Genomic DNA, 56,489 nt, shown 5'->3' with positions numbered 1-56,489 from the left:
GCCGAAGGCGTAGGCCACCAGGTTGATCGCCTCGGAGGCGTTCTTGGTGAAGACGATCTCATCCCGCGACGGGGCCCCCACGAAGGCGGCGATCTTGTCGCGGGACGCCTCGTAGGCCTCGGTGGACTCCGCGCCGAGCGCGTGCATCGCCCTGCCCACGTTGCTGTAGTGCATCGCGAGGTGGTCGCGCATGGTCTCGATGACCTGCAGCGGCTTCTGCGAGGAGTTGCCCGAGTCGAGGTAGACCAGCGGGCGTCCGCCGGGCAGCTCGCGGGAGAGGACCGGGAAGTCCTTCCGGATCCTCTCCACGTCGAGACGCGCGCCTGTCACAGCGGTCACGCCGACGCCTTCGCGAAACGCTCGTACCCTTCGGCCTCAAGCCGGTCGGCCAGCTCGGGGCCGCCTTCCTCGACGATCCTGCCGCCGGCGAAGACGTGCACGAAGTCGGGCTTCACGTAGCGCAGGATGCGGGTGTAGTGCGTGATCAGCAGCACGCCGGTCTCGCCCTGCTCGCGGAAGCGGTTGACGCCCTCGGAGACCACGCGCAGCGCGTCGACGTCGAGGCCGGAGTCGGTCTCGTCGAGCACCGCGATCTTCGGCTTGAGGAGTTCGAGCTGCAGGATCTCGTGACGCTTCTTCTCGCCGCCGGAGAACCCCTCGTTCAGGTTGCGCTGGGCGAACGCGGCGTCGATGGCCAGGCCGTCCATGCCGGCCCGCAGCTCCTTGGTGAACTCGCGGAGCTTGGGGGCCTCGCCGCGCACGGCCGTGACGGCGCTGCGCAGGAAGTTGGACACCGAGACGCCCGGCACCTCGACCGGGTACTGCATGGCCAGGAACAGCCCGGCCCTGGCGCGCTCGTCCACGGACATGGACAGCACGTCCTCGCCGTCGAGCAGCACCTCACCGCCGGTGATGGTGTACTTCGGGTGACCCGCCACGGCGTAGGCCAGCGTGGACTTGCCCGAGCCGTTGGGCCCCATGATGGCGTGGGTCTCGCCCGCCGACACGGTGAGGTTGACGCCCTTCAGGATCTCCTTGTCTTCGACGGCGACGCGGAGGTCTCGGATCTGCAGCGTGGACACGGTTATGACTCCTTCGAGAGCGAGACGAGAACGTCGTCGCCGTCGAGCTGAACTCGGTAGACGGGAACGGGCTTGGTGGCGGGCGGCCCGGTGGGCTTGCCGGAGCGGACGTCGAAACAGGAGCCGTGCAGCCAGCACTCCAGGGTGCCGTCGTAGACGTCGCCCTCGCTCAGTTTCACCTCGGCGTGCGAGCAGACGTCGTGCAGGGCGAACACCTCGTCGCCGCTGCGCACCAGCGCGACCGGGGTGCCCTCCACCTCGATCCCGATGACGCCGCCGTCCGGGATGTCGCCGACCTGGCAGACCTTCTCGAAGCTCACTTCTCCAGCTCCGCTTCCACGGCGCGGGCCACGCGGTCCCGGATCTCCTCGACCTCGATCCGCTCGATGAGCTGGCCGAAGAAGCCCCGGATGACCAGGCGCCTGGCCTCGTCGAAGGGGATTCCCCTGGCCTGGAGGTAGAAGAGGTGCTCGTCGTCGAGGCGGCCGGAGGCCGAGGCGTGGCCCGCGCCCGCCACCTCGCCGGTGAGGATCTCCAGATTGGGCACCGAGTCGGCACGCGCGCCGTCGGTCAGGATCAGGTTGCGGTTGTACTCGTAGGTGTCGGTGCCCTCGGCCTCGACCCTGATGATCACGTCGCCGATCCACACCGCGTGCGCCGAGTCGCCCTGCAGCGCGCCCTTGTAGAGGACGTTGCTGCGGCAGTTGGGCACGCTATGGTCGACGAGCAGCCGGTGCTCCAGGTGCTGGCCCTGGTCGGCGAAGTACAGCCCGGTCAGGTCGGCGTCGCCGCCGGGGCCGGTGTAGGACACGCTCGGCGACAGGCGCACGAGGTCGCCGCCGAGGGTCACCACGAAGCTGCGGAAGGTGGCGTCGCGGCCCAGCTCGGCGTGGTGATGGGAGACGTGGACCGCGTCGTCGTCCCAGTCCTGGAGGCTGACGACCCTGAGCGTGGCGCCGTCGCCGACCGCGAACTCGACGTTGTCGGCGTAGACCGCGCTGCCCCGGTGGTCGAGGACCAGCACGGCCTCGGCCAGCGGCTCGACCTTGACGAGCACGTGGCCGTAGGCGGCGCCGCCGCCCTGGCCGCGCAGCGTGAGCACGGTCGGCCTGGACGCCACGGCCTGCGCGGGAACGGTGACCACGGTGGCCTTCTCGAACGCCGCGTACGCCTGGGCGCTCACCCGGTCGCGCGGCACGTAGACCTGCCCGAGCCTGGCGTCGTCGCGCCCCACCGTCTCGACGGTGACCTCCGGCGCGGCCTCCACCTCGACCACCACGTGGCCGGAGGCGGACGCCTTGCCGTCGTGCAGGCCGGCCAGCCGGGAGAGCGGCGTGAACCGCCACTCCTCCTCGCGGCCCGTCGGGACCTCGAAGTCGGCCAGGTCGTACGACGCCTTCTCGTTCAGCGTCGAGAGAGGCTTGGTGCTGAGCCCCATGGTCAGCCCACCGCTCCTTCCATCTGCAGCTCGATCAGCCGGTTGAGTTCGAGGGCGTACTCCATCGGCAGCTCGCGCGCGATGGGCTCGACGAACCCGCGCACGATCATGGCCATCGCCTCGTCCTCGTTCAGTCCCCGGCTCATCAGGTAGAAGAGCTGGTCCTCCGACACCTTGGAGACCGTGGCCTCGTGGCCCATGGAGACGTCGTCCTCGCGGACGTCGACGTAGGGGTAGGTGTCGGACCGGCTGATCTGGTCGACCAGCAGCGCGTCGCACTTGACCGTGGAGGCGCTGCCCGCCGCGCCCTCCTCGACCTGGACCAGGCCGCGATAGGAGGTACGGCCGCCGCCGCGCGCCACCGACTTCGACACGATGGTCGAGGAGGTCTTGGGCGCGAGGTGGACCATCTTGGCCCCGGCGTCCTGGTGCTGGCCCTCACCCGCGAAGGCGACGGACAGGGTCTCGCCCTTGGCGTGCTCGCCCATCAGGTAGACCGCGGGGTACTTCATGGTGACCTTGGAGCCGATGTTGCCGTCGATCCACTCCATGGTGGCGCCCTCGTAGGCGACGGCGCGCTTGGTCACCAGGTTGTAGACGTTGTTCGACCAGTTCTGGATGGTCGTGTAACGGCAGCGGGCGCCCTTCTTCACGATGATCTCCACGACCGCGGAGTGCAGCGAGTCGCTGGAGTAGATGGGCGCGGTACAGCCCTCGACGTAGTGAACGTAGGAGTTCTCGTCCACGATGATCAGGGTCCGCTCGAACTGGCCCATGTTCTCGGTGTTGATCCGGAAGTAGGCCTGCAGCGGGATCTCGACCTCGACGTTCGGCGGCACGTAGATGAAGGAGCCGCCGGACCACACCGAGGAGTTCAGCGCGGCGAACTTGTTGTCGCCGACCGGGATGACCGAGCCGAAGTACTCCTTGAACAGCTCGGGGTGCTCGCGCAGGCCGGTGTCGGTGTCGAGGAAGATCACGCCCTTCTCCTCAAGGTCCTCACGGATCTTGTGGTAGACGACCTCGGACTCGTACTGCGCGGCGACGCCCGCGATCAGGCGCTGCTTCTCGGCCTCGGGGATGCCGAGCCGGTCGTATGTGGACTTGATGTCCGCGGGCAGGTCGTCCCAGGAAGCGGCCTGCTTCTCGGTGGACCTGACGAAGTATTTGATGTTGTCGAAGTCGATGCCGGACAGGTCGGAGCCCCAGGTCGGCATCGGCTTCCTGTTGAAGAGACGCAGGCCCTTCAGGCGAAGGTCCAGCATCCACTCCGGCTCGTTCTTGAGCGCGGAGATGTCGCGGACGACCTCTTCGGACAGCCCGCGACGGGCCGAGGCCCCCGCGGTGTCGGGGTCGGCCCAGCCGAACTTGTAGTTTCCGAGGCCTTCCAGCTCCGGGCGGTCGGTGACAGTCACCTTCCGGTCTCCTTGCTCTTGTTCCTGTTCATGGCTTCGCTCAACTGCGGTGGGCTCACATGGGTGGTGCACACGCCGTCGCCGTGGGCGATCGTCGCGAGTCGCTGCACCGGTGTGCCCAGCAGCTCCGCGAACGCCTCCGTCTCGGCCTCGCAGAGCTGGGGAAACGCCGCCGCCACGTGGGCGACGGGACAGTGGTGCTGGCAGAGCTGCTCGCCGCCGACGCTGGCCCGGCTCGCCGAGGCGGCGTAGCCCTCGGCCGACAGCGCCTCGGCCAGCACGCGGACCCGCTGCTCGGCGGCCACCTCGCGCATGGCCGGGGCCAGCCGCTCGATCAGCGCGGACATCTGCGACCTGGCGAAGTCGCCCACGGCTTCGTCGCCGAGGCTCTCGGCCAGGAACCGCAGCGCACTGCCCGCGAGGTCGTCATAGGCGTGCTCGAAGGCGCTGCGCCCGGCGTCGGTGATGGCGAACATCCGCGCCGGACGGCCGCGGCCGCGCTGCAGGTGACCGCGCGCCGTGCGGGGCTCTATCATCCCGTCGGCGAGCAGCGCGTCCAGGTGGCGGCGCACCGCGGCGGGGGTCAACCCCAGGCGCTCACCGAGCGCCGCCGCCGCGATCGGCCCGTGCTCCAGGATGAGCCGGGCGACGCGCGCACGCGTGCTGCGCTCCGCACCCGCCTCCACCTGCTTCATCCTGACCTGCCTCATGACTCGCGCACCGTCTTTCGCTATTTCACAACATCAGTGTGACGTATTTCCTTCCCACCGCACAAACGGTTGCCCGGGATACGTGGAATGGAATAGCTCACGCAGGCAAGGCTTACCTAACCAGGGAAAACGTCACAGCCATCCCACGAGCACCTTTGGTGTCATGAGAAGCGGTGAATCGCCTGGTTTGTCCATCGGGCTGGCCGCCTGTGACGCCCCGTCACGGAAAGTATGCCGGTCCTCGCCGCGGACCGGCGTCCCAGGTCGCGAAAGCGACCCCGACACGGCGTGTGCCGGGGGACGGGGCGCGGCGGAGGTTCCTTACACTCGTCCGCATGGACTCCCCTGCTGTCGAGGTCGTCGAGCTGGTCAAGCGCTACGGCCGCACGACCGCCGTCGACGGCCTCAGCCTGACCGCCCGGCGGGGCGCGGTCACGGCCGTGCTCGGCCCGAACGGCGCGGGCAAGACCTCCACGGTCGAGATCTGCGAGGGCTTCCGCGACGCCGACGGCGGCACGGTGCGGGTGCTGGGGCTTCCCCCTGCACGGCGGGAACTGCGGGCGAGAGTCGGCGTGATGCTCCAGGCGGGCGGGGTCCCGCCCGCCGTACGGGCCGGGGAGTGGCTGCGCCTGGTGAGCCGGTTCCACGCCCACCCGCTCCCGCCCGAGGCGCTGCTCACCCGGCTGGGGCTGGCCGAGCACGCCCGCACGCCGTACCGGCGGCTGTCGGGGGGCCAGCAGCAGCGGCTGTCGCTGGCGGCGGCCGTCATCGGGCGCCCCGAGCTGGTCTTCCTGGACGAGCCGACCGCGGGCCTCGACCCGCAGGCCAGGCACGCCTGCTGGGACCTCGTGCGCGAGCTGCGGGCCGCCGGGGTGTCGGTGGTGCTCACCACCCACCACATGGACGAGGCCGAGCGCCTGGCCGACCACGTCGTGATCATCGATCACGGCCGGGCCGTGGCGGGCGGCACGCCCGCGTCGCTGACCGGCGCCGAGCGCCAGCTCCGCTTCCGCGCCCGTCCCGGGCTCGACCTCGACGAGCTGCTGGCCGCGCTGCCCGGCGGGAGCGCCGCCAAGGAGTCCCCCGCGGGCCACTACATCATCGAGGGCCAGGTCGGGCCCGAACTGCTGGGCACCGTCACGGCCTGGTGCGCCGCCGAGGGCGTCACCACCGACGACCTCAGCATCGAGCGGCGCACCCTGGAAGACGTATTCCTCGAACTGACCGGCAGGGAGCTGCGGTGACCACGCTCGACCTCACCCCCGCGCCGGGCGCGGCCCCGTTCCCGCGGATGGTCGCCGCCCAGGCCGCCGCGGAGGTCCGCGCCACGCTGCGCAACGGCGAACAGCTCCTGCTCACGCTGATCATCCCGGTCCTGGTGCTGGCCGGGTTCTCGGTCACCCCGGTGCTCGACCTCCCCACGGCGCGCAGGGTCGACTTCCTGGCCCCCGGCGTGCTGGCGCTCGCCATCATGTCCACGGCCTTCACCGGCCAGGCCATCGCCACCGGCTTCGAGCGCAGGTACGGCGTGCTCAAACGGCTCGGCGCCACGCCCCTGACGCGGGGCGGGCTGATGCTCGCCAAGACCGCCGGCGTGCTCGCCGTGGAGATCGTCCAGATCGCGGTGATCGCCGGCGTCGCGCTGGCGCTCGGCTGGCGGCCCCAGGGCTCGCCGCTCGCCATGGCGCTGCTGGTGCTGCTCGGCACCGCCGCGTTCAGCGGCCTGGGCCTGCTGATGGCGGGCACGCTGCGCGCGGAGGCCACGCTCGCGGGCGCCAACCTGGTCTATCTGGTCCTGCTCGCCTGCGGCGGGGTGGTGTTCCCGCTGTCGGCGTTCCCCGAGGCGATCCGGCCCGCGCTGGACCTGCTGCCGATCTCCGCCCTGACCGGGGGGCTGCGGGCCGTGCTGGCGGACGGTGCCGCGCCGCCGGTGGCCGCGCTCGCCGTCCTCGCCGTCTGGGCCGTGCTCTCGCTGGGCCTCGCCGCCCGCACCTTCCGCTGGGAATGACGTGACCGCGCATCCCATGACCGGTCCGGCCGAGCCGTACCGGAACGGCCCCTTCCGCCTGGGCGGCGTGCTGCGCACCGCCGCCGACTCGATCCCGCCCTCCGGACTGGTCCTGCTGGCGATCATGTCGGTGCAGCTCGGCGCGGGGTTCGCCAAGGACCTGTTCGCGGTGCTCGCGACCCCCGCCGTGGTGCTGTTGCGCATCGGCGCGGGCGCGCTCGTGCTCGGCCTGCTGGCCCGGCCGCGGCTGCGCGGCCTGAGCCGCGCCGACCTGGGGGTCGGCGCGGCCTTCGGGGTCACGCTCGGACTGATGAACCTGTCCTTCTACGAGGCCCTGGCCCGGCTGCCGCTGGGCATCGCGGTCGCGGTGGAGTTCCTCGGGCCGCTGGGCGTCGCGGTCGCGGCCTCCAGGCGGCGTCTCGACGTGCTGTGGGTGGTGCTGGCCGCCACCGGGATCGCGCTGCTCGCGCCCTGGGGCGACTCCGCCCGGCTGAGCTGGGCCGGCATCGGCTTCGCGCTGGTGTCCGCGCTGTGCTGGGCGGGCTACATCGTGCTGTCGGCGGCGACCGGGCGGCGCTTTCCGGGATCGACCGGGGTGTCCTTCGCCATGATGGTCTCGCTGGTGTTCGTCGCGCCGTTCGGGGTGGCGGCGGGCGGCGCCGACCTGCTGCGGCCCGAGTTGCTGCTGATCGGGCTCGGGCTGGGGCTGCTGTCGTCGGTGATCCCGTACACGATCGAGCTGGAGGCGCTGCGCCGGATGCCCAAGCGGGTCTTCGGCATCCTGATGAGCCTGGAGCCCGCCGCGGCCGCGCTGGTCGGGCTCGTCGTGCTCGGCGAGATCCTGCACCTGCGGGAGTGGGCGGCGATCGGCTGCGTCGTGGTGGCCAGCGTCGGCGCCACACGTTCCTCCTGAACAGGGGATTTACTGGAGTTCGAGCCCCTTTGGACGCTCCCTTCGAGGTGACAACTTAAGATCCTCACCACCTGAGTAGGCGGTTACTCATGCGCTCCCCGGCACGCGGGGTAACGATTACCGCGTCAGCGAGTGAGCCGAGGAGATGCGATGTCCACACCCGAAGGCGGACGGCCTCAGCATTACTGGTGCGGCACGATGCCGGTGCACCACCAGATGATCGCCACGCGTCCCGACTACGCGATCGCCAGGGCCGCGATCGAGAACACGACCTTCGCCAGGCGGAACGCGCGCGCTCCCCGCCGCAGCGACGTCGTCACCATCCCCGTGGTGGTCCACGTGGTCTATCAGCAGGACGCGCACAACGTCGCGGACGCGCAGGTCAAGAGCCAGATCACGGTGCTCAACCAGGACTTCCGCCGGGCCAACGCCGACGTCTCGCAGGTGCCCTCTGCGTTCCAGGGCGCAGTGGCCGACACCCTGATCGAGTTCGCCCTGGCCACGACCGACCCGGCGGGCAAGCCCACCTCCGGCATCGTGCGCCGGCGCACCGGCCAGTCCCAGTTCGGCGACGACGACGGCGTGAAGTTCTCCTCCAGGGGCGGGTCCGACGCCTGGCCCGCCGACCGCTACCTCAACCTGTGGGTCTGCAACCTGGTGCCGTGGCTCGGCTACGCGCAGTTCCCCGGCGGCCCGGCCGCGACCGACGGCGTCGTGGTGGCCTACCACGCGTTCGGCAACACCGGTACCGCGACCGCGCCGTTCAACCTGGGGCGCACGGCCACCCACGAGATCGGCCACTGGCTCAACCTGCGCCACATCTGGGGCGACGACGGCGACGCCTGCTCCGGCGACGACTTCGTGGCCGACACGCCCAACGCGGCCGGCCCCAACTTCGGCACCCCCACCTTCCCCTCGGTGACCTGCGGCAACGGCCCCAACGGCGACATGTTCATGAACTACATGGACTACGTCGACGACCGGGCGATGTTCATGTTCACCGGCGGCCAGGCCGAGCGCATGGACGCCACGCTGTCCGGCGCCCGCTCGTCGTTCGTCGCCAAGCCGGTGCTGGACGGCATGTGGGAGGGCGTACCCGCGTCGGCCATGACAACCTGAACCCATGAGCTCGAACGCCGCCGGCTTAACCGGCGACTGGGTGCATTCGCGCGAGGAGGACACCGGCGGCGCGAAGGTCTACCGGCCGTGGGGCTACCCACTGCCGCCTTCGCGCTGGCGGCATCGCATCGAACTGCGCCCCGACGGCACCTATGTCGACCACCGGCCGGGGGCCGACGACCGGTCGGCCCACGCCCGGGGACGCTGGACGCTCGAACCAGGTCCGGCCATCCGGCTGCGTCCCGACGCGCCGGAGGGCCGTGAACGCGTGATCCATGTGATCACGGCCGAGCCCGGCAGGATCTCCCTGCGCGACGTGCCCTGACCGGGCGGGCCGCCCCGCTTCGCGGGCGTTCATTCCCGTTCATTCCCCCGGGCGATCGGCCCAGATACCGCGTACATGCTGAATGTGCCGGCTCATCAGGGCTTCGGCCTCCGTCGAGTCACCCCTGCCCAGCGCGTCGAGGATCCACACGTGCTCACGTGCGGAGTCGGCTAACGCGCCCTTGCGGTACAGCGCGTCGAGGCCGTACAGCCTGGCCCGGTTGCGCAGGTCGCGCACCACCGACACCAGGTGCGAGTTTCCCGCGAGCGAGAGCAGCTCGACGTGGAAGCGCAGATCGACGGCCACGTATTCGAGCAGGTCGCCGCGCTCCGCCGCGGTGACGATCTCCTCGGCCAGCGGGCGCAGCGCCTCGAACTCGGCCTCCCGCGCGGGGTCGGCCAGCCCGGCCACCGTCGGCACCTCGATGAGCTGCCGGATGTGGGTGAGCTCATCGAGATCGCGCTCGGACAGCTCGGTCACCCGGAAACCCTTGTTGCGGACCGCCTCGACCAGCCCCTCCTTGGCGAGGTCGAGCATGGCCTCGCGGACCGGCGTGGCCGAGACGCCGAAGTGCGCGGCCAGCACGGGCGCCGAATAGACCTTCCCCGGACGCATCTCACCAGTGATCAGGGCGACACGCAGGGCGTGCCCCACCTGCTCGCGCAGGCTCTGCCGCTCCCCCACCACCGGCAGGTCCAGCCGGCCTTCAGCCGATGGCATCATCGGTGCCCTTCTCTAGCGCCGGAACACGTACGACTCATCGCGGAACCGCCGAGCGCCGGAACGCGGCGGCGGCCATGACCAGATCCTCCCAGGCCATGCCGACACTCTTGAACACTCCGGGACCGTGCCCCGGGGTCACACCGCCGACGACCAGCTCCGCCAGGTTCACGGCAAAGTGGCCGTCTGTGATCATACCTGCACTGAGTGGGATGAGCAGGTCCCCCGCCTCGGCGAGTGCGGCGCTACGGGCTTCGACGACCACCGTGCCTCGTGCGATCAGATTCTCGTCGACCTCGCGCGCCCCGGGCTCGTGTGAGCCCACGGCGACGACGATGGCATCGTCCTTGACGAGTTTACCGGGGAACAACGGGATTCTGGCGGTGGTGCAGCACGCGATCAGGTCCGCTTCGGCGACGCCGGCCCACGTCGCCGGGCCCGGCCGCGGTCACGGCCAGCACGTCCACGGCCCGCGCCATCGGCAGCGCGGCGGCGGCGGTCGCGGCGTCGGTCGCGGCCAGGTCGCTCGCCACCGGCAGCAGGAACGGCCCGGTGCCCGCCACCACCACGCGGCGGCCCGCGACCACGCGTTCCCCCTTCAGCAGCGCCTGGGCGCCCGCCGCGATCAGCAGCCGCCGGGCGGCCACGGTCACGGGGCGCTCCTCGCGGTCGCCCGCCAGGCAGTGCGCGGCCAGCTCCCCGTCCCGGCGTTCGACCGCCCAGACTTGGTGGCCGGTCAGCACCTCGGCGCGGGAGCGCACCTCCCGTTCCATCCGCGGGAACCGCCGCAGCGCGGACGGCGCGCCGGGGGCGCCGGGCGGGTGGCGGAAGTACTGCCCGCCCAGGCGCGGGCCGCCGTCGATCAGGGTGACGCTCAGCCCGGCGCGGGAGGCGGCGGCAGCGGCGGCCACCCCGGCGGGCCCGCCACCGATCACGACAAGATCGCGCACGCTCATCGGCCCGCCGCCACCCGGTCGCCCGGCCGCGCCTGGACCTGGCAGGCGCGCAGCGACGGCGTGCCGTTGACGGTGACCAGGCATTCGAAGCAGACGCCGATGCCGCAGAACAGGCCCCGGGCGCGGCCTCCGGTGACCTGCCAGGACCGGATGCCCGCCGCGTGCAGTGCCGCGCCGATCGTCTGGCCGAGGCGGACCGGCACCGGCCCGCCGTCGAGGATGATCTCGAATCCGGCGCTCATGCGCTCGCCTCCAGGAAACGATCGGGCAGGAACGGGTGAGGCCGATCTCCGGGGCGGCCCCGGTGAACAGCCGCGCGAGCGCGTGGCCGGTGGCGGGGGCCAGGCCGATGCCCGCGCCCTCGTGTCCGCAGGCGTGGTGGAGACCGGGCGCGCGCGGGTCGGGGCCGATCACTGGCAGGTGGTCGGGGCAGTAGGGGCGGAACCCGCAGTACGCGCGGATCGCCCGGACCTGGGACAGCACCGGGAACAGCGCCACGGCCCGCGCGGCGAGGGCGCGCAGGACGGGCAACGAGACGGTCCTGTCGAAGCCGACGCGCTCGCGGCTCGCCCCGATGAGCACCGGCCCGGCGGGCGTGCCCTCGATCACCGCGCTGGCGGCCAAGGCCGCGGTGTCCCCGGCCACGTCGGTCACGTAGGCGGCGGTGTAGACCTTGTGCCGGATCAGCGGTTCCGGCAGCGGCTCGGTGACCAGCACGAATCCGCGCCTGGGCATGATCGGCAACTCCGCTCCCGCCAGCGCGGCGACGTCGCCGCCCCAGGTCCCGGCGGCGTTGATCACGGCTCCCGCCGGGACGTCCCCCCGCGAGGTGCGCACTCCGGTGACGCGGTCGCCCGCGCGCAGGAAGCCGGTGACGGCCACGCCCGTGCGCAGGGCCGCGCCGGAGGCCCGGATCAGCCGGGCCGCCGCCGGCGCGGGCTGGACCTGCGCGTCCTGTGGGTAGAACACGCCGCCCGCGAGGCCGGGCGCGAGGTGCGGCTCGTAGCCGGGCAGGTCGGCCGGGGCCGCGTGGACGCGCTCCACGCCCGCCTCGTGCTGGGCGTCGGCCAGTACGGCGAGCGCGGCCACGGTCTCGCCGGTCTCGGCGACGACGAGCCCGCCCTTGGTCTCGTATTCGAAGCCGCCGGGCCCCTCCGGACCGGCGAGCGCGGCCCACAGGCGGCTGGAGTGCAGGGCAAGGTCGAGTTCCGGCCCCGGTTCCTTGTCGGAGACCAGCAGGTTGCCCTCGCCCGCGCCGGTGGTGCCGCCCGCCACCGGCCCGCGATCGAGGACGGTCACCGAGAGCCCGGCCCGTGCCGCGTAGAACGCGCAGGCGGCGCCGACCGCTCCCGCGCCGATGACGACGACGTCCGGCACGGGCGCCTCCTCTCGTCGGCCGCAATAATATGTCACATATTTTTAGGTCGCCAGGGTCATTTCCATCGTGTACGTCGGTACTGTCCGAAACCGAGATGGTCCATACCCTCCGGAAGGGGTGTGGGCGGGACCGACCATGGGTCCGCCTACCATGAGTGCCGTGACCCGCATCGTTGACCGCGTGCGCGACCTCGCGCACGCGTTGTTCCATTCCTTCTGGACGCCCACCCCGGCCACCCTGCGCCGCTGGGCCGTGGCGGCGATCGTGGCCAACGCGGGGATCACCGTCACCGGCGTGGTCGTACGGGTCACGGAGTCGGGGCTCGGCTGCCCCACCTGGCCGCGCTGCACCCCCGACAGCTTCCTGCCGGTCGCCCATCCCGAGATCTCGCCGATCAACACCGCCATCGAGTTCGGCAACCGGCTGATGACCTTCCTGGTGCTGGCGGCGGGCGCCGCGTGCCTGCTGGCGGCGCTGCGACTGGCGCCCCGCCGTCCCGCACTGGTGCGCCTGGCCTGGCTGCAGCCGCTCGGCGTCGCGGCGCAGGCCCTGTGGGGCGGGCTCGTGGTGCGCAGCGCGCTGAACCCGGTCACCGTGGGCATGCACTTCCTCATCTCGATCGGGCTGATCGCCGCCTGCTACGCGTTCTACGCGCGCTCCCGCGAGGGCGACGGCCCACCGGTCCGCATGGTCCACCGAGACATCAGGGTGCTCGCCTTCGTACTGGTCGCGGCGGTGTTCGTGCTGGTGGTCGCGGGGGTCGTGGTGACCGGCAGCGGGCCGCACTCCGGCGACGAGGCGGCCAGCAGGTTCGGCTTCGACCTGGAGATGGTGGCCAGGCTGCACGCCGACGCGGCGTACGCCGTCGTCGGCCTGACCTTCGCGCTGCTGTTCGCGCTGCACGTGACCGACGCGCCCGGACGGGCGCGGCGCGCCGCGCTGGTCCTGCTGGGCGTCGAACTCGCCCAGGGTGTCATCGGATACGTGCAGTACTTCACCGCCGTGCCCGCCGCGCTGGTTGCGCTGCACGCGCTCGGAGCGACGCTCGTCTGGATCGCCACGCTGCGCGTGCTGTATATGATGCGATCTCGCGGCCCCCTGCCCGCCCCGGTCACCCGGCCGCTCGACGCCGTGCCCGCCTAGCGGGCCGCCCCCGAACCGGCCGCCGAAAGGCTGATGCCCGTGCACCGCCAGTCGCGCACCGCCCGCCGCCGCGTCTTCCAGGCCGTGGTCCTGCTCAGCGTGCTCGCCCTGGCACCCCTCACCTGGGCCTGGCTGGCCAGCTCCGGGCACCGCGCGGTGGCGGGGAACGGCTCCTCCTGGCTGGGCGAGGTCCCCGAGGCCCCGGTGGCGCTGGTGCTGGGCGCGGGGATCCGCTGGGACCGGCCCACGCCGATGCTGGCCAAGCGGCTCGACATCGCCGCCGCCCTCTACCACGCGGGCCGGGTCCGTGCGCTGCTGCTGTCCGGCGACAACGGCCGGACGGGCTACGACGAGCCGACGGTGATGCGCGACTACCTGGTGGCCAAGGGGGTCCCCGGCGACGCCGTGGTGCTCGACTACGCGGGATTCGACACCTGGGACTCCTGTGTGCGGGCCCGGCAGGTGTTCGGGGCCGACCGCGTCACGGTGATCACGCAGGTCTTCCACCTGCCTAGGGCGGTCACGCTGTGCCGTACGGCCGGGCTCGCCGCCTTCGGCGTCGGCGACGACTCCTCGGCCCAGTGGCCGGGCCCCACCCTCGCCTACGCCGCCAGGGAGTTCCTCGCCTCGGCCAAGGGCTTCCTGGACGCCGTGGTGCTGCGCTCCGAGCCGCGCTTTCCCGGCCCCCCCGAGACCTCGCTGCACGAGGCGCTGACCCGCCACCCGCCCCGTTGAGCGCCGCGCCCAGGGGCCGTGCCTAGAGGGCCGTGGCGCCCGGCACGGGCATGCCGATCCTGGCCATCCGCAGGCACTCCAGCAGGGCCCGCTGCTCGTCGTAGAAGGTCCGCTCGCCGATCGCCCGCCGCGCCGCCCGCTCGTGCAGCAGCCCCAGCTCCGTCGCGGCGAGCTGGTAGTCGTTCATCGCGCGCAGCCCGCCCTTGCCGCCGTGCGCCCTGGCGTACTGCCTGGCCTGACGGCGGGCGGGCAGCGAGGACAGCATGGCCACGTCGGCCGGGGTGATCAGCCCCGTCGGCTGGTAGGCGGGCAGGTAGCGCTGGATCAGCGCGACGATGCGCCGCCGGTCGCGGATCACGACGCCGATCAGCACGAACAGGACCAGCATCAGGACCAGGTAGGCGATGGCCAGGCCGACGAACCCGCCGTAGGTGGCGAAGCCGTTCCACAGCCCGTGCAGCAGCATGGCGCCGATCCAGCCGGCCACCACCACCAGCACCCGCCCGGAACCACTGCGCCTGGCCGCGACCGCCACCGCGATGCCGATCATCGAGGTGAACAGCGGATGGGCGAAGGGCGACAGGATGCCCCGCAGCACCACGGTCACCGCGAGGTCCTGCCCGCCCAGCTCGCCGCTCTGCGCGGCGACGTAGTAACTGACGTTCTCCGACATGGCGAAGCCGAGGCCGACCATGCAGGCGTAGATGATGCCGTCGGTGGGGCCGTCCAGCTCCTGCCGGCGAAACCGCAGCAGGCCGAGCAGCACCAGGCCCTTCATGGTCTCCTCGACCACGGGGGCGCCGAAGGTGGCCGCGATGCCCCTGGCGTCGGCGGGGTTGAGGCCCGCGGCGTCGCGGATGTAGAGCAGGCCAAGGGAGTTGACGATGCCCGCGATCAGGACGGCGACGCCGGCGCCCCACGCGAACGCGAAGATCAGGTTGCTCCTGGGCTCGGGCTCCATGCGGTCCAGGCCGAGCACGGCCGCCAGCAGCAGCGGCACCGGGGCGATGGCCAGGATGAGGGCGATGAAGAACCGGACCGTCCCGCCGTCGAGCAGGTCGAATGAGAAGGACGCCAGGGCGCACAGACCGGTGACGACCAGCCCGATGATGAGTCCGAACGAAGGGCGGTCCTTGAGCACCCAGCGGGGATCACGGCTCATCATGTGGCGAGGGTAACCGATCAGCCACGACCTGTCCGCTCCCGGCCGGTTCAGGCCAGCAGGGAGTCGACCGCGACGGCCAGGAAGAGCAGCGCCAGGTAGGCGTTGGACCAGTGGAAGAACCGCATCGGCCGCAGCGCCACACCGGTCTTGCCCGCGTTGACGCGGGCCAGCAGGCGGTGCACCTCCCACAGGCAGGCGGCGCCGAGCACGACGGCGACGGCCGGGTAGAGCAGCGTGGTGCCGGCCACCGGCCACAGCAGCAGCGAGCACGCCACGGTGGCCCAGGTGTAGGCGATGCTCTCCAGCACCACCCGGCGCTCGGTGGCGACCACGGGGAGCATCGGCACCTCGGCGGCGGCGTAGTCCTCGCGGTAGCGCATCGCCAGCGTCCAGGTGTGCGGCGGGGTCCAGAAGAAGACCACCCCGAACAGCACCAGCGGCGCCCAGTCGAGCCGCCCGGTGATCCCGGCCCAGCCGATCAGCACCGGCATGCACCCGGCGATGCCGCCCCACACCACGTTCTGCGACGTGCGCCGCTTGAGCAGCAGGGAGTACACGAAGACGTAGAAGAGGATCGCCGCCAGTGACAGCAGCCCGGCCAGCCAGTTCACCGACAGGCCCAGGCCCAGCGTGGCCAGCGCGCCGAGCACCACGCCGAAGACCAGCGCGCCCCTGGGCGAGACCTCGTGGCGGGCCAGCGGGCGGCGGCGGGTGCGCCGCATGGCCGCGTCGATGTCGCGGTCGATGTAGCAGTTCAGCGCGTTGGCGCTGCCCGCCGACAGGGTGCCGAACACCAGCGTGGCGACGGCCGGCCACAGGGCGGGCAGGCCGCGGGCCGCCAGGAACATCACGGGCAGGGTGGTGATCAGGAGCAGCTCGATGATCCGCGGCTTCGTCAGAGCGACATAGGCCTTGATCACCGTGCCCACCGCGCGGTGCCCGGAAAGGGGACGCGCCTGGGCGGCGGCCTCTATCGTGGCCGCCGAGGGCTTGTTCGTCAGCACCGTCAAGGCGCTTCCAGCACGTGCGGGGTCAACGCGTAACCTCTGATCAGAGCGGATCCGTGGAATGTGCGGGCACCAGCCAGCTCGGAGACTCACTGTAGTGCCAGGCACCACCGGTCCCGGTACGGGGGCCGGGCGCCGCGTGGCGGAAGGCTCCGAACACGGGTTTCGTCCCCTCCGCAGGAAGAATTCATCGGGGCCGGTCAAGCGGCACGGCGGGCCGCCCCACGCTGGGAGGCTCGACCCGTTAGGGTCCGATGTGGGCGGGAAATGCCAACCGGCGCCACAATCACGAGTAGATCCGGAGATCGAGCAGTTGAGCAGCGAAGTCTTGCCAGCACTTGAGTGGACCGACCTCGACCGGCGCGCAGTCGACGTCGTCCGCGCCCTGGCTATGGACGCGGTGGAGAAGGCCGGCTCGGGGCACCCCGGCACCGCCATGAGCCTCGCCCCGGCCGCGTATCTGCTTTTCCAGCGGACCATGCGCCACGACCCCTCCGAGCCCGGCTGGGCGGGGCGTGATCGGTTCGTCCTCTCCTGTGGCCATTCCAGCCTCACCCTCTACGTTCAGCTCTACCTGTCCGGCTACGGCCTGACGCTCGACGACCTCAGGCGGCTGCGCCAGTGGGACAGCCTCACCCCCGGTCACCCCGAGCACGGGCACACCGTGGGCGTGGAGACGACCACCGGCCCGCTCGGCCAGGGCATCGGCAACGCGGTGGGCATGGCCATGGCCGCCCGGCGCGAGCGGGGCCTGTTCGACCCGGACGCCGCCCCCGGCACCAGCCCCTTCGACCACATGATCTGGTGTTTCGCCTCCGACGGCGACATCGAGGAGGGCATCAGCCACGAGGTGAGCGCCCTGGCCGGCCACCAGCGGCTCGGCAACCTGGTCGTGCTGTACGACAGCAACCACATCTCCATCGAGGACGACACCCGGATCGCGCTGTCGGAAGATGTCGCCAAGCGCTACGAGGCGTACGGCTGGCACGTCGTCGACGTCGACTGGACCGCCACCGGTGAGTACGTCGAGGACGTGCAGCGGCTGCACGCCGCGATGGAGGAGGCGCGCGCCGAGACCGGCCGTCCCAGCCTGATCAGGCTGCGCACCATCATCGGCTGGCCCGCCCCTAACAAGCGCAACACCGGCAAGATCCACGGCTCTGCGCTCGGCGCCGACGAGGTGGCCGCCACCAAGGAGATCCTCGGGCTCGACCCCGCCGTCTCCTTCCAGGTGCCGGACGAGGTGCTCGAACACGCCCGCGAGGTGGTGCGCCGGGGCCGCGACGCCCGCGCCGACTGGGAGAAGTCGTACCAGGCGTGGCGTGCCGACAACCCGCGCCGCGCGGCGGAGTTCGACCGGATCTCCGCCAGGGAGCTGCCGGAGGGGTGGACGGCGGCGCTGCCGTCGTTCGAGGCGGGCGGCTCGGTGGCCACCCGCAAGGCGTCCGGGCAGGTGCTCAGCGCGCTCGCGCCGGTGCTCCCCGAGCTGTGGGGCGGTTCGGCCGACCTGGCCGAGTCCAACAACACCACGATGAAGGGTGAGCCCTCCTTCATCCCCGAGGAGTTCCAGACCAAGGAGTTCCCCGGCAACAAGTACGGGCGCACCCTGCACTTCGGCATCCGTGAGCACGGCATGGGCGCCATCCTCAACGGCATCGCCCTGCACGGCGGCACCCGCCCCTACGGCGGCACCTTCCTGGTCTTCTCCGACTACATGCGCCCGGCCGTCCGGCTGGCGGCGCTGATGAAGCTGCCCGTCATCTACGTGTGGACCCACGACTCCATCGGTCTGGGCGAGGACGGCCCGACCCACCAGCCGATCGAGCACCTGTGGGCGCTGCGCGCCATTCCGGGCCTCGACGTCGTGCGCCCGGCCGACGCCAACGAGACGGCGGCGGCCTGGAGGATCGTGCTGCAGCACACCGACCGCCCGGCGGCGCTGGCGCTGACCCGCCAGAACCTCCCGGTGCTGGCCGAGACCGCCGACGCGGCGAAGGTCGCCAGGGGCGGTTACATCCTGCGCGAGGCGTCGGGCGACCGCCCCAGGGTGATCCTCATCGCCACCGGCAGCGAGGTCGAGCTCGCCCTTTCGGCGCGCGAGACCCTGGAGGCCAAGGGCGTTCCGGCCCGTGTCGTGTCGATGCCGTGCGTGGAGTGGTTCCGCGCCCAGGACCGCGCCTACCGCGAGGAGGTGCTGCCGCACGAGATCAAGGCCCGTGTGGCGGTCGAAGCGGGAATCGCGATGGGCTGGCGGGAGTTCGTGGGAGAAGAGGGGGAAGTGCTCAGCATTGAGCACTTCGGTGCCTCGGCACCGTACCGGACCTTGTTCGAGCAGTTCGGCCTGACCGCCGACCGCGTGGTGGCGGCGGCCAACGCCAGCCTCGCGCGGACGGGGGCCGACAAGGGCGAGACGACGGGAAACTGACCATGAGCGAGATCCTTGACAGGCTGGCGGCCCACGGAGTGGCCATCTGGCTTGACGACATCAGCCGCGATCGGCTGCGCACCGGCAACCTTGCCGATCTGGTGCGCACGAAGAACGTGGTGGGCGTGACGTCGAATCCGACGATCTTCGCCGCCGCGCTCAGCAAGGGCGACGCCTACGAGGGCCAGCTTCACGACCTGCGGGTGCGCGGGGTCGACGTGGGCGAGGCCGTGCGCGCGATCACGACCTACGACATCCGCTGGGCCGCCGACGTGCTGCGCCCGGTGTACGACGCCACCGGCGGCGTGGACGGCCGGGTGTCCATCGAGGTGGACCCCCGGCTGGCCAGGGAGACCGAGCGCACCGTCGCCGAGGCCCGCGCGCTGTGGTGGCTGGTGGACCGGCCCAACCTGTTCATCAAGATCCCGGCGACCGAGGAGGGCCTGCCCGCGATCACCGCGGCGCTGGCCGAGGGCATCAGCGTCAACGTCACGCTGATCTTCTCCCTGGAGCGCTACCGCGCGGTACTCGACGCCTGGCTGTCCGGCCTGGAGCAGGCCAAGGCCAACGGCCTCGACGTCTCGTCGATCGAGTCGGTGGGCTCGTTCTTCGTCAGCCGCGTGGACACCGAGGTGGACAAGCGCCTCGACGCCGTCGGCACCGACGCCGCGCGGGAGCTCAAGGGCAAGGCCGCCGTGGCGAACGCCCGGCTGGCGCACGCCGCCTTCGAAGACGTCATCGCCTCCGAGCGGTGGAAGGCGCTGGCCGCCGAAGGAGCCCGGCCGCAGCGCCCGCTGTGGGCGTCCACCGGCACCAAGAACCCGGACTACCCGGACACGCTCTACATCGACGAACTGGTCACCTCCGGGGTGGTCAACACCATGCCGGAAAAGACCCTCGACGCGGCCGCCGGCCATGCCAGGATCGATGGCGACACGGTCCGCCCCTTCTACGAGCAGGCGTGGAACACCATGGCGGCGTTGAAGGCGGCGGGCATCGACTACGACGACGTCGTGCGGGTGCTCGAAGACGAGGGCGTCGCGAAGTTCGAGACGTCCTGGAACGAGCTGATCGACACGGTGACGGCCGAGCTGAAGAAGGCGTGAACCCAATGACGGTGACATTCGGTGACGACGCGACGGCGGACGGCGCCGCGCGGGCGGCCGGCGCCCTGGCCGCCGACGGCGTGCCACAGGCGCTCGCCGCCGGCGACCCCACGCTGTGGGGCCCGGACGCCCAGGCCGAGGCGGCCATCCGCCTCGGCTGGCTCAACCTCCCGCTGACCAGCAGGGAGCTGCTGCCCGAGATCGGCGAACTGGTGGAGCGGGCCCGCGCCGAGGGCCTCGACCACGTGGTGCTGGCGGGCATGGGCGGCTCCTCGCTGGCGCCCGAGGTCATCTGCGCCACCGCCGACGTCCCGCTGACCGTGCTCGACACCACCGACCCCGGCCAGGTGCGCCGGGCGCTGGACGACCGCCTGGAGCGCACGATCCTGGTGGTGGCGAGCAAGAGCGGCGGCACGGTCGAGACCGACAGTCACCGCCGGATCTACGAGCGGGCCTTCCGCGACGCCGGGATCGACCCGGCCGACCGGATCGTGGTCGTCACCGACCCCGGCTCGCCGCTGGAACAGGCCGCCATCGAGGCGGGCTACACGGTGATCCTGGCCGACCCCAACGTGGGCGGGCGCTACAGCGCGCTGAGCGCCTTCGGCCTGGTGCCCAGCGCGCTGGCCGGGGCCGACGTCACGCGGCTGCTCGACGACGCCGAGGCGGTGCACGCCTCGCTGGCCGAGACCGAGGGCAACCCCGGGCTCGACCTGGGGGCCGCGCTCGGCCAGGCCGCGCTCGACGGCCGGGACAAGCTGCTGCTGGACGACCGTCTGTCCGAGATCAGCGGCCTGCCCGACTGGATCGAGCAGCTCGTGGCCGAGTCCACCGGCAAGAACGGCAAGGGCGTCCTGCCGGTGGTCTCCGGCGACCCGACCGGCGCTCCCGACGAGTTCGTGGTAGGCATCGGCGGCGAGGGCCGGGTTCGGGTGGACGGCCCGCTCGGGGCGCAGTTCCTGGTCTGGGAGTACGCCACGGCGATCGCCGGCCGGCTGCTCGGCATCGACCCGTTCGACCAGCCGAACGTGGCCGAGTCCAAGGAGAACACCGCCGCGATCCTCGCGGCCGGGTTCGGCGAGGAGAAGCCCGTTCTGGTGGACGGCCCGGTCGAGGTCTACGGCCACGTGCCGGGCGACCCGTCCGACCTCTCCGACGTGCTCACCGGGCTGCTGCGCGCGGTGCCCGACGACGGTTACCTCGCGGTGCTGGCCTACCTGGACCGCTGGGCCGCCTTCGACGTCGCGCAGCCCGAGGACGCCTCCCTCGACCAGCTCACCGAGGCGTGGACGGCACGCGACCCGGCGACCCTGCGGGCACTGCTGGCCGTGCGCACCGAGCGGCCGGTGACCTTCGGCTGGGGGCCGCGCTTCCTGCACTCCACCGGCCAGTATCACAAGGGCGGCCCGCAGAACGGCGTGTTCCTGCAGATCACCGGCGCGGTGACCGACGACATCGAGGTGCCGGGCAAGCCGTACACGCTGGGCAGGCTGCAGCTCGCCCAGGCGCTCGGCGATCTCGGCGCGCTCACGGGGCGCGGGCGGCCGGTGGTCCGGCTGCACCTCACCGACCGCGTGGCGGGCGTGGCCCACCTCCTCGCCGCGGCCCGCAAGGAATGACCACGGATCAGGGATATTCGAGCGAGGGCCAGACAGATGAGCACTGAGCCGGCCGCTCCTGCGGACGAGGCACAGACCGTCGCCGCCGCGGCGTCGGTGGCGGCGACGACGGAAGACGTGATGCGGACCAACCCGCTGCGCGACCCGCGCGACAAGCGCCTGCCCCGCGTGGCGGGGCCGTGTGTGCTGGTGCTGTTCGGGGTCACCGGTGACCTGGCCAAGCGGAAGCTGCTGCCGGCGATCTACGACCTGGGCAACCGGGGGCTGCTGCCCCCGGGGTTCTCCCTGGTCGGGTTCGCCCGGCGGGAGTGGCGTGACCAGGACTTCGCGCAGCTCACCCACGACGCCATCAAGGAGCACGCGCGCACGCCGTTCCGCGAGGAGGTCTGGCGGCAGCTTCGCGAGGGCATCGCCTTCGTGCCCGGCGAGTTCTCCGACGACGGCGCGTTCGACGCGCTGGCCATGGCGCTGAAGGAGATCGACGAGACCCGCGGCACGGGCGGCAACTACGCCTTCTACCTGTCGGTGCCGCCGAAGTTCTTCCCCAAGGTGGTCGAGCAGCTCCGGCGCACGGGGCTGGCCGACGCGCCCGACGGGGCCTGGCGGCGGGTCGTCATCGAGAAGCCGTTCGGGCACGACCTGCGGAGCGCCCAGGAGCTGAACTCCATCACCAGCGCGGTCTTCCCGGAGAGCTCGGTCTTCCGGATCGACCACTACCTGGGCAAGGAGACCGTCCAGAACATCATGGCGCTGCGGTTCGCCAACAACCTGTGGGAACCGATCTGGAACCGCGGCTACGTGGACCACGTGCAGATCACCATGGCCGAGGACATCGGCATCGGCGGCCGGGCCGGCTACTACGACGGCATCGGCGCCGCGCGCGACGTCATCCAGAACCACCTGCTGCAGCTCCTGGCGCTGATCGGCATGGAGGACCCCACGTCCTTCGACGCCGACGCGCTGCGCCGGGAGAAGGAGAAGGTCCTCAAGGCCGTGCGGCTGCCGCACGACCTGGCGCTGGGCACCGCGCGCGGGGCCTACACCGCGGGCTGGCAGGGCGGCGAGCACGTGGTGGGCTACCTGGAGGAGGACGGCATCCCGCCGGACTCGGTGACCGAGACCTACGCGGCGGTCAAGCTGGAGATCGCCAACCGGCGCTGGGCGGGCGTGCCGTTCTACCTGCGCACCGGCAAGCGGCTGGGCCGCCGGGTGACCGAGGTCGCGATCGTGTTCCAGCGGGCCCCGCACCTGCCCTTCAGCAAGGACGACACCGAGATCCTCGGGCAGAACGCCCTGGTCATCCGGGTCCAGCCGGACGAGGGCATCACGGTCAGGTTCGGCTCGAAGGTGCCGGGCACGGCCATGGAGGTCCGCGATGTGAGCATGGACTTCGCCTACGGCGAGTCCTTCATGGAGTCCTCCCCCGAGGCCTACGAGCGGCTGCTGGTCGACGTGCTGATCGGCGATCCGCCGTTGTTCCCGCATCAGCGGGAGGTGGAGCTGTCCTGGCGGATCCTCGACCCGATCGAAGACTTCTGGGCCACCCAGGGGCAGCCGGAGGGTTACGCGGCGGGCACGTGGGGCCCGGCGTCGGCCGACAAGATGATGGCCCGCGACGGGCGGGTCTGGAGGAGGCTCTGACATGACGAGCTTCATGCTGAGCGGCACGACCGCCTCCAAGATCTCCACTCAGCTCACCCATCTGCGCCACCAGATGGGGGCGCCTGCCATCGGCATGGTGCTGACGCTGGTGACGGTCTGCGATGAGAGCAACCAGTACGACGCGGTGCGCGCGGCCACCGACGCCGCCCGCGAGCATCCCTCGCGGATCGTCGTGGTGATCGCGCGCTCCGACGACGAGCCGAGCCGGCTCGACGCCGAGCTGCGGATCGGCGAGTCCACACCGGGCGAGACGGTCCTGCTGCGCCTGTACGGCGAGCTGACCCGGCACGCCGAGTCCGTGGTGAGCCCGCTGCTGCTGCCCGACACCCCGGTGGTCGCCTGGTGGCCGGGCGACTGCCCGCAGGTCCCCGCCAAGAACCCGATCGGCCTGCTGGCCCAGCGGCGGATCACCGACGCCAGGGCCTCGGCCGACGCGGTCAAAGCGATCACGAACCGGTCCAGGGGTTACATTCCCGGCGACACCGATCTGGCCTGGACCCGGCTGACCCCGTGGCGCAGCCTGCTGGCCGCGGCGCTCGACCAGCCGATCGGTGAGGTCGATTCGGGCGCCGTGGAGGGGGTCTCCGGAGATCCGAGCCCGCCGCTGCTCGCGGCGTGGCTGTCGGAGCGGCTGGGCGCGCCGATCGAGGTGGCCGACTCCGCCGGGCCCGGCCTGACCGGGGTGCGGCTGGTCACTGCCGACGGCGAGGTCCGGGTCACCAGGACCGACTCGCGGCTGGCGACGCTGTCGCGGCCGGGGCAGCCGGACCGCCGGGTGGCGCTGGCGCGCCGACCGACCTCGGAGCTGCTGGCCGAGGAGCTCCGCCGGCTCGACCCTGACGAGATCTACGCGACGGCGATCCGGCGACTGGCCGGCTAGCCGCCGCGCCGTACCACTAGAACCATCAAGAAGGGCACCACCGTGACCGTTCCCGGCGTTGTCGTGCACCGCGACGCCGACGTGCTCGCCAAGGCCGTCGCCGCCCGTCTCATCTCGCGTCTGGTGGACCGGCAGTCCGCGGCCGGGTCCGCCTCGCTGGTGCTCACCGGTGGCACGGTGGGCCTGGCGACGCTGGCCGAGGTCGCGGCCACCCCGGCGCGTGACGCGGTGGACTGGCGCCACCTGGACATCTGGTGGGGCGACGAGCGTTTCCTGGACGAGGGCGACGCGGAGCGCAACGAGACGGGCGCGCGGGCGGCGCTGCTCGACCACGTGGACGTGGACCCGGAGCGGGTCCACGTCATGCGGGGGCCCGACTCGGGGATGTCGGCCGAGGAGTCGGCCGAGGCCTACGCCCGGGAGCTGCGCCGCGCGGCCCGGCCGGAGGATCACGGGCCGGTGCCCGCGTTCGACCTGCTCCTCTTGGGGATGGGGCCGGACGGCCACGTCGCCTCGCTGTTCCCGGAGTCGCCCGCGCTGTACGACGAGCGTCCGGTGGTGGCGGTGCACGGCTCCCCCAAGCCGCCGCCGACCAGGATCTCGCTGACCATGCCGTCGATCCGGGCGGCCCGTGAGGTCTGGGTGGTCGCGGCGGGCGAGGAGAAGGCCAAGGCGGCCCGGCTGGCGCTCGGCGGCGCGGGGGTCATGCAGATCCCGGCCGCCGGGGCGCGCGGTGGGCGCACGCTGTTCCTGCTGGACCGTGCCGCCGCCGCGAAGATCCCGCCGGAGCTGGGCCCGTTCGCCGTGGCCTGAGCGGCCCGGGCGTCGCAACGCGCCACGGGATGCACGGGGCGAGATATGGAGCCGGTATCTCACCGCAGAATGTCAGAATTTCCAGCGGTAGAGCTTGGTGCTACGGGTGTAGTAGAGGTTGCCGTCGCCGCCTTCGATGAGGTGCGAGACGCCGCCGCCGACCACCTTGACCGCCTTCATGCTGGGCACGTCGATCCGCCACAGCGCACCGGCGATCGAGGCGTAGGCCGTGCGGCCGTCACGCAGCACCAGGCCGCGCTCCTGGCCGTACATGGTCTTCTGGACGGGGAAGATCTTCCTGGACTTCACCACCTTGCCCGGGCGGGCGTCGTAGGCGAACACCGTGCCGTCGGCCAGGCCCCAGATCCGGCCCCTGGCGTCGACGGTCAGCGCGTTGACCGAGGTGGCGCCGGGCACGGGGGTGATGGTGCGGACGACCTTGCCGGTGGCGGGGTCGAACACGAACAGCCGGGCCTCGGTGGCGGTGGGCTCGATGCCGTAGCCGCCGTTGATCGAGGTGCCGCCGTAGATCAGGCCGTCCGCCGCGGCCAGGGAGACCACGCTCTGCGCGGGCACGATGTCACGGCGCACGTCGATCGCGCCGGTGGCCGGGTTCCAGAGGGTGAGGGCGCCGCCCAGCCGTCCGGACTTGGGCACGCTGCCCACCGCCATCAGGTCGCCGACGGCGGCGAACGCCTGCGGCCTGTCCTGCTCCCGGCCGATGGTCACGGCGGGCCCCGGGTTGGTGCCGTAGGCCCACGGCCGGTCGATGTCGTAGTCGAGGAGCTGGCCGTCGGGGTAGCGGCCGTAGACCAGGTGACGGCCGTAGGTGCCGAAGCCCTCGACCTGCCCGGCGGAGGCCAGCAGGCCGGTCGATCCCGTCGCCGGGTCGAAACGCGCCATTCCGGGCGGGGAGAGGAACGCGCCGACGTGGATCGCTCCGTCGGGGGCGCGGCCGAGCGACTGCAGCGGGTTGGGCGTGCCCTCCAGGTCCGCCTCGCCGACGTAGGCGGACTTGCGCGTCTCGGGGTTCCAGACGTAGATGCGCCCGTAGTAGTACGTCATCGCCAGCGACTTGCCGGGGAAGTCCGGGTCGGCCATGTCGATCCACGCCCAGGAGCCGGGGAACGCGTTCGGCCCCCACCCGGTCTTGGTCCAGGTCAGCGTGGTCAGGTCGTAGCGGACCACGCCTTCCGAGGAGATGCGGAAGTAGACGTAGCGGCCCGTGGGGTCGAGGGTGGAGATCTGCCGGCCGGAGATGGCCTTCACGATGTCGGCGTACGTGCCGCTCTCACGGTCGTAGACGAGCAGGTCGTTGGACGGCTGCACGCGCAGCAGCAGGTACTTCCCGGCCAGGGTCATGTCGTAGACGACCTCGTGGGTCGCGTACTCGGCGGGCAGCGCGATCTGCTCGGCCTGGCCGGTGGCGCGGTCGAAGCGGGCCATCCGGGCGCGGGGCTGGGTGCCGAAGTAGACGCTCTTCTCGTCCACCGCCAGCGACCTGCCGTAGGTCTCCCCCGGCACGAGCTGTCCGTGGTTCGTGAACCGTCCCGAGCTCGGGTCGTAGGAGATGAGCAGCCCACCCGGGTAGGTGCCGCCGTAGACGGTGCCGTCGGGCGCGGCGGCCAGGCGCCAGATGCCCTCCCCCTGGTACGGCACGCCGAGCGAGGTCACCTTGGCGTCGCCGGGCTTCCAGCGGTAGAGCTGGCCCTCGGTCATGCCGAAGTACACCGTGCCGTCGGCGGCCGAGAACGTGCTCGCCCAGCTGTTGATCCCGGCGGGGAGGCGTTCCCGGAACACCACCTGCCGCGACCGGATGTCGGTGACCTGGAACATCGCCGGCGTCTCGGTGTTGCCCGCCGTCACCCAGTACGCCTGGGGCCGCCCCTCGGCGTCCACGCCCTGCGATTGCTCCTGCGAGAGGACGCGAGCCGGGATGGAATGCCCGAGGTCCTCCTCCGCGCCGGTCATGGGCGCCTGCCCATCGGCGGTCGCGACCCCCGGCCACAGCGCCAGAGCGGCCACGAGGCCCGCCACCAATGCCAACCGTCTCAATTGAGCCCTCCTATATCGGCCTAGCCCGAAACATGATGTCATTTCGGCCCCGTCCGTTATAGGGTTCAGATCGATCTCGACATCGAACCGTGACATCGCCTTGAGACATCGCCTTGAGACACCGGAGGTACGGCATGCGCGTCCTGCTCGTCGGCGGCGGCGGAACCGTGGGCGGGCACGTGATCCCGCATCTTCGCGCCCGGCACGAGCTGACCGTGCTCGACCCGGCCGCCCCCGCCATGCCGGGCGTCACCGTCGTCGCCTCCGGCGTGACCGAGCCCGGCGCCCTCGACGCCCTGGCCGGCATGGACGCCGTGATCCATCTCGCCGCCGTCGTCCCGCGCGGCGGGCAGGTGGACGATTCCGCCCGGGTCTGCGCCGCCTACCTGGTCAACGTGGGGTCCGTGCACGCCGTGCTGACCGCCGCGCGACGGCATGGGGTGCCCAGGTTCGTCCACATCAGCACCCTGGCGGTCTTCCGCGACTACGGGGTCAGGCCCGTGGACGTCCGTCTCGCCGCCGACGCCGACGAGCCGTACGGGCTGTCCAAGCGGCTGGCCGAGGAGGTGTGCCGCACCCAGGCGGCCGGGGGCGGGATCACGGCGGTGTCCCTGCGGCTGGCCTACCCGACCCCTGACGCCGACTGGCCGCTGTGGCGCCCGCCGACCGGCGCCGAGCCGTTCAACCCCACGATGGGAGACGGGCGGCCCGTCACTCCGCTGTCCGCCGTGGACACGGCGGCGGCCATCGAGGCGGCGCTGGGCTACGACGGCCCGCACCGGGGGTTCGCGATCACCGGCGATCCGGCCACGGTGACCGGCGACGACACCGCGAGCGTGCTCGGCTGGCGCCCCTCCAGGACGCCCGCCTGACCCCTCACCCGCCGAGAGCGGCGGCCCGCTCCAGGAACACCCCGCGCTCCCGCTCGTTGCGGGTGAGCGCGGCGGCCCGCTCGAACTCCTCGCGGGCCTCCGCCGCGCGTCCCAGCCTGGCCAGCAGGTCGCCGCGCACGGCGGGCAGCGGCGGGTAGCCGCGCAGCGCCCCCTCCTCCGCCAGCCCGTCCACGATCTGGAGCCCCCGCTCGGGGCCGTGGGCCATGCCCACCGCGACCGCGCGGTTCAGCTCCACGACGGGCGAGGGCGCTACGTGGGCGAGCAGCACGTACAGGGCGGCCATCCGCTCCCAGTCGGTGTCCTGGTAGGCGGGCGCGCGGGCGTGGCATGCCGCGATGGCGGCCTGCAGGCCGTACGGGCCGAGCGTGCCGATCTCCTCGGCCCGCGCCAGGGCGGCCAGCCCGCGCCGGATCAGCAGCCGGTCCCATTTCGCGCGGTCCTGGTCGGCCAGCAGCACCGGACGGCCGCCGGGACCGATCCGGGCCGCGACCCGCGACGCCTGGATCTCCATCAGCGCGACCAGGCCGTGCACCTCGGCCTGGTCCGGCATCAGCCCGGCGAGCACCCGGCCCAGCCGTGTCGCCTCGCGGCAGAGGTCCGGGCGGGTCCAGTCCGCGCCGGCGGTCGCCGAGTAGCCCTCGTTGAAGATGAGGTAGATCACCTCCAGCACCGAGGCGAGCCGTCCGGACAGTTCACCGGGCACGGGCAGTTCGATCGCCACCCGCCGTTCGGCGAGCGTGCGCTTGGCGCGGGAGATCCGCTGCCCGACGGTGGGCTCGGGGACGAGGAACGCCCGCGCGATCTCCCCCGTGGTCAGGCCGCCGAGCAGGCGCAGGGTGAGCGCCACCCGGGCCTCGCCGGGCAGCACCGGATGGCAGGCGGTGAACAGCAGGCGCAGCAGGTCGTCGCCGATGTGGTCGTCGAGGGCGTCATCGAGTTCGGCCTCGGCGCTCTCCTGGCGCGTCTCCAGGTCTCTGCCCACCTCGGCGAGCTTCTCCGCGTAGCGGGCGCCGCGCCGCATCCGGTCGATCGCCCGGTGCTTGGCGGTGAGCGTCAACCACGCGCCGGGGTTGGCGGGCACGCCGGAGACGGGCCACTGCTCCAGCGCGATGACCAGCGCGTCCTGGGCGAGCTCCTCGGCCGTGCCGATGTCGCCGGTGATCCGGGCGAGCCCGGCGATGATCCGGCCCGCCTCGATGCGCCACACTGCCTCGACCGCCCTGCGGACGTCATAGGCGCCGGGGGCGTCGCCTGCGTTCATGACGTCCGATACAAGCATCACCGGAGCGCACGGACAACACCGGGTCAGCGAACGCGCGACATCGCCGCGGGCAGCACCTTCGCCAGCGCCTCGGCGACCCCGGCCGCCTCCGCCGGGTCGGCCATCAGCATCGACTGGCGCACCCAGACCACGTCGCGGGACGCCGCCTCGGCCGCCGGGCAGGGCAGCGCGCGGACGCCCGCCCGCGTCAGCGCGTCCATCCCCGTCAGGTGCGGGTAGCCGCCGTCCAGCGGCACGCCCTCGGCCGCCATGGCGGCGAGCAGGAACTCCCGGTCGGCGGGCGTCTCCAGGCGCAGCATGAGCAGGTGACGGCTGTCGGCGGTGGTGCCCGGCGGCCTGGGGACCGCGTGTACGGGCAGGCCCTCCAGCAGCCGTTCCACCTCCAGGCAGAACGCCTCCCGGCGGGCGATCTCGCCGGGCAGCCGGTCCAGCCAGGGCAGCAGCAGCGCCGCCTGGATGTCGGTCATGCGCAGGTTCCAGCCCACCTCCGGGTGGCCGTACCACTCGCCGCCGAGCCGCCGCCCGACGTTGCAGGCCGACCAGATCCGGCCGTGCAGCGCCTCGTCCCGGCAGACGATCACGCCGCCCTCCCCTGCGGTCATCGCCTTGCTCGACTGGAAGCTGTAGACCCCGGCGTCGCCGAGGCCGCCGATGGGCCGGTCGGCGTACCGCGCGCCGTGGGCCTGGGCGCAGTCCTCGACGACGGCCAGGCCGTGCCGGGCGGCGACCTCGGTGAGCGCGTCCATGTCGGCGGGGCTCCCGGCCAGGTGCACCGGCATGATCGCGGCCGTCCTCGCGGTGACGGCCGCCTCGGTGGCGGAGGCCGACAGGTGCAGGTCCACCGGATCGACGTCGGCGATCACCGGGACCGCCCCGGCGAGCAGCACGGCCGAGGCCGAGGCCACGAACGTGTAGGCGGGCACGATCACCTCGTCGCCGGGGCCGACCCCGAGGCCGCGCAGGGCGGCGAACAGCCCGAGGGTGGCGTTGCCGACGGTGACGCCGTGCCCGGCCCCCGACAGCCGGGCGAAGGCGGCGGCCAGGTCGCCGCACAGCGGCCCCTGCGTCGCCCCCCACTGCCCGCTCTCCAGGACCTTGGTGACCAGCTCCCGCTGCGCGGGATCGAGGGGCGGCGGCCACGCGGGCCAGGGCGCGGTGCGGACGGGGGCGCCCCCGTCGAGGGCGAGCGTCATGGTCGTGTTCCTCTGCTTGCGGTGAGGGTCCGGCCGAGCGCCGGGCCGAGGATCCGGGCCAGGTTCCCGCCCGCCACCAGTGCCCGCGCCTCGTCGTCGAGGGGGGCCAGCGCGAGCTTGCCGTAGCCGGCGCGCAGGTCGAGGAAGCAGGCGTCGGAGCCGTAGACGACGCGGTCGGCGCCGGCCAGGGCGACCAGACGGGCGATCCACCTTCCGGTGATCTTGGATCCGCAGGTCTCCAGGTAGAGCGCGGGGTGGTCGGCCGCGATGGCGGCGGCGCGGGCGAAGCCGTCCGGTTCGAGGCCGCTGTGGCCCATGAGCAGCGGCACGCCGGGGTGGCGGGCGGCGACGGCGGCGAACCGCGACGGGTCGCTCCACGGCGAGCCGGTCTGGCCGTGGGACAGGACGGGCATGCCGTGTTCGCGGGCGTATTCCCAGACGTGGTCGTAGCGCGGGTCGTCGAGCGCGCACAGGTGGACGTCGGGGTGCAGCTTGATCCCCCAGACGGCGGGACCGCCGGTCAGCGGGTGGCGGTGGTGGGGGTTGGCGACCTCCCAGACGCCGAACCTGCCGGGGTGCGCGGCGGCGGCCTCGGCCGCCAGCCGGTTGCCGGTGCCGGCGTCGGGGCCGACCGCGAGCAGGTGGCTGACGCCCATGGCGGTGATGCCGAGCCGGTCCATGTGGCGGACCAGCCCCTCGGCGGTGGGGTCGGGGATCAGGAAGTCGGGCCACCGGCCGATGTGCCCGTGCGCGTCGAGGATCACAGCATCGCCTCCAGCGAGCCCGCCGCGATCAGCTCGATGTCGCCGGGCGGCAGTTCCAGGTGGTCGAGCATGAACCTGGGGCCGCAGTCGTCCTTCTCCGGAGCGCCGGTGCCGAAGACCAGCCGCCCGGCCCCGAAGCGCTCGGCCAGCCACTCCACGCCGCCCTGGGTGTTCACCGTGCCGATCTCCACGCGCAGCTCCGCGATGGTCTCCATCAGCTCGGCCACGGCGCGCAGCCGCCGGTATCCGGGGTTGAGCAGCAGGACGCGCAGCCCCGGCAGGCTCGCGGCGAGCGCGCGCAGCTCGGCGGGCGAGGTCTCGGCCAGGTCGATCGCCACCGGCAGGCCGGCGGACGACAGTTCGCCGAGCCAGCGCAGGGCGACCGGGCCGGTCAGCTCGAAACGGTGCCGGGACGGGCAGAGCCGGATCATCCGGACGCCCCAGTCCAGGACCTCGCGCGGGTCGCGCGGGGCGCACGCGCCCGCCACCCCCGGCACCACGACCGGCACCGGACGCAGCCGCGGGTCGCCGAGCGCAAGGAGGGCCTCGTTGCCCTCCTGGGCGTCGGAGTACAGGCTCAGCGTGTGGGTGACCCAGGCGGCCTCGATGCCGAGCCGGTCCATCTCCGGCCGGGGGTCGGCGGGCAGGTCGTCGGACGGCACCGGCCCGGCCAGCCGGTGGGCGTCCACGGTTCGGAGCGTTGAGCCATATTTCGGCACAGACCGAAACTTAGCCCGGTGAACGAAGGCCCGTCAAGGCCGGGCCCGCCTTGCCCCGGAACACGGCGGCACATTAAGGTCATGGCCGATATAGGACAAACCGGAGGACGGGATGGCGGTTTTCGACGCGGCGGCGCTGATCGGCGACCTCCGGGTGACCCTCGACGTCGACGTCCTCGTCGGGGCGTACCCCGATCGGGACGGCCCTCCGGGTGCGCCGGAGTCGGTCAGGGGCGTGCTCGCCCGGCATGGGATCGCCACGGGGGCGGTCGCGAGCCTGCGGGCCGCGCTGTTCGACATGGTCTCCGGCAACGACGAGGTGGTGGCCCTGCCCCGCCCGCCGTTCCTGCCCGTCGGCGCCGTGGACCTGCGCGACCCGATCGGAGCCGCCGAAGAACTGGAACGGCTGGCCGCCGCCTCCGTGCGCGCGGTCCGGCTGTTCCCCGACGAGCAGGGCGTCGAGGCGGGCTTCCCCTCGGTACGGCACGTCGCCAAGCGGGCCACCGCGCTCGGCATGACCATCCTGACCGGCGGCGACGTGCGGCGCTTCTGGCGGCCGTTCAGCGGCATCGGCGCCACCGTGGTCTTCCTGGACACGCACTTCTACCACCTGGGCGACTTCCTGGTGACCGCCGGCGACGAGCCGGGGTTCCACACCTCCACGCGGCTGCTCAACTCCCCCGACGCACTGGAGACCGTCGGCGCCGGGCGTCTGCTGTTCGGCTCCCGCGCCCCGCACGGCGAGCCGCTGGTGCCGCTGCTGCGGCTGGCCACCAGCGGCCTGCGCCCCGATGAGATCGCGGCGGTCGCCGGCGGCAACGCCGCCCGCCTGCTGGGAGCGAACCGATGATCATCGACGTGCACGCGCACTGGGGCCCCTGGTTCTTCACCATGGACGTGGCCGGCGTATCCCTGGCCGCCATGGACCGCTACGGCATCGACCTGGCCGTCGTGTCCGCCACCGAGGCGGTGATCTACGACGCCCCGGCGGGCAACCGGGCCCTGGCCGGAGTCCTGGAGACCCAGGACCGGCTGTTCGGGTACGTGACCGTCAACCCTCGCAGGCTCGCCGACGCCGAGCGCGACCTGCGCGAGTTCCTGCCCACCGGCCGCTTCGCGGGCGTCAAGATCCACACCGACTACACCGGGTCCCCGGTCGTCTCGGCTCAGACGCGCGAGGCGCTGGAGCTGACCGCGTCCTTCGGATGCCCGGCGCTGGTCCACACGTGGGGCACGTCGGTGCTCGACCTGGCCGAGGTCTGCGCCGGGATCCCCGGGCTGCGGGTGATCGCCGGGCACATGGGCGCGGACGGCTTCCCCCACGCGATCGAGGCGGCGCGCTCCTGCGACCGGCTCTACCTCGAACCGTGCTGGTCGCACGCCCCGGCGGGGCGGTTCGCGCGGGTCGCGGCGGAGGTGGACGACCGGCGGCTGCTCTTCGGCACCGACTCCACGCTGATCGACCCGTCGTCGGCGTTCGGCTCGGTGGCCGCGGCCGGGCTCACCGGGGCGACGGCCGAGCGCGTGGCCTGGCGCAACGCGGCCGAGCTGTTCGGCCTCCCCGGGCTATCCGAGGGCCGCGAGCGGGACTCCGGGCGGTGACTCGCCGGGCAGCGGCGGGCCGTACGGGTCGTGGGCGTGGGAGGCGGGCACCCGCCCCTCGGCGGCGGCCACCCACAGCATCCGCTGGACGTATCCCTCCATCGGCTCGGTGAAGGTCGCCGCGGCCAGCCGGTCCAGCCGTTCCGACGCGCGCAGGAAGCGGGCCAGGTCGGCGCCCTCGAAGGCGCACAGCACCTCGCGGGTGACGCCGACGGCCGCCGCCGCCAGCCCGACCAGCGCGGCCTGCGCCCCCCACATCAGCGAAGGGGCGAACATGCGGTCTTCTCCGGTCACGGCCAGCCGTCCCGCCTCGCGGGCGACGGCGATCGCCCGCTGACAGCCCATCGCGTCGAAGAGCAGCGCCGACTTCAGCCCGGCCACGCCCGGATGGCGGACGAGGTCGCGCAGCACGGCGGGCGGGCAGGGACGCGTGTAGAGGTCGAAGGCGATCATCGGCAGGCCCGACGCCCGCCACACCGCGTCGTGCCGGGCCAGGCGGTCGCCGTCGTCGGGGAAGACCAGCGCGCCCTGCGCCCCGAGGCCCGCCGCCACGGCGGCCTGCTCGTCGGCCCCGCCGCCGGGCGAGCCGCCGACGCCCACGATCACCGGGACGCCGGTGCCCACCGCGCGGGCGATCACGCCCGCGCGGACCTCGTCCGTCAGGTACGGCCCGCGCCCCGTGTGGGCCAGCACCGCCAGCGCGCCCGCGCCGTCGGTGACCAGCCCGCGCAGGTAGGTCTCGACGATGTCGAGGTCGACCTCGCCGGAGGCGGTCATCGGAGTGGCCGCCGCGGCGATCAGGACACCGCGCAGCCGATCACGCAGCCGCGCCGCGCCTGAAGACATCTCCACCCACGGCAGCCTATTTCAATCCGGTCATCGCGATGCTGTTGACCAGGTACCGCTGCAGCAGCGCGAACACCAGCAGGCACGGGACCACCGACACCGTCGCCGAGGCCATCACCGTGGCCAGCGGGACGCCCTCGCTCCGCAGCGTGGCCAGCCCGACCGTCAGGGTCCGCATCTCGTCGCTCTGCGCCATGACGTGCGGCCACAGGAAGTCGTTCCAGTGCCACAGGAACACGAACACGCCGAGCGTGGCCAGGATCGGCCGGGTCAGCGGGAGCACGATCCGCCAGTAGATCCGCCACTCCGACGCGCCGTCCACCTTGGCCGCGTCGAACAGCTCGTCGGGAAGGTCCCTGATGAACTGGCGCATCAGGAAGACCGCCTGGGAGTTGGCCAGCGTGGGCACGATCAGGCCCCAGAAGGTGTCGACCCCGCCGAAGTTGGAGATCAGCACGAACATCGGGATCAGGGTGGCCTGGAAGGGCACCATCAGGGTCGCCACGAACGCCCACATCAGCGCGTCGCGGCCGGGGAAGCGCTTCTTGGCGAAGGCGTATCCGGCCATCGACGCGGTGAGCAGGGTGATCACCACCGAGACCAGCGCGTAGATCACCGAGTTGAGCGTCCAGCGGGTGAACCCGGACACCGACAGCGTCTGGACGATGTTGTCGAAGGTCAGCGTCCGCGGCCAGGCCGTCGGCACGGTCGGCTCGCCCGCCGGGGACAGCGCGACCACGAGCATCACCAGGAACGGGCTCACGGTGAGCACGGCGACCATGCCGAGCAGGACGGTGAGCGGCCACCTGCGTGGCGGGCGAGGGCGCACCGGGGCCGTGGGAGACGACGTGGCGGCCGTCCGGTCGGCGGTGAGGGTCATCGTTCACTCCGGTCGAGCAGCCTGCGCTGGATCAAGGACACGACGAAGACCAGAGCGAACAGCACCATGCCGATGGTGGCCGCGTAGCCGAAGTCGAAGTTGCGGAAGCCCTGCTCGTACAGGCCGTAGACGAGGACGAAGCTGGCCCTCGCCGGGCCTCCGCCGGTCATGACGTAGATCATGTCGAATGTCTGGAAGGCCGTGATGGTCTCGATGACCAGCACGAAGAACAGCGCGGGGCGCAGCAGCGGCAGCACGATCGAGCGGAACCGCTGCCAGGGCCCGGCCCCGTCCACCCGGGCGGCTTCCAGGTACGACGACGGGATCGACTTCAGCCCGGCCAGCAGGATGAGCATCGAGTAGCCGAAGCCCTTCCAGGTGGCGACCGTCGCCAGCGACGTCAGCACCAGCGAAGGATCGTCCAGGAACCCGATCGGGCCGATGTCCAGCCTGGCCAGCAGCCCGTTGAGCAGGCCGTCGAACTCGTAGATCCACCGCCAGATCACCCCGGCCAGGATGAAGCTGGTCACGTACGGCAGGAACAGCATCCCGCGGAACAACCCGCGCGCCACGACCACGGTGTTCAGCAGCAGCGCGGTGGTGAGCGAGAGGATCATGGTCATCGGCACGTAGATCGCCACGTAGACCAGGGTGATCCGCAGGCTGGCCAGGAAGACCTCGTCGCCCAGCAGCCGGGCGTAGTTGCCGGCGCCGACGAAGTCCCACTCTCCGCTGATCTTGTAGTCGGTGAGGCTTATGCCCGCCGCACCCAGCGTGGGCACGAATCTGAAGATCACGAAGAGCACCAGCATGGGGAGGACGAACAGCAGTCCCGTGACAGGGTCCCGCAACCGGTGTCTCACTGGGTTCGCGCCTTTCGTCTAGCGATGTGACCGGAAGGGCCGTCGCGAGCGGCCCTTCCGGTTTGCCGCCCAGCGGGGGCGGAGGGGAGAACGACGGATCAGCCGCCGCTGGACAGAGCCCCGTCGGCCTCCTTGGCCGCGTCGTCCAGGGCCTGCTTCGCGGACTTCTTGCCCTGCAGCGCGGCCTGTAGATGCGGGATCAGCGCCGACATCACCTGCCGGGCCTTGGGGTGGGCGTCGCCGGGGTAGACGAACTCCAGCGCGGGCTCGAAGCGCTTGGCGATCTCGCTCTGCCCCTCCACCTTCGCGTCGGTGCGGGCCGGGAAGTACCCCGACGCCTGGGCCAGGTCGGCGGCGACCTCGGCGGACGCGAGGTACCCGGCGAACTTCTTGGCCGCCGCCATGTTCGGGGAGTGCTTGGCGAGCATCAGCCCGCCGGGGATGCCGAACGTCACCCGCTTGGCCGCGGCGAACGGCAGGCCGATCTCCAGGTTCTCCGCGCCGATGGCCTTGCCGAGCTGCTCGGCGAAGGCCGGGGCCCCCGCGTGCGTCATCGCCGCCTTGCCGGTGGCCAGCGGGCCGCCCTCGACCGCGCTGCCCAGGGTGGCCGCGTTGCCGGGCAGGCCGCCCGCCGCCTTGAGGTCGAGCAGGTACTGCAGTGCGGCCACGCCCTCGGGGCCGTTGAAGGCGACGCTCTTGCCGTCGGGGGCGAAGACGCTGCCACCGTGCGCCCACAGCAGCGGGTAGAAGGTCAGGTTCAGGGTCTCCTCGGGTGCGCCGTAGTAGGCCATCACCGCGATGCCCTTCTCGGCGAGCTTGGGCGCGGCCGCCTTGACCTCGTCCCAGGTGTCGGGGAGTTCGTCGATGCCCGCGTCGGCGAACGCCTTCTTGTTGATCATGGGGGCGCTGGCGGTCTGGTAGATCGGCACGCCGTACAGCTTGCCGTCCACGGTGAGGGCGTTGAGGCCCGCGGGGCGGAACACCGCCTTGTCGGCCGCCACCACGTCGTCCACCGGCTCGATGGTGCCCTGCTGGGCGTACTGCGGGATCTGGTCGGGGCCCAGCACGACCAGGTCGAAGCCCTTCTTGGAGGCGAGCGCGGTGGTCACCTTCTCCTGCCGGCCCTCCCAGGGCTGCAGGTCCACCTTGACGTCGACGGTCGGATTCGCCGCCTCGAAGTCCTTCTCGACCTTGTCCCAGAACGCCTTGCTCTTGGCCTGGTCGTCGATGACGGGATACATCCACAGCGTCACCGTGGACTTGTCCGACCCGGAGCCGGAGCCGGATCCGCACCCGGCCAACGTGACTCCGAGGGCGGCCGCGAGGCCGGCCGCAGCTAGCTTCCGCATCGGCGCCTTCCTTTCTTACCTTAATACCGGTCCTGACCGAAAACTAGTGAGCGGGTAGATGGCGGGTCAATGGCTGAGACATGAACGTGACTACGGCTCGGCCCGAAACCGGTCGCCGGTCACGCTATCGGTCCCCGCTCGCCGGGCTGGGCGTCGGACAGGGCGTCGGTCAGCGCCCCGGCGACGGCCTTGACGTGTTCGTCGGTGTAGTTCTCGTTCCAGTTGACGACCAGCAGCGTGTCGGAGACCAGGCGCTCGGCGTGGGGGCAGGAGGCGTCGCCGGGCGAGCCGGTCCCGGTGAGGGGATAGCGCGACGTGCCGTACAGCGGGCCGTCCCACACCGGGGCATGGTTCAGCGGCTGCTCCAGATAGCCCGCGGTGGCCGGAATCCCGGCCTCCCGCAGCCGCGCGGCCAGGGCGGGCGCCCCGCCACCGGGCAGGATCAGCGGGAACAGCCACCACGCGTGGCCGGTGACCCTCGGCAGCACCACCCCCGGCAGTCCCCGCAGGGCCTCCACCAGCGCCTCCGCGGTGCGACGGCGGGCGGCGACCACGCCGGGCAGCTTGGCGAGCTGCGCCCCGGCCACCGCCGCGGACAGCTCGGTCATCCGGTAGTTCAGCCCGAGGCCGACGTGCGAACGGCCCGCCGCGCGGTCCCAGCCCTTGTCGGCGAACAGGCGCATCCGCCGGGCCGCCTCGTCGTCGTCGGTGATCACCAGCCCGCCGTCGCCGCAGGTGATGTGCTTCCACTGCTGGAGGCTGAAACAGCCCACCAGGCCGTTACGGCCGACCGGCTCCCCGCCGGGCGTGGTGGTCAGCCACGCCTGGGCGCAGTCCTCGATCAGCGCCAGGCCGCGGTCGGCGGCGAGCGCGCGCAGTTCGGCGATCCGGGCGGACGCCCCGAACAGGTGGACCGCCAGGATCGCCCTGGTCCTGGGCCCGATCAGCCGGGCGACGGCCGCCGGATCAAGATTGCCGTCGGAAGGGTCCACGTCGGCGAAGACAGGAACCGCGTTCTGCGCCAAGATGGGGGCCACGGTCCCGAAGTCCGTGATCGGTGTCGTGATGACCTCGTCTCCGGGGTCCGGCGCGGCCGCGACCACCGCGAGGTGGAGCGCCGCCGTGCCGGAGCTGCAGGCGATCGCGTGACCGGAGCCGTACAGCTCCGACATCGCGCGTTCCAGCGCCCGCGCCTCGGTGCCCCAGACGGAGTTCAGCATGCCCGACCGGATCACCCGCTGAGCCGCGGCCACCTCCTCGTCCCCGAGGGTGCGCCCGTCCGGCTCGGTCATGGTGGGGAACTTGAGGACCAACGAGTACCTCGCAAGATAGAATTGCGGTCTTGACCGTAATGGACAGCCATGGGAGGCGCGGGTGGGTATCGTCATCGGTGTGGTCGGGCCGCACGACCTGGTCGACCATGTCGCGGCCACCTGCGAGGAACAGCCGGGCACCTCGGCGCTGCGACTCGACTACGACCACGAGTCGCAGGCCACCTCGATCGTGGAGGCCCACTCCTCGGCGGTGGAGGGCTGGCTGTTCACCGGCATCGTGCCGTACATGCTGACCCGCGACGCCGAGGCGCTGACCCGGCCCGCCGCGTTCGTCGACTACACCGGCTCCACGCTGCTCAGCGCGCTGGTGCGGCTGCAGCGCGAGGGCCAGGACGTCACCAGGCTGTCGATCGACACCCTCTCCCCCGCCGACGTGGCGGCCACCTTCACCGAGGCCGGGCTGCCGGTCGAGGGGCTGCGCACGCTCCCCTACCGCCCGGGCATGACCTCCGACAAGGCGATCGCCTTCCACCGGCGCGGGCCCGCGCACGCCGCCGTCACCTGCCTCAGCTCCGTCCACGAGGCGCTGCGCGGCGACATGCACGTGCTGCGCCTGGCCCCCTCGCCGCACTCGGTGCGGGTGGCGCTGCGCCAGTTGCTGCTGACCGCCGAGGGCCAGGCCCAGGAGGACGCGCAGATCGCACTCGGGCTGATCGAGGTGGAGAGCGACGAGGGCCTGCTGCGCGAGGCCACCGCGCTCGGCGGCACGCTGGCCGCCTTCCGCGGCGGCACCCACCTGCTGGTCACCACCCGCGGGCCGCTGCACGACGCAACCGGCGGCTTCTCCGGCCTGCCCATGCTCTCCCGCCTGGCGGTGCACAACGCGGTCGTGCGGGTCGGCTTCGGGCTCGGGCGCAGCGCGGCGGAGGCGGAGAGCCTGGCACGCAGGGCGCTGGCCAGAGCGCGGCGCATCGGCGAGATCGCGGCCGTGCTGTCGCTGCGCGCCGACACCGACATCGTGCTGGAGTCGGTGTCGGCGACGGCCCCCAGGGAGCAGAACCTCACCGTGATCGCGCGCCGGGTGGGCCTTTCCGTGCCGACCCTGGAGAAGCTCATCGACGCGCGGACGGCGGCCGGGGGCAAGCCGCTGACCACGCGGGAGATCGCCGACCGGCTGGCCGTCCAGCAGCGCACCGCCCGCCGGATGCTGCACCGGCTGGAGCTGGCCGGGCTCGCCGAACGCACCGGCAACCTGACCAGCGGGTCCAGCGGGCGCCCGCTCACGCTGTACCGGCTGACGCTCTAGCAGAGCCACCGGGAAAGGCCCTCGGCGACGAACTCGTCGTCGCGCAGCCAGGGGTACGCCGCCCAGATCCGGTCGATCTCGGCGAGCTGGCCGGGCGACAGCTCCTCCTCCGGGTCCAGGCACCACCGCCCGGCCAGCAGGCCCTGACGGCGCAGCACCTCGTGGATCCCCGGGATGCACCCGTGGAAGCCGTGCCGGGCGTCGAAGATGGCGGCGTTGGCGTCGGTGAGGTGACCATCGAGGGTCAGCAGCCGGCGCGCGGCCACGTCGTCGCCCGAGCGGGCCCGGCCCGCCTCCTCCAGCAGCTCCACCGCGCGGCGGACCCACACCGCCCACTGGCCGAGCAGGCCGCCGACGAACTCCACCTCGACCTCGCGGCCGTCCACGACCACCCGGTGCGGGGTGATCAGGTCGGCCAGGATGTGGTCGTCGTTGCCGGTGTAGAGGGCCAGGTCGGCCTCCCGTCCGGCGCGGCAGACCCCGTGCAGCACGTCGAGCGTGCGGTAGCGGTCGAAGGGGGCGACCTTGATGCCGATCACCGACTCGATCGCGGCCAGCCGGGTCCAGAAGTCGCGGGAGAGCACGCGCCCACCGACCGCGGGCTGCAGGTAGAAGCCGATCACCGGCAGCACCTCGCCGACCGCGCGGGCCCGGTCGATCAGCGCGTCCTCGTCCAGCTCGGGGTGCGGGCTGAGCAGCACCATGTGGTAGCCCAGCGAGGCGGCCAGCTCCGCCTCGGCCACGGCCCGCGCGGTGTCGCCGGTGGCGCCCGCGACGAGCACCACCTCCCGGCCGCGCTCCCGGTCGTGGCCGCGCGCGGTCTCGGCGGCCAGTTCCAGGACCGGCGCCAGCAGCGCGGTGCCGTGGATGGCGAACTGCGTGGTGTGCACGCCCACCGCCAGGCCGCCCGCGCCCGCGTCGATGTAGTAGCGGGTCAGCGCCCGCTGCCGCCGCTCGTCCAGCCGCCGTTCGGCGGTGAGGGCCAGCGGGTGCGCCGGAATCACCAGTCCGCGCCGGAACAGGTCGCGCACCGGGATCGTCGCCTCGGGTGCCGTGCTCAGCACGTCGTGTTCCCTTCCTTGTCGTGATGCTGTCGTTGTGCCGTCGTGTCGCATGGACGGGCGGCCGGTCAGAACCGGCCGTCGCGGCGTTCGAACTTGGTGGGCTTGCCCAGCAGCGGCCCGCCGCCGGCGACCCAGCGCGCGGTGTGCTCGATCAGCTCGGCGGGCGTCAGCGCGGGGTAGCCGAACAGGCGGTGACAGCGGGAGGCGTTGGAGAGCAGTGCCGTGGGGGCCTCCTGGCCGGTGAACACGGGCTCCTTGCCAAGGGCCGCGCCGAGGGCCTGAGCGGCCTGCCGTACCGAGATCAGCTCCGGGCCGGTGACGTTGAGCACGTACGGCGGGACGTCGGCCAGCCGCAGCGCGCGCAGCGTCACCTCGTTGGCGTAGCCCTGCCAGACCACGTTCACCTGGCCGGTGGCCAGGTCCACCGGCTCGCCCGCGAGGATCCGCTGCGCCAGGTCCACCAGCACGCCGTAGCGCATCTCGACGGCGTAGTTGAGGCGGATCAGCGCCAGCGGGGTGCCGTGCGTCTCGGCGAAGTGCGCCATGACGCGCTCGCGGCCCAGACAGCTCATCGCGTACTCGCCCACCGGCGCGGCCGGCGAGTCCTCGGTGCTGCCGCCGCTGGTGACCGGCACCAGCGGGTAGACGTTGCCGGTGGACAGCGCGGCGATCCTGGCGCCCCGGAACCGCTCGGCCACGCGCCCCGGCAGGTAGGTGTTGGTGAACCAGGTGGTGTGCTCGCGGCCCTGCGTGCCGAACTTGGCGCCGACCAGGAACACCACGTTGGCGGCGTCGGGCAGCCCGGCCAGGGCGCGCTCGTCGGCGACGTCGGCGCGGACCACGGTGGCCCCGGCCTCCTGCAGCGAGTCGGCCAGGCCGGACTCGGAGAAGCGGGAGACCGCGATCACCCGCCGGGAGCCCTGGACGGCGTTGAGCGCCAGGCGCACCAGGCTGGGGCCGAGCTTGCCGCCCGCCCCCAGGATCATGAGGTCGCCGTCGAGGCCGCCGAGGTCCTCGGCGAGCCCGGCGCTCGGCAGCGCCAGCCGTTCCTCTAGTTCCGCTACGGTCCGCACCCTGCCTCCTTGCCGTTATTTACGGTCCAGACCGTAACTTTGCGAGGGTTCACCTGTCAATACAGGCGGCCCTGGAGGCGCGGGATCAGCCTCCCGGCTGGAGCGGCGGGGCCGCCTCACGGGCGGCGGCCAGCACGGCCAGGATCGCCCTGGTCTGCTCCCACGGGACCGGGCTGGGGGCCCCGCCGACCATGGCGAGGAACGCGTCGATCGTCCCCCGGTAGCCGAGGCCGTCCAGTGTGTCCGCTCCGCCTTCGATCGCGATCGTCTCCGTCGAGCGGGCGGTGTGGGCGGCGACCGTGTAGGACTCCACCTCCGACACGCCCAGGACCTCCACCGTCCCGGTGATCCCGCTGTCCCAGCGCAGGGCCAGCACGCCGGTGTCCTCGGAGCGCAGGCCGTGGTGCGCGCGGGTGGCGCGGGCGGCCCCGGCCAGCCGTACGTCGGGGCCGAGCAGCGCCACCAGCAGTTCCACACCGTGGATCCCCATCGTGACCAGCGTGCCGCCGCCCTCGGCCGGATCGTCCTGCCACGGGTTGTACCCGGTGGCCCACAGGCCGACGTCGTGCCTTACGGTCGCGCGGACCGCGTGCACCTCACCCCGCGCGGCCCGCTCCGCCAGCCCGTCCGCGGCCTCGGCGAACGCGGGCGCGAACCGCAGCACCGACGTGCTCAAGATCCGCCCGGCGGCGGGGGCGGCCACCGCGTCCAGCGCGTCGAGCTGCGCCCGAGTCGCGGCGGCGGGCTTGTTCACGAAACACGGCGGCCCCGCCTGGACCACCTGCCCCAGCACCGCGGCCAGACCGGGCGTCGGAACGGTCAGCACCACCCCATCCGGCCGCGTGTCGAGCAACTCCCCCGGCCCGCCCACCACCCGCACCCCCGGATGCTCCGCGACGAACCGGTCCAGCCTCTCCCGATCCTCCTCCCAAACCACGAACTCGGCCCGAGACGCGAGCGACCGCGCATCAGTGAACGGATGACTGGTAGCAAGCCCGGCAAAGGCGATGAGCACAAATTCTCCCTCTCCTTGAACCGACCCAAAGGCCGCATTCACCAAACAATGCCCCGCAGTCTCTCAACCCCACCCACCCCACGCGGCCCTCCCCCCTCTAGGGACGGGACGACGGACGGCCACAGACCACGGCGGTCACACCCGGTCGGCGTACGTCCGCCGGACGCGACCCCCGTCCACGCGGTGCCCTGTCACGCCGACAGGGGTCGCCGCCGCCCTCCGCCTCGCTGCCACCAGCGCACCAGCGATGCCCGCCACGCGGACGGCCACGGCGACGCGCCCCCCTCGGCCGAAGGCCACGGGCGCCGACAGCGCGCCGGAACACCGTCCGGCCCCACCCGGCGACATGGTTCAAACAACGGTGACTCTGCTGGGGCAGGTGCCGAGACTGCTCGGACTTGGTGCCTCTACGGCGCTGGACGGACCCCAGGGCCGCTCATCGGTCTCCGCCTCGCCGTCGCAGGCACATGGACGGCCACGGCAAAGCACCGTAAGCCTGCGCCTCAGGAATGGTGGCTCTACTGGGCGGGCCTGGGCTGAGCACCGTGATCTGCGCAAACGTGCGACCTATTGCCGCCGCATCCCCGCAGTGGACACATCCGCTCGCCAGAGCACCGCGGGGCCCACCTCGTCGCCGGCGGGGTGTTTCCCCCCGTCGGGCGTACACCGGCGAAGGACGGCATGTTCGCATACGTCACGGAGCCCATCTCGGCGCCTGGTGTTGCCTCCCGCCGTCTCAGGGGTGGTGGTCGGCCAGGGCTTGGGCGGCTTGTTCTGCCTTGTGGCGGGTGGATCGGGCGGTGTGGCGGGAGCGGGACTCGTCGCGAGCGGCTACGTCGCGGCGGTGGGCGGTGGCGGCGAGGTTCTGTTCGGCCTCGGCGAGTTGGCGGGTGAGGGATTCCACGCGGGCGGACATGCGCTCGTACTCCTCGGTGGACTGCTCCAGTTCGCCCGCCCATTCGGCGTGGTCGCGGGCGGCCTGGTCGGCGGCGCGTTCGGCTTCCGCGAGTGCCTGTTCCAGTTCGGCGCGGCGGTCGTCGGGCGGCGGGGGTGCCGGGGTGGGCTCGGCCCGTTTCCGGCGGGGGCGAGGCCTTTCGGCGGCCGGGGCCGGGGCCGGGGTGAAGCCGGTGTAGCTCAGGGAGCGGTTCAGGCGGCCCCGGCGTACCTGCTCGGCCGCCTGCTCGTCCACGGTGGCCGCGTCGAGGGTCTGTTCCACCTCGGCCGCCGCGCCCCCCGCCAGCGGACGGCCCGCCTCCCGCGCCGATTCGCGGACCAGGCGGGCCAAACGCGTGGTCAGCGGCCCCCGCGCCCGCGTCAGGTCGACGATCTCGTCGGGATCGTGGTCCGCCCAGGCCGCCCGCAGCCGGGCGCCCAGCTCGAACAGCTCGGCGAACTCGCCGGGGTGGGCGCGGGCCGCCCGGTTGACCGCCCACGCGGCGACGGTGGGCCGTCGCAGCCCGCCGATGCTCCGGGCGAGCGCCGCGTCGCCCGACGCCCTGGCCTCCCGGGACAGGGCATCGCGCTCGGCGACGAACCGCTCGGGGTCGAGCCCGTAGAGCCGTTCCGCCGCCTCATCCAGGTCCACATGGCGAACGTACCCGGAATTCCCGCGCGCGCCCCAGCGCCGACGCGCCCCGCCGCCCCCGCCTGTGGCGCATAGTGGAAGTCACAAGATTGTCACAGCCCGCTGGAGGCTCCCGGTGTTCGAGCGATTCTCCGACCGCGCCCGCCGCGTCGTTGTCCTCGCCCAGGAAGAGGCGAGAGGCTTGGCACACGGATACATCGGCACCGAGCACATACTGCTGGGCCTGGCCGGCGAGGAGGACGGCCGGGCCTCGGAGGTGCTGCGCGAGGCCGGGCTCGACCTCGCGGGCACCCGGCGCGAGGTCGTCGAGCTGGTCGGCCGGGGGCAGTCGGCGGGCGAGCCGCACATCCCGTTCACGCCGAGGGCCAAGAAGGTCCTGGAGCTCTCCCTTCGCGAGGCGCTCACCCTGGGTCACAACTACATCGGCACGGGCCACATCCTGCTCGGCCTGATCCGCGAGGGCGAGGGCGTCGGCGCCCAGGTGCTGGCCAGGAGCGGCACCGACCTGCCGACGTACAGGGAGCGCACGCTCGACGTCATCCGCAACTCCGCCGCCGAGGCCGGGGCGCAGGAGCCGGGGGCCGCGCCGTCCGGGGGCGGGCCCGTTCTCGGCGGGCCGAGCCTGATCCAGCGCATCGACCGGCTGCAGCGCGGCCTGGAGCGGATCGAGCGGCGGCTCGACGCCATGGGCGTGCCGCCGGACCCGCTGGGCGAGCCTCCTGCGGGCGAGCGGCGGCCACCGGACGGCGAACCGCCCGTCCCGCGCCCGGCCGGCTAGGCCGTACCGGCGAGAGCCCCTTAGGCGAGCCCCGCGACCGCCGCCATCACGCCGAGGGGAAGGCGGCCCTCCACCACGCCCGGGTCCTCGGTGTAGCTGAGCGTGGCCCCCATCGAGACGAGCAGCCGCCGCATGCGGACGTTGTCCGAGAGCAGGGTCGCGCGCAGTTCGGCGAACCCCAGGTCACGGGCCTCGCGGGCCAGCATGCGGGCCAGTTCGCCGCCCAGTCCCAGGCCCTGGCGGCGGTCCTCCACCAGGAAGGCGACCTCCGCGATGCCGGGATCGGGCGTGAACGTCAGGGAGGCGATCGCCACCACCCGGCCGTCGTGGGCGGCGACCACCGAGTGGCCCCGGGTCCGGTCGCAGAGCCGGTCGAAGACACTCGGCGGCACCACGGGCTGCGAGGTGAAGTAGCGGAACCTGCGGGCCTCCGGCGAGCAGCGCTCGTGCAGGTCGCGGACGGCCTCTCGGTAGATCGGCGTGAGCGGGCGCACCACCACCTCGCTGCCGTCGGCCAGGCGCAGCGGCCCGTCCACGGGAGCGGGCTCGGTGGGGCGGGCCTGGCGCACGAAGGCGGCGGCCCGCGCGGCCTCGGTGAGCGTGAACGCCAGCCCGGCGCGGCGCAGCCGTACGGCACGCCGCGGCCCCACGGGCACCCACAGCATCGTCGGGTCGGGCAGGTCGGGCTCTCCCGAGGGTGTGCCGTAGACCCACCGGCCGTCGTCGGCGCGCAGCAGCTCGGCCAGCAGTTCGGGCAGCCGCCAGGGCGTGCCGCGCAGCCTGGCCGCCAGCAGCAGGGCGCGGGTCGGCTCGTCGGTCAGCTCGTGCGCGGTGGCCGGGATCACCTGAATCCCCCGGCCGCCCGCGCCTTCCAGCGCCTCGCGCACGGCCTGCGGCGAGGCCGGGACCTCGGCCATGAACTCGTCCACCGTGCCGTCGGCGTCGGGGTGGACGCTCATCCCCAGGATGTTGCCGCCCTTGCCGGCCAGTGCTGCGGCGAGCGAGGCCAGCCGTCCGGGTCGCTCGTCGACCGTGGTGCGGATCCGCCAGAATGCCATGGGCTGTGCTCCCTCCGTCACGTTCAGGGTGCCGCACTGCTGTTACACCACTGCTACGTAACGGTGAGACCGCTGTTTCATCGCATGGGCCGGTGCGGCCGGCACACGCGAAAGGCCCCCGCCGGCCTACGACCGCGCGAGGACCTCGCCGGGTACTCGCTCCCGCCGGGCACGGCGAGAGCCCACCGCCTAGTAGATGGTGCGGGGGGAGGTGCGCAGACGCTCCAGCGCCTCGGCGAGGATGGCCGCGCCGTCCTTGTCGCTACGACGCTCCTTCACGTAGGCCAGGTGCGTCTTGTAGGGCTCGTTCCTCGGCGGCGCTGGCGGGCTGCTCTGGTCCTGCCCGGCGGGCAGGCCGCAGCGGGGGCAGTCCCACAGCTCGGGAACGGCCGCGTCACTGGCGAAGCTGGGGCGGGTCTCGTGCATGTTCGCACACCAGAACGGGACCCGGACGCGTGGAGCCGCCTCGCCGCGCTCGGCCTCCCCCATCGGGCCGGCACCGACTCGGCTGCCACGGATCGCGTTGCCACTACCCACGGATGAACTCCTCGCTCGATCGCCCCGCGGAACGCGGGGGAGAAACACTGTCACAGGCCGCCCTCCGGGGAGGGCGGCCGAAATCCGGCTGCCGCCGGGCTGGGGCTGGGCCACGGGGACGGGGACTCGCGACGCCTGTCTCAGGGGCGAAGCAGCAGGCCCAGCGCGATGATGCAGATGAACCAGACCACGCCCGTGATGATGGTGAGCCGGTCGAGATTGCGCTCGACGACCGAAGACCCGCCGAACGACGAGGTGAACCCGCCGCCGAACATGTCAGACAGACCACCGCCCTTGCCCTTGTGGAGCAGCACCAGCAGCACCATGAGCAAGCTCGACAGGATCAGCGCGATGGAGATTCCGATAGTCACCGTAGACCTGTTCCCTTGTGCGCGCCCCCGCGTCCGGGTGCGCGATCCCTAGCACGACGTCGTCGGTGTGACGATTCAAACCTGCACTTCGAGGGTACGACGCGAAGGCACGTCGCACCCTTGGAACGGCCTAGTTAACCTGACAATTCGCCAAAACGGCAAATTTTGACAAAGTCCACCGGGTCAAGGCTGGCGCCACCGATGAGAGCACCGTCGACATCGGGCATCGCCATGATCCCGGTGATGTTGTCAGACTTCACCGAGCCACCGTAAAGAATACGGATCGCGGCGGCCACATCACCGTCGTACAGCTCGGCGAGTCGCGTGCGAAGTGCGCCGCAGACCTCCTGCGCGTCGTCGGGTGTGGCCACCTCACCGGTACCGATCGCCCATACCGGCTCATAGGCCACGACGATCGAGGCGACCTGCTCGGCCGAAACCTTCGCCAGCGCGCCGTCGAGCTGGGCCACGCAGTGCGCGACCTGGCCGCCGCCCTGACGGACCGGCAGGCCCTCGCCCACGCACAGGATCGGCGTGACCGAGTGCCGGTAGGCCGCCAGCACCTTGGCGTTGACGAGCTGGTCGTCCTCGTCGTGGTACTGACGCCGCTCGGAGTGGCCGATCACCGCGTACGTACAGCCCAGCTTTGCGAGCATGGCACCGGAGATGTCACCGGTGTAGGCGCCGGAGTCGTGCGGCGAGAGGTCCTGCGCGCCGTACACGATGCGCAGGCGGTCGCCGTCCACCAGGGTCTGCACGCTGCGCAGATCGGTGAACGGCGGCAGCACGGCTACCTCGACCGCGTTGAAGTCCTTGTCGGTGAGCGAGAACGCCAGCTTCTGGACGTGACTGATGGCCTCAAGGTGATTGAGGTTCATCTTCCAGTTGCCGGCGAACAGGGGCTTTCGGGCCATCGTCGTCAGTCCTCCAGCGCCGCGAGACCGGGCAGCGTCTTGCCTTCGAGATACTCCAGGCTGGCACCGCCGCCGGTGGAGATGTGGGAGAAACCGTCCTCGGGGAAGCCGAGGGTGCGCACGGCCGCCACGACGTCGCCGCCGCCGACCACGCTGAAGGCGTCGGAGCCGACCAGCGCCTCGGCCACCGCGCGGGTGCCGCCGGCGAAGGCGTCGAACTCGAAGACCCCCATCGGGCCGTTCCAGAACACCGTGCCGGCGGCGGCCAGCCGGGACGCGAACAGCTCACGGGTGCGCGGGCCGATGTCGAGGCCCTCGCGGTCGGCGGGGATCGCCGTGGCGTCCACCACCTCGTACGGCGCGTCGGCGGCGAACTCCGTCGCGGCCAGCACGTCGACCGGCAGCACCAGCTCCACGCCGCGCTTGGCCGCCTCGTCGATGAAGCCGCGCACCTGGTCGAGCTGATCCTTCTGCAGGATCGAGCGGCCCACCTCGTGGCCCTGGGCCGCGAGGAAGGTGTAGGCCATGCCGCCGCCGACCAGCAGCCGATCGACCTTGGCGAGCAGGTTGGAGATCACGCCGAGCTTGTCGGAGACCTTCGCGCCGCCCAGTACCACCGCGTACGGCCTGGCCGGATCGACGGTGAGCCTGCGCAGCACCTCCACCTCGGCCAGCACCAGCCCGCCCGCCGCGTGCGGGAGGAGCCCCGGCACGTCGTAGACGCTGGCGTGCTTGCGGTGGACCGCACCGAAGCCGTCGCCGACGTAGAGCTCGGCCAGACCGGCCAGCTCACGGGCGAACGCGCCGCGCACGGAGTCGTCCTTGGACTCCTCTCCCGGCTCGAAGCGCAGGTTCTCCAGCAGCGCGATCCGGCCGTCGGCCAGCGCGCCGGTCGTGGCGCGGGCCGACTCGCCGACCACGTCGGCGGCGAAGGCCACCCCGCCGCTCACGCCCTCGGCCGTGAGCAGCTCACCGAGCCGCGCGGCCACCGGGCGCAGGGAGAACTCCGGGGTGGGCGAGCCCTTGGGCCTGCCCAGGTGGGCGCACACGATGACGCGCGCGCCCCGCTCGGCCAGGTCCCTGATCGTGGGGACGGAGGCCCGGATCCGGCCGTCGTCGGTGATGGTCTCCCCGTCGAGCGGCACGTTGAGGTCGGCGCGCACCAGGACGCGCCGCCCCTTTACGTCGAGTTCGCCGGCCGCTCGCATCAGAGGTCTGCGCCGACCAGAGTCACGAGGTCGGCCAGGCGGTTGGAGTAGCCCCACTCGTTGTCGTACCAGCCGACGACCTTGACCTGGTTGCCGATCGCGCGGGTCAGCCCGGCGTCGAGGATGCAGGAGGCGGGGTCGGTGACGATGTCGGAGGAGACGATCTCGTCCTCGGTGTAGGTGAGGATGCCCGCCAGCGGGCCCTCGGCGGCGGCCTTCAGCGCGCCGTTGACCTCCTCCACGGTGACGTCGCGCGAGACGTCGACGGTGAGGTCGGTGGCCGAGCCGGTGGGGATCGGCACGCGCAGCGCGAAGCCGTCCAGCCTGCCCTTCAGCTCGGGCAGCACCAGGCCGATGGCCTTGGCCGCACCGGTGGAGGTGGGGACGATGTTGAGCGCGGCGGCCCTGGCCCTGCGGAGGTCCTTGTGCGGGCCGTCCTGCAGGTTCTGGTCCTGGGTGTAGGCGTGGATGGTGGTCATCAGACCCTTTTCGATGCCGAAGGTGTCGTTGAGCACCTTCGCCATCGGGGCCAGGCAGTTGGTGGTGCAGGAGGCGTTGGAGATGATCGTGTGAGTGGCGGGGTCGTACGCGTCGTCGTTGACGCCCATCACGATCGTGACGTCCTCGTTCTTCGCGGGCGCCGAGATGATGACCTTCTTCGCGCCGTTGTCGGCGTGCACCCTCGCCTTGTTCGCGTCGGTGAACAGGCCGGTGGACTCGATCACGACGTCGACGCCCAGATCGCCCCAGGGCAGCTTGGCCGGGTCGCGCTCGGCGAACACCTTGATGGCCTTGCCGTCCACGCTGATCTCGTCAGCCGACGCCTTCACCTCATAGGGCAGACGGCCCAGGATGCTGTCGTACTTGAGCAAGTGGGCGAGGGACGCGTTGTCGGTCAGGTCGTTGACCGCAACGATCTCGATGTTCTTGCCGCTCGCCGCAACTGCACGCCAGAAGTTGCGGCCGATACGGCCGAAGCCGTTGACGCCTACGCGGATGCTCACGGCACCGATCTCCTCGTACGTCGGGGTGCGCCGGTCGTGACCGGCGCTGACTGCCAAACACGAATCTCAACCACGCACCCTATCGAACCTAAATTGGTGTAGACCACTTCCGGTCCCCCAATGCCTCGCCGATTCCCGGGCGGGTCCGGCGGTGGTCCAGTAGAGTGCCCCGCCTGTCACTGTTGTCTACAACTGTCCGAGGAAACCCCCCCATGTCACTGAACGACACCACCCCTCGATCCGGCCTCGCGCCCGGGATCGCGGTCGGCCTGCTCGCCACCGTGGTCGGGGCGGCCGCCTACGCCGCGCTCGTTTGGGCGACCGGCTACGAGATCGGCATCGCCGCGATCGGCATCGGCGTGATCGTCGGACTGGCCATCATGGCGGTGAAGCCGTCCAGCGGGGTGCTGCCCGTGCTGGCGGGGCTGTTCGCCCTGATCGGCTGCGCGCTCGGCCAGGTCGGCGGGCTGACGGCGCTGGCGGTGAGCCAGGCCGCAGAGCGTTCCGTCACGCTCGGCTACGTCGAGACGGCCACCTCCGTCGCGGAGAACTTCGGCGCCTACATCGGCGAGGACCCGAAGATCCTGCTGTTCTGGGCGCTCAGCGCGGCGGCCGGGTACAGCTTCGTCAGCAAGCGCACCAAGGGCTCGGACGCCGAGGCCCGGCCCGCCGAGACCACTGGGGCCATCGGGGCCAAGGCCGAGGGGGCCCCCGCTCCCGGCGTGCCCCAGGCGGAGCAGCCCGCGGCGAGCGTGCCCGACCAGGACGGCGGGCAGCGCCCCGGCGCCTGACGGCTCCCCCGCAGGCCCACGTGACTCCCAGCAAGCCCTTCGCGCCGGAAGATCACGCGCGGTCCGGGCGGGCCCGGTCCTCCGCCCGCCCGGTTTCGAGGCCTCGCATCCGTCAGGGGGCCAGCATGTCGATCGTCAGATTGGCCTCTGTGTTGGGCACGCCGAGTTCCACCGCGCGCTTGTCGGCCATGGCCAGCAGGCGGCGAATCCGCCCCGCGATGGCGTCCTTCGTCAGCGGAGGGTCGGCGATCTGCCCGAGTTCCTCAAGCGACGCCTGCTTGTGCTCCACCCGCAGCCGCCCGGCGACCACCAGGTGTTCGGGCGCGTCGTCGCCGAGGATCTCCAGCGCCCGCTGCACCCTGGCCCCCGCGGCGACCGCCGCCCTGGCGGAGCGGCGCAGGTTGGCGTCGTCGAAGTTGGCCAGGCGGTTGGCGGTGGCGCGGACCTCGCGGCGCATCCGCCGCTCCTCCCAGGCCAGGACGCTGTCGTGGGCGCCCAGCCGGGTCAGCAGGGCGCTGATGGCGTCGCCGTCGCGGACCACCACCCGGTCGACGCCCCGCACCTCGCGGGCCTTGGCGTGGATCTTCAGCCGCCGGGCCGCCCCCACCAGCGCGAGCGCCGCCTCCGGGCCCGGGCAGGTCACCTCCAGCGACATCGACCGGCCGGGCTCGGTGAGCGAGCCGTGCGCCAGGAACGCCCCCCGCCAGGCGGCCTCGGCGTCGCACGTGGCCCCCGCCACCACCTGCCGGGGCAGGCCGCGCACCGGCCGCCCGTGGTTGTCGATCAATCCGGTCTGGCGGGCCAGCGCCTCGCCGTCGCGGTAGACGCGCACGACGTAACGCGAGCCCTTGCGCAGCCCCGCCGGCGCGAGCACCAGGACCTCGGCCTTGTGCCCGAACACCTCCCCGATGTCCCTGATCAACCGGCGAGCGGTGGCGTTGGTGTCGAGCTCGGCCTCGATCACGATGCGACCCCCCACCAGGTGCAGCCCGCTGGCGAAGCGAAGCAGCGTGGACACCTCCGCCTTGCGGCAACAGGGCTTGAGCACCGAAAGGCGGCTCAGCTCGTCTTTGACCACACCGGTCATCGCCATGTGCGTCAGTCCTCCCCCATACAGACCCGGCTCACAGCAGTCTCTCGCACTCGCTGAGCGCACTGACCAGGATCAACGCTTCTCATGGAAAATCTCGTCAAGGACCGATGCAAGACGTCGTGCATCGTGCCTCGGCGAGCCGTCGCCCCTGGCCACATCGGCGATGACCAGGCGCGCGCCCATGGTGACCGCGGCCTTCTCCAGTTCGTCGGGGTCCTCGACCGCGCCGGTGTCGGCGAGGACCACGTCGAGGTGCAGAGCGGGGGCGTGCTGCCGGAGCACCTCCAGGTGCTCCTGGGGGGAGAAGCCGTCGGTCTCGCCCTGCTGCGGGGCCAGGTTGAGCGCCACCAGCCGCCGGGCGCGGGTCTCGTGCAGCGCCTCGGCCAGCTCGGGCACCTTCAGGTGCGGGAGCACGCTGGTGAACCACGAGCCGGGGCCGAAGATCACCCAGTCGGCCTCCCTGACCGCCTTGATGGCCTGGGGGGAGGCCGGCGGGTCGGGGGGGACGAGGGAGATCGAGCGCACCCTGCCCGGCGTGGAGGCACAGGCCACCTGACCGCGCACGGTCGAGACCTGGCCGTCCAGCTCCACCTGGGCGACGATGTCGAGCGGCACGGACGCCATGGGCAGCACCCGGCCGTGCGCCCCGAGCAGCCGCCCGACCCAGTCGAGACCGGCGACCGGGTCGTCGAGCAGCTCCCACAGCGCCACGATCAGCAGGTTTCCCACGGCGTGCCCGTGCAGGTCGCCCTCGCTGCGGAAGCGGTGCTGCACCACCTCGCTCCAGGTGCGGCCCCATTCGTCGTCGCCGCACAGCGCGGCCAGGGCCATCCGCAGGTCTCCGGGCGGCAGCACGCCCAGTTCGCGGCGCAGGCGCCCGCTGGAGCCACCGTCGTCGGCGACGGTGACCACGGCGGACAGTTCCGACGTCACCCGGCGTAAGGCCGACAGGGAGGCGTACAGCCCGTGGCCGCCGCCGAGCGCGACCACTCTGGGAGCCTCCGGCACCCGGTACGGCGACGCCGCCGCCCGCCGTGCCTCACGGCCCGAGGCGTTCTTCGCCGCGCCGCGCCCGCGCCCAGCACCGGCCGCGCCCTGCCGCGAATCGCCCTGGGGGTCGGGCGACGTGCGGCGGGAGGCCGGAGACGGACGCGGTTTCACGGCGCTCAGGCCGGTGTCTTCGGGTTCTTCGGCGTTCGGGAGGCCGGGGCCGGGAGCCGGGGCGGGGGGACGCTCGTCGGGCGGCCTCACTCCCTTCCCACATCCCGGTGACTCACCTGGACCTCCATCTGCCGGTCGCGCAAGCGCGCGCCGATCTGCTCGGCCATGGCGACGCTCCGATGATGCCCACCGGTACATCCCACCGCAAGCGTCACATAGCCCTTGCCCTCGCGGGTGTAGCCCGCCGCCACGATGCCGAGGACCTCCTCGTAGGCGTCGAGGAACTGCTTGGCGCCCGGCTGGTTGAGCACGTAGTCGCGGACCGGGGCGTCGAGGCCGTTCATCGGCCGCAGCTCGGGCACCCAGTGCGGGTTGGGCAGGAACCGGCAGTCCACGACGAGATCGGCGTCGACCGGCAGGCCGTACTTGTAGCCGAAGGAGACCACGTTGACGCGCAGCCCCGGGCGCTGCTCCCCGCCGAAGAAGGCGACGATCTTGTGGCGCAGCTCGTGCACATTGAGGGAGGAGGTGTCGATCACCAGGTCGGCGTTGGCGCGGACCTCGCGCAGGATGCCGCGCTCGCGGGCGATGCCGTCCACCAGCCGCCCCTCGCCCTGCAGCGGGTGCGGACGGCGGACGTTCTCGAACCGGCGGACCAGCCCCTCGTCACCCGCCTCCAGGAACACGACGCGCACGCCGACGCCGCGCCCCTCAAGCTCCTCGATGGCCACATTGAGATCACTGGTGAAGGCCAGGCTGCGGACGTCGACGACGGCCGCCACCTTGTCGGCGGCGAGCTTGGCCCGGCCGACCTCCTCCGCCAGGGAGAACAGCATCCCTGGCGGCAGGTTGTCGATCACGAACCAGCCGAGGTCTTCCAGAGCCTTGGCGGCGGTGCTTCGCCCCGCGCCGGACATGCCGGTGACGATGACGAACGCCGGTTCGCCGCCGGTGGCGGTGGCACTCATGACTCTTCCTCCCTCATGAGGACCTCAGTGAGGACAAGATCACCTCGGCCAGTGCGGGTCCGATGCCGGGCACCTCGCAGATCTCCTCCGCCGTGGCGTCTCTCAGGCGCTTGACCGACCCGAAGTGCCGCAGCAGCGCCTGCCTGCGGGCCGGGCCGAGCCCCGGAACACCGTCCAGCGCGCTCTCCTTGACGCCTTTCGCGCGTTTGGACCGATGGTAGGTGATGGCGAAGCGGTGCGCCTCGTCACGGACTCGCTGGAGCAGGTAAAGGCCCTCGCTCGTTCTGGGCAGGATCACCGGCTGGTCGTCTCCGGCGGGCCAGACCTCTTCCAGCCGCTTGGCGAGCCCGCAGACCGCGATGTCGTCGATGCCGAGTTCGTCGAGCGCGCGCTGGGCGGCGGCGGCCTGGGCGGGGCCGCCGTCGACCACCACGAGGTTGGGCGGGTAGGCGAACTTGCGCGGCCTGCCGGTCTCGGGGTCGATCGGCTCGCCCGCCGGCTCGGCGCCCAGCTCGCCGGTGGCGCTGCGCTCCTCCAGGTATCTGCGGAACCGCCGGGAGATGACCTCGTGGATGGAGGCGACGTCGCCCTGGCCGGACATGGCCCGGATGGAGAAGCGGCGGTACTCGCCCTTGCGGGCCAGGCCGTCCTCGAACACCACCATGGAGGCCACCACGTCGTCGCCCATGGTGTGGGAGACGTCGTAGCACTCGATGCGCAGCGGGGCCTGGTCGAGATCGAGCCCTTCGGCGATCTCCTGCAGCGCCCGGCTGCGGGTGGTCAGGTCGCCCGCCCGGCGCAGCTTGTGCTGGGCCAGGGCCTCCTTCGCGTTGCGCTCGACGGTCTCCATCAGCGTCTTCTTGTCGCCGCGCCGGGGCACCCTGACCTCGACCCTGGAGCCCCGCTGCTCGCCGAGCAGCTCGGAGACGGCCTCGGCCTCCGGCGGCAGTGCGGGCACCAGCACCTCGCGGGGCAGCGCCTCGGGGGCGGCGTCGCCGTACATCTGCAGCAGGAAGTGCTCGACCAGCTCGCCGGGCGTGGCCTCCTCGACCTTGTCGACCACCCAGCCGCGCTGGCCCCTGATGCGCCCGCCGCGCACGTAGAAGACCTGGACGGCGGCTTCGAGCTGGTCTTCGGCCAGCGCCACCACGTCGGCGTCGGTGCCCTCGCCGAGGACCACGGACTGCTTCTCCAGCGCCCGCTGCAGCGCCTGCACGTCGTCGCGCAGCCGGGCGGCGCGCTCGAACTCCTCCTCGGCGGCGGCCTGGCGCATCTCGCGTTCGAGGCGCTTGATGAAGCGGGTGGTGTTGCCCGCCATGAAGTCGCAGAAGTCGTCGGCGAGCGCCCGGTGCTCCTGCTCGGTCACCCTGGCCACGCACGGGGCGGAGCACTTGTCGATGTAGCCGAGCAGGCAGGGGCGGCCGATCTGCCCGGCGCGCTTGAAGACGCCCGCCGAGCAGGTGCGGACCGGGAACACCCGCAGCAGCAGGTCGACGGTCTCGCGGATCGCCCACGCGTGGGAGTAGGGGCCGAAGTAGCGGGTGCCCTTGCGCTTGGCGCCGCGCATCACCTGCACCCGGGGGAACCGCTCGTCCATGGTGACCGCGAGGTAGGGATAGGACTTGTCGTCGCGGTACTTGACGTTGAAGCGGGGGTCGAACTCCTTGATCCAGGAGTATTCGAGCTGGAGCGCCTCGACCTCGGTGTTGACGACGGTCCAGTCGACGGCCGCGGCGGTGGTGAGCATGGTCTGCGTGCGCGGGTGCAGGCCGGCGAAGTCGGCGAAGTAGGAGTTGAGGCGCTGGCGCAGGCTCTTGGCCTTACCGACGTAGATCACCCGCCCGCCGGCGTCGGTGAACCGGTAGACCCCCGGTGACTCGGGGATCGATCCGGCCGCCGGCCGGAAACTCAAGGTGCTGCCCGCGCTTCTCGCCACATTGAAAGCCTATCGGCCCCCACCGACAGGAAGGCGCCCGCGAACACGGCGCTGGATCGGGCCGCACGCGAACGGCGGGCGAACGGCGGGGGGGGGGGGCGGGGGGGGCGGGCGCGGGGGGGCGCCCCCCCGGGGGGGGGGGGGGCGCGGCGGGGGGGCGGGCGGGGGGGGGGGGGCGCGGGGGGGGGCCCCCCCCCCCCCCCCCCCCGGCCGGGCCGGTCAGGCCGCGCCGAGCCGCACGTCCACGACCACCGGGCCGGTCGCGGCGGCGGACTCCTCAAGGGCGGC

53 protein-coding genes and 3 pseudogenes (1 of these 56 running past the window's edge) are annotated in these 56,489 nt (G+C 72.3%); 19 read left to right on the top strand and 37 right to left on the bottom strand.

Annotation, left to right across the window (positions count from 1 at the left end; translation table 11 throughout):
- The 6 genes in view from P3X83_RS14115 to P3X83_RS14090 are tightly spaced (at most 2 nt apart) and all read right to left on the bottom strand, a layout consistent with a single transcriptional unit that may run on beyond the window.
- Positions 1-339, bottom strand: the 5' end (the start) of a protein-coding gene (locus P3X83_RS14115; RefSeq protein ID WP_277305477.1) for a cysteine desulfurase. 933 nt of this gene lie to the left of the window's left edge; only the first 339 of its 1,272 coding nucleotides appear in the window; it begins with the start codon at positions 337-339; the stop codon falls past the left edge of the window.
- Complete coding sequence (sufC, locus tag P3X83_RS14110) at positions 336-1,082, bottom strand: Fe-S cluster assembly ATPase SufC (RefSeq protein ID WP_277305476.1); 747 nt, start codon at positions 1,080-1,082, stop codon at positions 336-338. Before sufC ends, P3X83_RS14115 begins: the two co-directional genes overlap by 4 nt.
- A gap of 2 nt (positions 1,083-1,084) precedes the next feature.
- Entirely contained in the window at positions 1,085-1,402 is a 318-nt protein-coding gene (locus tag P3X83_RS14105) for a non-heme iron oxygenase ferredoxin subunit (protein WP_277305475.1), read from the bottom strand.
- Positions 1,399-2,520 (bottom strand): Fe-S cluster assembly protein SufD, encoded by a 1,122-nt coding sequence (sufD, locus tag P3X83_RS14100; protein WP_277305474.1) that lies wholly within the window; start codon positions 2,518-2,520, stop codon positions 1,399-1,401. Before sufD ends, P3X83_RS14105 begins: the two co-directional genes overlap by 4 nt.
- Before the next feature lie 2 nt (positions 2,521-2,522).
- Positions 2,523-3,935 carry a Fe-S cluster assembly protein SufB gene (gene sufB / locus P3X83_RS14095; RefSeq protein ID WP_277305473.1) on the bottom strand — a complete coding sequence of 471 codons (1,413 nt, stop codon included), beginning with the start codon at positions 3,933-3,935 and terminating at the stop codon, positions 2,523-2,525.
- Positions 3,932-4,645, bottom strand: a complete 714-nt coding sequence (locus P3X83_RS14090) for a metalloregulator ArsR/SmtB family transcription factor (RefSeq protein ID WP_277305472.1) — start codon at positions 4,643-4,645, stop codon at positions 3,932-3,934. The genes sufB and P3X83_RS14090 overlap by 4 nt, the downstream gene beginning before the upstream one ends.
- 335 nt (positions 4,646-4,980) lie before the next feature.
- On the opposite strand from P3X83_RS14090, the gene P3X83_RS14085 reads away from it, so the two are divergent.
- From P3X83_RS14085 to P3X83_RS14065, 5 genes are all read left to right on the top strand, one after another.
- Entirely contained in the window at positions 4,981-5,889 is a 909-nt protein-coding gene (locus P3X83_RS14085) for an ABC transporter ATP-binding protein (protein ID WP_277305471.1), read from the top strand.
- 47 nt (positions 5,890-5,936) lie between these two features.
- Positions 5,937-6,653, top strand: a complete 717-nt coding sequence (locus tag P3X83_RS14080; protein WP_277305668.1) for an ABC transporter permease — start codon at positions 5,937-5,939, stop codon at positions 6,651-6,653.
- A gap of 16 nt (positions 6,654-6,669) precedes the next feature.
- On the top strand, positions 6,670-7,566 hold the full coding sequence (locus P3X83_RS14075; RefSeq protein WP_277305667.1) for an EamA family transporter: 897 nt from the start codon (positions 6,670-6,672) through the stop codon (positions 7,564-7,566).
- 150 nt (positions 7,567-7,716) lie between these two features.
- On the top strand, positions 7,717-8,685 hold the full coding sequence (locus tag P3X83_RS14070; protein ID WP_277305470.1) for a zinc metalloprotease: 969 nt from the start codon (positions 7,717-7,719) through the stop codon (positions 8,683-8,685).
- Positions 8,686-8,689: 4 nt separating this feature from the next.
- A complete protein-coding gene (locus tag P3X83_RS14065) occupies positions 8,690-9,010 on the top strand; it encodes a hypothetical protein (protein ID WP_277305469.1) in 321 nt (106 codons plus the stop codon).
- Between the two features lie 39 nt (positions 9,011-9,049).
- Here the strand turns inward: P3X83_RS14065 and P3X83_RS14060 are convergent, their stop codons facing one another.
- The 5 genes and pseudogenes from P3X83_RS14060 to P3X83_RS14040 form a co-directional block, all read right to left on the bottom strand.
- Positions 9,050-9,733 carry a GntR family transcriptional regulator gene (locus tag P3X83_RS14060; RefSeq protein ID WP_277305468.1) on the bottom strand — a complete coding sequence of 228 codons (684 nt, stop codon included), beginning with the start codon at positions 9,731-9,733 and terminating at the stop codon, positions 9,050-9,052.
- Positions 9,734-9,767: 34 nt separating this feature from the next.
- Positions 9,768-10,100 carry a hypothetical protein gene (locus P3X83_RS14055; protein WP_277305467.1) on the bottom strand — a complete coding sequence of 111 codons (333 nt, stop codon included), beginning with the start codon at positions 10,098-10,100 and terminating at the stop codon, positions 9,768-9,770.
- Positions 10,087-10,662, bottom strand: a pseudogene (locus tag P3X83_RS14050) (FAD-dependent oxidoreductase); the annotation flags it as partial. The pseudogene P3X83_RS14050 and the gene P3X83_RS14055, both read right to left, overlap by 14 nt.
- Before the next feature lie 20 nt (positions 10,663-10,682).
- Complete coding sequence (locus P3X83_RS14045) at positions 10,683-10,928, bottom strand: (2Fe-2S)-binding protein (protein ID WP_277305665.1); 246 nt, start codon at positions 10,926-10,928, stop codon at positions 10,683-10,685.
- Between the two features lie 127 nt (positions 10,929-11,055).
- Positions 11,056-12,063: pseudogene (locus tag P3X83_RS14040) on the bottom strand (FAD-dependent oxidoreductase); the annotation flags it as partial.
- A gap of 160 nt (positions 12,064-12,223) precedes the next feature.
- Between P3X83_RS14040 and P3X83_RS14035 the strand changes: the two are divergent.
- Both P3X83_RS14035 and P3X83_RS14030 read left to right on the top strand, forming a co-directional pair.
- Complete coding sequence (locus P3X83_RS14035; protein WP_277305466.1) at positions 12,224-13,207, top strand: COX15/CtaA family protein; 984 nt, start codon at positions 12,224-12,226, stop codon at positions 13,205-13,207.
- Positions 13,208-13,240: 33 nt separating this feature from the next.
- On the top strand, positions 13,241-13,942 hold the full coding sequence (locus tag P3X83_RS14030) for an ElyC/SanA/YdcF family protein (RefSeq protein WP_277305465.1): 702 nt from the start codon (positions 13,241-13,243) through the stop codon (positions 13,940-13,942).
- A gap of 22 nt (positions 13,943-13,964) precedes the next feature.
- On the opposite strand, the gene P3X83_RS14025 is transcribed toward P3X83_RS14030, so the two are convergent.
- Both P3X83_RS14025 and P3X83_RS14020 read right to left on the bottom strand, forming a co-directional pair.
- Positions 13,965-15,107 (bottom strand): PrsW family intramembrane metalloprotease, encoded by a 1,143-nt coding sequence (locus P3X83_RS14025; RefSeq protein ID WP_277305464.1) that lies wholly within the window; start codon positions 15,105-15,107, stop codon positions 13,965-13,967.
- Between the two features lie 47 nt (positions 15,108-15,154).
- Positions 15,155-16,081 carry a heme o synthase gene (locus tag P3X83_RS14020; protein WP_277305664.1) on the bottom strand — a complete coding sequence of 309 codons (927 nt, stop codon included), beginning with the start codon at positions 16,079-16,081 and terminating at the stop codon, positions 15,155-15,157.
- Between the two features lie 361 nt (positions 16,082-16,442).
- Between P3X83_RS14020 and tkt the strand changes: the two genes are divergently transcribed.
- The 6 genes from tkt (at position 16,443) to pgl (ending at position 24,619) form a co-directional block, all read left to right on the top strand.
- Positions 16,443-18,539 (top strand): transketolase, encoded by a 2,097-nt coding sequence (gene tkt / locus P3X83_RS14015; RefSeq protein ID WP_277305463.1) that lies wholly within the window; start codon positions 16,443-16,445, stop codon positions 18,537-18,539.
- 2 nt (positions 18,540-18,541) lie between these two features.
- The gene (gene tal / locus P3X83_RS14010; RefSeq protein WP_277305462.1) at positions 18,542-19,645 is read left to right on the top strand and encodes a transaldolase; all 1,104 of its coding nucleotides are present in this window, start codon (positions 18,542-18,544) and stop codon (positions 19,643-19,645) included.
- Positions 19,646-19,650: 5 nt separating this feature from the next.
- Positions 19,651-21,264: a glucose-6-phosphate isomerase gene (locus P3X83_RS14005; RefSeq protein WP_277305461.1), complete on the top strand. Its 1,614-nt coding sequence runs from the start codon at positions 19,651-19,653 to the stop codon at positions 21,262-21,264.
- Positions 21,265-21,384: 120 nt separating this feature from the next.
- Positions 21,385-22,905 (top strand): glucose-6-phosphate dehydrogenase, encoded by a 1,521-nt coding sequence (gene zwf / locus P3X83_RS14000; protein ID WP_277305663.1) that lies wholly within the window; start codon positions 21,385-21,387, stop codon positions 22,903-22,905.
- A 1-nt stretch (position 22,906) separates the two neighbouring features.
- Positions 22,907-23,806 carry a glucose-6-phosphate dehydrogenase assembly protein OpcA gene (locus P3X83_RS13995; protein WP_277305460.1) on the top strand — a complete coding sequence of 300 codons (900 nt, stop codon included), beginning with the start codon at positions 22,907-22,909 and terminating at the stop codon, positions 23,804-23,806.
- A 42-nt stretch (positions 23,807-23,848) separates the two neighbouring features.
- Positions 23,849-24,619 (top strand): 6-phosphogluconolactonase, encoded by a 771-nt coding sequence (pgl, locus tag P3X83_RS13990; protein WP_277305459.1) that lies wholly within the window; start codon positions 23,849-23,851, stop codon positions 24,617-24,619.
- A gap of 72 nt (positions 24,620-24,691) precedes the next feature.
- Here pgl and P3X83_RS13985 read toward each other — a convergent pair whose 3' ends face one another.
- Positions 24,692-26,674 (bottom strand): hypothetical protein, encoded by a 1,983-nt coding sequence (locus tag P3X83_RS13985; protein WP_277305458.1) that lies wholly within the window; start codon positions 26,672-26,674, stop codon positions 24,692-24,694.
- Positions 26,675-26,808: 134 nt separating this feature from the next.
- Between P3X83_RS13985 and P3X83_RS13980 the strand changes: the two genes are divergently transcribed.
- Entirely contained in the window at positions 26,809-27,546 is a 738-nt protein-coding gene (locus tag P3X83_RS13980; RefSeq protein ID WP_277305457.1) for an NAD(P)-dependent oxidoreductase, read from the top strand.
- 4 nt (positions 27,547-27,550) lie between these two features.
- Here P3X83_RS13980 and P3X83_RS13975 read toward each other — a convergent pair whose 3' ends face one another.
- From P3X83_RS13975 to P3X83_RS13960, 4 genes are read right to left on the bottom strand one after another with little or no spacing between them, the layout of a single operon-like run.
- Positions 27,551-28,828, bottom strand: coding sequence for an RNA polymerase sigma factor (locus tag P3X83_RS13975; protein WP_277305456.1), 1,278 nt, complete (start codon positions 28,826-28,828; stop codon positions 27,551-27,553).
- Positions 28,829-28,872: 44 nt separating this feature from the next.
- Positions 28,873-30,042 (bottom strand): DegT/DnrJ/EryC1/StrS family aminotransferase, encoded by a 1,170-nt coding sequence (locus P3X83_RS13970; RefSeq protein ID WP_277305455.1) that lies wholly within the window; start codon positions 30,040-30,042, stop codon positions 28,873-28,875.
- Positions 30,039-30,806 carry an amidohydrolase family protein gene (locus P3X83_RS13965; protein ID WP_277305454.1) on the bottom strand — a complete coding sequence of 256 codons (768 nt, stop codon included), beginning with the start codon at positions 30,804-30,806 and terminating at the stop codon, positions 30,039-30,041. Before P3X83_RS13965 ends, P3X83_RS13970 begins: the two co-directional genes overlap by 4 nt.
- Entirely contained in the window at positions 30,803-31,495 is a 693-nt protein-coding gene (locus tag P3X83_RS13960) for an amidohydrolase family protein (protein WP_277305453.1), read from the bottom strand. The genes P3X83_RS13965 and P3X83_RS13960 overlap by 4 nt, the downstream gene beginning before the upstream one ends.
- Positions 31,496-31,637: 142 nt before the next feature.
- Between P3X83_RS13960 and P3X83_RS13955 the strand changes: the two genes are divergently transcribed.
- Positions 31,638-32,375 (top strand): hypothetical protein, encoded by a 738-nt coding sequence (locus P3X83_RS13955; protein WP_277305452.1) that lies wholly within the window; start codon positions 31,638-31,640, stop codon positions 32,373-32,375.
- The gene (locus tag P3X83_RS13950) at positions 32,372-33,127 is read left to right on the top strand and encodes an amidohydrolase family protein (RefSeq protein ID WP_277305451.1); all 756 of its coding nucleotides are present in this window, start codon (positions 32,372-32,374) and stop codon (positions 33,125-33,127) included. Before P3X83_RS13955 ends, P3X83_RS13950 begins: the two co-directional genes overlap by 4 nt.
- Here the strand turns inward: P3X83_RS13950 and P3X83_RS13945 are convergent.
- From P3X83_RS13945 to P3X83_RS13925, 5 genes are all read right to left on the bottom strand, one after another.
- Positions 33,092-33,973, bottom strand: coding sequence for a dihydrodipicolinate synthase family protein (locus tag P3X83_RS13945; protein ID WP_277305662.1), 882 nt, complete (start codon positions 33,971-33,973; stop codon positions 33,092-33,094). The genes P3X83_RS13950 and P3X83_RS13945 overlap by 36 nt on opposite strands.
- Positions 33,974-33,989: 16 nt before the next feature.
- The gene (locus tag P3X83_RS13940; RefSeq protein ID WP_277305450.1) at positions 33,990-34,853 is read right to left on the bottom strand and encodes a carbohydrate ABC transporter permease; all 864 of its coding nucleotides are present in this window, start codon (positions 34,851-34,853) and stop codon (positions 33,990-33,992) included.
- Entirely contained in the window at positions 34,850-35,704 is an 855-nt protein-coding gene (locus tag P3X83_RS13935; RefSeq protein ID WP_277305449.1) for a sugar ABC transporter permease, read from the bottom strand. Before P3X83_RS13935 ends, P3X83_RS13940 begins: the two co-directional genes overlap by 4 nt.
- Before the next feature lie 110 nt (positions 35,705-35,814).
- Positions 35,815-37,065, bottom strand: a complete 1,251-nt coding sequence (locus P3X83_RS13930) for an extracellular solute-binding protein (protein ID WP_277305448.1) — start codon at positions 37,063-37,065, stop codon at positions 35,815-35,817.
- Between the two features lie 119 nt (positions 37,066-37,184).
- Positions 37,185-38,357 (bottom strand): DegT/DnrJ/EryC1/StrS family aminotransferase, encoded by a 1,173-nt coding sequence (locus P3X83_RS13925; protein ID WP_277305447.1) that lies wholly within the window; start codon positions 38,355-38,357, stop codon positions 37,185-37,187.
- A gap of 82 nt (positions 38,358-38,439) precedes the next feature.
- Here P3X83_RS13925 and P3X83_RS13920 point away from each other — a divergent pair, with 82 nt between their 5' ends.
- The gene (locus tag P3X83_RS13920; protein WP_277305446.1) at positions 38,440-39,645 is read left to right on the top strand and encodes a hypothetical protein; all 1,206 of its coding nucleotides are present in this window, start codon (positions 38,440-38,442) and stop codon (positions 39,643-39,645) included.
- Here P3X83_RS13920 and P3X83_RS13915 read toward each other — a convergent pair.
- The 4 genes from P3X83_RS13915 to P3X83_RS13900 form a co-directional block, all read right to left on the bottom strand.
- Positions 39,642-40,709: a dihydrodipicolinate synthase family protein gene (locus P3X83_RS13915; protein WP_277305445.1), complete on the bottom strand. Its 1,068-nt coding sequence runs from the start codon at positions 40,707-40,709 to the stop codon at positions 39,642-39,644. The two genes, P3X83_RS13920 and P3X83_RS13915, sit on opposite strands and share 4 nt — an antisense overlap.
- 65 nt (positions 40,710-40,774) lie before the next feature.
- Entirely contained in the window at positions 40,775-41,782 is a 1,008-nt protein-coding gene (locus tag P3X83_RS13910) for an NAD-dependent epimerase/dehydratase family protein (RefSeq protein ID WP_277305444.1), read from the bottom strand.
- An 85-nt stretch (positions 41,783-41,867) separates the two neighbouring features.
- The gene (locus P3X83_RS13905) at positions 41,868-42,719 is read right to left on the bottom strand and encodes a Gfo/Idh/MocA family oxidoreductase (protein ID WP_277305443.1); all 852 of its coding nucleotides are present in this window, start codon (positions 42,717-42,719) and stop codon (positions 41,868-41,870) included.
- An 814-nt stretch (positions 42,720-43,533) separates the two neighbouring features.
- Complete coding sequence (locus P3X83_RS13900; protein WP_277305442.1) at positions 43,534-44,382, bottom strand: hypothetical protein; 849 nt, start codon at positions 44,380-44,382, stop codon at positions 43,534-43,536.
- 115 nt (positions 44,383-44,497) lie between these two features.
- Between P3X83_RS13900 and P3X83_RS13895 the strand changes: the two are divergent.
- Positions 44,498-44,923 (top strand): annotated as a pseudogene (locus P3X83_RS13895) (Clp protease N-terminal domain-containing protein); the annotation flags it as partial.
- Positions 44,924-45,180: 257 nt separating this feature from the next.
- Here the strand turns inward: P3X83_RS13895 and P3X83_RS13890 are convergent.
- The 6 genes from P3X83_RS13890 to gap all read right to left on the bottom strand — a co-directional run bounded on the left by P3X83_RS13890 (position 45,181) and on the right by gap (position 50,252).
- The gene (locus P3X83_RS13890) at positions 45,181-46,218 is read right to left on the bottom strand and encodes a GNAT family N-acetyltransferase (RefSeq protein WP_277305441.1); all 1,038 of its coding nucleotides are present in this window, start codon (positions 46,216-46,218) and stop codon (positions 45,181-45,183) included.
- 189 nt (positions 46,219-46,407) lie between these two features.
- Positions 46,408-46,755, bottom strand: a complete 348-nt coding sequence (locus P3X83_RS13885) for an RNA polymerase-binding protein RbpA (RefSeq protein ID WP_277305440.1) — start codon at positions 46,753-46,755, stop codon at positions 46,408-46,410.
- A 140-nt stretch (positions 46,756-46,895) separates the two neighbouring features.
- Positions 46,896-47,126 (bottom strand): preprotein translocase subunit SecG, encoded by a 231-nt coding sequence (gene secG / locus P3X83_RS13880; RefSeq protein WP_277305439.1) that lies wholly within the window; start codon positions 47,124-47,126, stop codon positions 46,896-46,898.
- Between the two features lie 134 nt (positions 47,127-47,260).
- Positions 47,261-48,040, bottom strand: a complete 780-nt coding sequence (gene tpiA, locus P3X83_RS13875; protein ID WP_277305438.1) for a triose-phosphate isomerase — start codon at positions 48,038-48,040, stop codon at positions 47,261-47,263.
- Positions 48,041-48,045: 5 nt separating this feature from the next.
- Positions 48,046-49,248 carry a phosphoglycerate kinase gene (locus tag P3X83_RS13870; protein WP_277305437.1) on the bottom strand — a complete coding sequence of 401 codons (1,203 nt, stop codon included), beginning with the start codon at positions 49,246-49,248 and terminating at the stop codon, positions 48,046-48,048.
- Complete coding sequence (gene gap / locus P3X83_RS13865) at positions 49,248-50,252, bottom strand: type I glyceraldehyde-3-phosphate dehydrogenase (protein WP_277305436.1); 1,005 nt, start codon at positions 50,250-50,252, stop codon at positions 49,248-49,250. Before gap ends, P3X83_RS13870 begins: the two co-directional genes overlap by 1 nt.
- Before the next feature lie 212 nt (positions 50,253-50,464).
- On the opposite strand from gap, the gene P3X83_RS13860 reads away from it, so the two are divergent.
- Positions 50,465-51,043, top strand: coding sequence for a hypothetical protein (locus P3X83_RS13860; protein ID WP_277305435.1), 579 nt, complete (start codon positions 50,465-50,467; stop codon positions 51,041-51,043).
- 112 nt (positions 51,044-51,155) lie between these two features.
- Here P3X83_RS13860 and whiA read toward each other — a convergent pair whose 3' ends face one another.
- The 4 genes from whiA to uvrC form a co-directional block, all read right to left on the bottom strand.
- Positions 51,156-52,136, bottom strand: coding sequence for a DNA-binding protein WhiA (whiA, locus tag P3X83_RS13855; RefSeq protein ID WP_277305434.1), 981 nt, complete (start codon positions 52,134-52,136; stop codon positions 51,156-51,158).
- 72 nt (positions 52,137-52,208) lie between these two features.
- Positions 52,209-53,144, bottom strand: coding sequence for a uridine diphosphate-N-acetylglucosamine-binding protein YvcK (gene yvcK, locus P3X83_RS13850; RefSeq protein WP_277305661.1), 936 nt, complete (start codon positions 53,142-53,144; stop codon positions 52,209-52,211).
- A gap of 239 nt (positions 53,145-53,383) precedes the next feature.
- Positions 53,384-54,265, bottom strand: coding sequence for an RNase adapter RapZ (gene rapZ / locus P3X83_RS13845; RefSeq protein ID WP_277305433.1), 882 nt, complete (start codon positions 54,263-54,265; stop codon positions 53,384-53,386).
- A 13-nt stretch (positions 54,266-54,278) separates the two neighbouring features.
- A complete protein-coding gene (gene uvrC / locus P3X83_RS13840; RefSeq protein WP_277305432.1) occupies positions 54,279-56,201 on the bottom strand; it encodes an excinuclease ABC subunit UvrC in 1,923 nt (640 codons plus the stop codon).
- Positions 56,202-56,489 lie beyond the last annotated feature (288 nt).

The sequence above is a fragment of the Spongiactinospora sp. TRM90649 genome (assembly GCF_029382225.1).
Taxonomy (GTDB): Bacteria; Actinomycetota; Actinomycetes; order Streptosporangiales; family Streptosporangiaceae; genus Spongiactinospora.
Note: the sequence above shows the minus strand (reverse complement) of the source record. Positions and strands in the feature narration are given on the sequence as shown.

Excerpts from the sequence above, each read along its gene's own strand:
- sufD (WP_277305474.1), bottom strand. The coding sequence starts at position 2,520 with ATGGGGCTCAGCACCAAGCCTCTCTCGACGCTGAACGAGAAGGCGTCG.
- P3X83_RS14090 (WP_277305472.1), bottom strand. The coding sequence starts at position 4,645 with ATGAGGCAGGTCAGGATGAAGCAGGTGGAGGCGGGTGCGGAGCGCAGC.
- P3X83_RS14085 (WP_277305471.1), top strand. The coding sequence starts at position 4,981 with ATGGACTCCCCTGCTGTCGAGGTCGTCGAGCTGGTCAAGCGCTACGGC.
- P3X83_RS14080 (WP_277305668.1), top strand. The coding sequence starts at position 5,937 with ATGGTCGCCGCCCAGGCCGCCGCGGAGGTCCGCGCCACGCTGCGCAAC.
- P3X83_RS14075 (WP_277305667.1), top strand. The coding sequence starts at position 6,670 with ATGACCGGTCCGGCCGAGCCGTACCGGAACGGCCCCTTCCGCCTGGGC.
- P3X83_RS14070 (WP_277305470.1), top strand. The coding sequence starts at position 7,717 with ATGTCCACACCCGAAGGCGGACGGCCTCAGCATTACTGGTGCGGCACG.
- P3X83_RS14065 (WP_277305469.1), top strand. The coding sequence starts at position 8,690 with ATGAGCTCGAACGCCGCCGGCTTAACCGGCGACTGGGTGCATTCGCGC.
- P3X83_RS14060 (WP_277305468.1), bottom strand. The coding sequence starts at position 9,733 with ATGATGCCATCGGCTGAAGGCCGGCTGGACCTGCCGGTGGTGGGGGAG.
- P3X83_RS14045 (WP_277305665.1), bottom strand. The coding sequence starts at position 10,928 with ATGAGCGCCGGATTCGAGATCATCCTCGACGGCGGGCCGGTGCCGGTC.
- P3X83_RS14030 (WP_277305465.1), top strand. The coding sequence starts at position 13,241 with ATGCCCGTGCACCGCCAGTCGCGCACCGCCCGCCGCCGCGTCTTCCAG.
- P3X83_RS14025 (WP_277305464.1), bottom strand. The coding sequence starts at position 15,107 with ATGATGAGCCGTGATCCCCGCTGGGTGCTCAAGGACCGCCCTTCGTTC.
- tal (WP_277305462.1), top strand. The coding sequence starts at position 18,542 with ATGAGCGAGATCCTTGACAGGCTGGCGGCCCACGGAGTGGCCATCTGG.
- P3X83_RS14005 (WP_277305461.1), top strand. The coding sequence starts at position 19,651 with ATGACGGTGACATTCGGTGACGACGCGACGGCGGACGGCGCCGCGCGG.
- zwf (WP_277305663.1), top strand. The coding sequence starts at position 21,385 with ATGCGGACCAACCCGCTGCGCGACCCGCGCGACAAGCGCCTGCCCCGC.
- P3X83_RS13995 (WP_277305460.1), top strand. The coding sequence starts at position 22,907 with ATGACGAGCTTCATGCTGAGCGGCACGACCGCCTCCAAGATCTCCACT.
- P3X83_RS13980 (WP_277305457.1), top strand. The coding sequence starts at position 26,809 with ATGCGCGTCCTGCTCGTCGGCGGCGGCGGAACCGTGGGCGGGCACGTG.
- P3X83_RS13975 (WP_277305456.1), bottom strand. The coding sequence starts at position 28,828 with ATGAACGCAGGCGACGCCCCCGGCGCCTATGACGTCCGCAGGGCGGTC.
- P3X83_RS13970 (WP_277305455.1), bottom strand. The coding sequence starts at position 30,042 with ATGACGCTCGCCCTCGACGGGGGCGCCCCCGTCCGCACCGCGCCCTGG.
- P3X83_RS13955 (WP_277305452.1), top strand. The coding sequence starts at position 31,638 with ATGGCGGTTTTCGACGCGGCGGCGCTGATCGGCGACCTCCGGGTGACC.
- P3X83_RS13950 (WP_277305451.1), top strand. The coding sequence starts at position 32,372 with ATGATCATCGACGTGCACGCGCACTGGGGCCCCTGGTTCTTCACCATG.
- P3X83_RS13945 (WP_277305662.1), bottom strand. The coding sequence starts at position 33,973 with ATGTCTTCAGGCGCGGCGCGGCTGCGTGATCGGCTGCGCGGTGTCCTG.
- P3X83_RS13940 (WP_277305450.1), bottom strand. The coding sequence starts at position 34,853 with ATGACCCTCACCGCCGACCGGACGGCCGCCACGTCGTCTCCCACGGCC.
- P3X83_RS13930 (WP_277305448.1), bottom strand. The coding sequence starts at position 37,065 with ATGCGGAAGCTAGCTGCGGCCGGCCTCGCGGCCGCCCTCGGAGTCACG.
- P3X83_RS13925 (WP_277305447.1), bottom strand. The coding sequence starts at position 38,357 with ATGACCGAGCCGGACGGGCGCACCCTCGGGGACGAGGAGGTGGCCGCG.
- P3X83_RS13890 (WP_277305441.1), bottom strand. The coding sequence starts at position 46,218 with ATGGCATTCTGGCGGATCCGCACCACGGTCGACGAGCGACCCGGACGG.
- tpiA (WP_277305438.1), bottom strand. The coding sequence starts at position 48,040 with ATGGCCCGAAAGCCCCTGTTCGCCGGCAACTGGAAGATGAACCTCAAT.
- P3X83_RS13870 (WP_277305437.1), bottom strand. The coding sequence starts at position 49,248 with ATGCGAGCGGCCGGCGAACTCGACGTAAAGGGGCGGCGCGTCCTGGTG.
- P3X83_RS13860 (WP_277305435.1), top strand. The coding sequence starts at position 50,465 with ATGTCACTGAACGACACCACCCCTCGATCCGGCCTCGCGCCCGGGATC.
- whiA (WP_277305434.1), bottom strand. The coding sequence starts at position 52,136 with ATGGCGATGACCGGTGTGGTCAAAGACGAGCTGAGCCGCCTTTCGGTG.
- rapZ (WP_277305433.1), bottom strand. The coding sequence starts at position 54,265 with ATGAGTGCCACCGCCACCGGCGGCGAACCGGCGTTCGTCATCGTCACC.